General features: G+C 37.4%; 53 protein-coding genes, 4 pseudogenes and 1 other annotated feature (1 of these 58 running past the window's edge). Of the genes and pseudogenes, 40 read left to right on the top strand and 17 right to left on the bottom strand.

Annotation, left to right across the window (positions count from 1 at the left end):
• Together LQ188_RS23735 and LQ188_RS23730 are read left to right on the top strand one after the other, a co-directional pair.
• Positions 1-976, top strand: the 3' portion of a protein-coding gene (locus LQ188_RS23735) for a DUF4179 domain-containing protein (protein ID WP_202190657.1). It extends 440 nt beyond the left edge of the window; 976 of the gene's 1,416 nt are visible here — the last part of the coding sequence; its start codon lies beyond the left edge, outside the window; its stop codon occupies positions 974-976.
• Positions 977-1,291: 315 nt separating this feature from the next.
• Positions 1,292-1,582, top strand: coding sequence for a hypothetical protein (locus tag LQ188_RS23730; protein ID WP_101225734.1), 291 nt, complete (start codon positions 1,292-1,294; stop codon positions 1,580-1,582).
• A gap of 203 nt (positions 1,583-1,785) precedes the next feature.
• On the opposite strand, the gene LQ188_RS23725 is transcribed toward LQ188_RS23730, so the two are convergent.
• From LQ188_RS23725 to LQ188_RS23715, 3 genes are all read right to left on the bottom strand, one after another.
• Positions 1,786-3,258 carry a flavin monoamine oxidase family protein gene (locus LQ188_RS23725; protein WP_230178566.1) on the bottom strand — a complete coding sequence of 491 codons (1,473 nt, stop codon included), beginning with the start codon at positions 3,256-3,258 and terminating at the stop codon, positions 1,786-1,788.
• Between the two features lie 648 nt (positions 3,259-3,906).
• Positions 3,907-5,217, bottom strand: a complete 1,311-nt coding sequence (locus tag LQ188_RS23720) for an MFS transporter (RefSeq protein WP_101225736.1) — start codon at positions 5,215-5,217, stop codon at positions 3,907-3,909.
• A gap of 170 nt (positions 5,218-5,387) precedes the next feature.
• Positions 5,388-6,152: an MBL fold metallo-hydrolase gene (locus LQ188_RS23715; protein ID WP_101225778.1), complete on the bottom strand. Its 765-nt coding sequence runs from the start codon at positions 6,150-6,152 to the stop codon at positions 5,388-5,390.
• Between the two features lie 134 nt (positions 6,153-6,286).
• Here LQ188_RS23715 and LQ188_RS23710 point away from each other — a divergent pair, with 134 nt between their 5' ends.
• On the top strand, positions 6,287-6,694 hold the full coding sequence (locus LQ188_RS23710) for an Lrp/AsnC family transcriptional regulator (RefSeq protein WP_063575111.1): 408 nt from the start codon (positions 6,287-6,289) through the stop codon (positions 6,692-6,694).
• A gap of 327 nt (positions 6,695-7,021) precedes the next feature.
• Here LQ188_RS23710 and LQ188_RS23705 read toward each other — a convergent pair whose 3' ends face one another.
• Positions 7,022-7,513, bottom strand: coding sequence for a hypothetical protein (locus LQ188_RS23705; RefSeq protein WP_057277227.1), 492 nt, complete (start codon positions 7,511-7,513; stop codon positions 7,022-7,024).
• A 651-nt stretch (positions 7,514-8,164) separates the two neighbouring features.
• On the opposite strand from LQ188_RS23705, the gene LQ188_RS23700 reads away from it, so the two are divergent.
• From LQ188_RS23700 to LQ188_RS23645, 12 genes and pseudogenes are all read left to right on the top strand, one after another.
• Positions 8,165-8,722, top strand: coding sequence for a cysteine hydrolase family protein (locus LQ188_RS23700; RefSeq protein WP_101225737.1), 558 nt, complete (start codon positions 8,165-8,167; stop codon positions 8,720-8,722).
• Positions 8,723-9,283: 561 nt separating this feature from the next.
• Entirely contained in the window at positions 9,284-10,036 is a 753-nt protein-coding gene (locus LQ188_RS23695) for a DeoR/GlpR family DNA-binding transcription regulator (protein ID WP_101225738.1), read from the top strand.
• 544 nt (positions 10,037-10,580) lie between these two features.
• The gene (locus tag LQ188_RS23690) at positions 10,581-11,561 is read left to right on the top strand and encodes a substrate-binding domain-containing protein (RefSeq protein ID WP_230178564.1); all 981 of its coding nucleotides are present in this window, start codon (positions 10,581-10,583) and stop codon (positions 11,559-11,561) included.
• 80 nt (positions 11,562-11,641) lie between these two features.
• On the top strand, positions 11,642-13,207 hold the full coding sequence (locus tag LQ188_RS23685; RefSeq protein WP_101225739.1) for a sugar ABC transporter ATP-binding protein: 1,566 nt from the start codon (positions 11,642-11,644) through the stop codon (positions 13,205-13,207).
• 80 nt (positions 13,208-13,287) lie between these two features.
• Complete coding sequence (locus tag LQ188_RS23680; RefSeq protein WP_225988884.1) at positions 13,288-14,190, top strand: ribose ABC transporter permease; 903 nt, start codon at positions 13,288-13,290, stop codon at positions 14,188-14,190.
• Positions 14,191-14,264: 74 nt separating this feature from the next.
• Positions 14,265-15,281, top strand: a pseudogene (locus LQ188_RS27045) (glycoside hydrolase family 32 protein); the annotation flags it as partial.
• Between the two features lie 78 nt (positions 15,282-15,359).
• Positions 15,360-17,294, top strand: a complete 1,935-nt coding sequence (locus LQ188_RS27040; protein WP_363320617.1) for a GH32 C-terminal domain-containing protein — start codon at positions 15,360-15,362, stop codon at positions 17,292-17,294.
• A gap of 116 nt (positions 17,295-17,410) precedes the next feature.
• Complete coding sequence (locus LQ188_RS23665) at positions 17,411-18,376, top strand: carbohydrate kinase (RefSeq protein WP_230178562.1); 966 nt, start codon at positions 17,411-17,413, stop codon at positions 18,374-18,376.
• An 817-nt stretch (positions 18,377-19,193) separates the two neighbouring features.
• The gene (locus LQ188_RS23660) at positions 19,194-19,493 is read left to right on the top strand and encodes a hypothetical protein (RefSeq protein WP_101225743.1); all 300 of its coding nucleotides are present in this window, start codon (positions 19,194-19,196) and stop codon (positions 19,491-19,493) included.
• A gap of 849 nt (positions 19,494-20,342) precedes the next feature.
• A complete protein-coding gene (locus LQ188_RS23655) occupies positions 20,343-21,695 on the top strand; it encodes a TrkH family potassium uptake protein (RefSeq protein ID WP_230178560.1) in 1,353 nt (450 codons plus the stop codon).
• Between the two features lie 516 nt (positions 21,696-22,211).
• Positions 22,212-22,682: a DUF6530 family protein gene (locus tag LQ188_RS23650; protein WP_230178558.1), complete on the top strand. Its 471-nt coding sequence runs from the start codon at positions 22,212-22,214 to the stop codon at positions 22,680-22,682.
• A gap of 13 nt (positions 22,683-22,695) precedes the next feature.
• Positions 22,696-24,942 carry an AAA family ATPase gene (locus LQ188_RS23645; protein ID WP_230178556.1) on the top strand — a complete coding sequence of 749 codons (2,247 nt, stop codon included), beginning with the start codon at positions 22,696-22,698 and terminating at the stop codon, positions 24,940-24,942.
• Positions 24,943-25,169: 227 nt separating this feature from the next.
• Here the strand turns inward: LQ188_RS23645 and LQ188_RS23640 are convergent, their stop codons facing one another.
• Genes LQ188_RS23640 through LQ188_RS23630 form a run of 3 tightly spaced genes read right to left on the bottom strand, consistent with a single transcriptional unit; the run spans position 25,170 to position 26,230 of the window.
• Positions 25,170-25,451 (bottom strand): hypothetical protein, encoded by a 282-nt coding sequence (locus tag LQ188_RS23640; protein WP_101225746.1) that lies wholly within the window; start codon positions 25,449-25,451, stop codon positions 25,170-25,172.
• A 10-nt stretch (positions 25,452-25,461) separates the two neighbouring features.
• Positions 25,462-25,851, bottom strand: a complete 390-nt coding sequence (locus LQ188_RS23635) for a hypothetical protein (RefSeq protein WP_063236560.1) — start codon at positions 25,849-25,851, stop codon at positions 25,462-25,464.
• Positions 25,852-25,864: 13 nt separating this feature from the next.
• Complete coding sequence (locus LQ188_RS23630) at positions 25,865-26,230, bottom strand: DUF2089 domain-containing protein (RefSeq protein ID WP_101225747.1); 366 nt, start codon at positions 26,228-26,230, stop codon at positions 25,865-25,867.
• Between the two features lie 555 nt (positions 26,231-26,785).
• Between LQ188_RS23630 and LQ188_RS23625 the strand changes: the two genes are divergently transcribed.
• A complete protein-coding gene (locus LQ188_RS23625; RefSeq protein ID WP_230178554.1) occupies positions 26,786-27,988 on the top strand; it encodes a macrolide family glycosyltransferase in 1,203 nt (400 codons plus the stop codon).
• 380 nt (positions 27,989-28,368) lie between these two features.
• On the opposite strand, the gene LQ188_RS23620 is transcribed toward LQ188_RS23625, so the two are convergent.
• From LQ188_RS23620 to LQ188_RS23610, 3 genes are all read right to left on the bottom strand, one after another.
• A complete protein-coding gene (locus LQ188_RS23620) occupies positions 28,369-29,730 on the bottom strand; it encodes an MFS transporter (protein ID WP_230178552.1) in 1,362 nt (453 codons plus the stop codon).
• 258 nt (positions 29,731-29,988) lie between these two features.
• Positions 29,989-30,708 (bottom strand): RraA family protein, encoded by a 720-nt coding sequence (locus tag LQ188_RS23615; protein WP_230178550.1) that lies wholly within the window; start codon positions 30,706-30,708, stop codon positions 29,989-29,991.
• Between the two features lie 42 nt (positions 30,709-30,750).
• The gene (locus tag LQ188_RS23610; protein ID WP_101225751.1) at positions 30,751-31,728 is read right to left on the bottom strand and encodes a 2-hydroxyacid dehydrogenase; all 978 of its coding nucleotides are present in this window, start codon (positions 31,726-31,728) and stop codon (positions 30,751-30,753) included.
• Between the two features lie 127 nt (positions 31,729-31,855).
• On the opposite strand from LQ188_RS23610, the gene LQ188_RS23605 reads away from it, so the two are divergent.
• The 6 genes from LQ188_RS23605 (at position 31,856) to LQ188_RS23580 (ending at position 36,309) form a co-directional block, all read left to right on the top strand.
• Positions 31,856-32,734 (top strand): LysR family transcriptional regulator, encoded by an 879-nt coding sequence (locus LQ188_RS23605; RefSeq protein ID WP_230178548.1) that lies wholly within the window; start codon positions 31,856-31,858, stop codon positions 32,732-32,734.
• Between the two features lie 195 nt (positions 32,735-32,929).
• On the top strand, positions 32,930-33,574 hold the full coding sequence (locus LQ188_RS23600) for a Type 1 glutamine amidotransferase-like domain-containing protein (protein WP_101225753.1): 645 nt from the start codon (positions 32,930-32,932) through the stop codon (positions 33,572-33,574).
• Between the two features lie 97 nt (positions 33,575-33,671).
• Positions 33,672-33,983, top strand: a complete 312-nt coding sequence (locus tag LQ188_RS23595) for a hypothetical protein (protein WP_230178546.1) — start codon at positions 33,672-33,674, stop codon at positions 33,981-33,983.
• Positions 33,984-34,021: 38 nt separating this feature from the next.
• Entirely contained in the window at positions 34,022-34,519 is a 498-nt protein-coding gene (locus tag LQ188_RS23590) for an SRPBCC domain-containing protein (RefSeq protein WP_230178544.1), read from the top strand.
• Positions 34,520-34,963: 444 nt separating this feature from the next.
• Positions 34,964-35,863: a DMT family transporter gene (locus LQ188_RS23585; RefSeq protein WP_230178543.1), complete on the top strand. Its 900-nt coding sequence runs from the start codon at positions 34,964-34,966 to the stop codon at positions 35,861-35,863.
• 26 nt (positions 35,864-35,889) lie between these two features.
• Positions 35,890-36,309 (top strand): VOC family protein, encoded by a 420-nt coding sequence (locus LQ188_RS23580; protein ID WP_230178541.1) that lies wholly within the window; start codon positions 35,890-35,892, stop codon positions 36,307-36,309.
• Between the two features lie 52 nt (positions 36,310-36,361).
• Here LQ188_RS23580 and LQ188_RS23575 read toward each other — a convergent pair whose 3' ends face one another.
• Positions 36,362-37,228: an SDR family oxidoreductase gene (locus tag LQ188_RS23575; protein ID WP_230178540.1), complete on the bottom strand. Its 867-nt coding sequence runs from the start codon at positions 37,226-37,228 to the stop codon at positions 36,362-36,364.
• A 241-nt stretch (positions 37,229-37,469) separates the two neighbouring features.
• Here LQ188_RS23575 and LQ188_RS23570 point away from each other — a divergent pair, with 241 nt between their 5' ends.
• The 5 genes from LQ188_RS23570 to LQ188_RS23550 all read left to right on the top strand — a co-directional run bounded on the left by LQ188_RS23570 (position 37,470) and on the right by LQ188_RS23550 (position 40,871).
• Entirely contained in the window at positions 37,470-37,838 is a 369-nt protein-coding gene (locus LQ188_RS23570) for a GNAT family N-acetyltransferase (protein ID WP_230178539.1), read from the top strand.
• 771 nt (positions 37,839-38,609) lie between these two features.
• A complete protein-coding gene (locus tag LQ188_RS23565) occupies positions 38,610-38,873 on the top strand; it encodes a hypothetical protein (RefSeq protein WP_230178538.1) in 264 nt (87 codons plus the stop codon).
• A gap of 49 nt (positions 38,874-38,922) precedes the next feature.
• Positions 38,923-39,114 carry a hypothetical protein gene (locus LQ188_RS23560; protein ID WP_101225760.1) on the top strand — a complete coding sequence of 64 codons (192 nt, stop codon included), beginning with the start codon at positions 38,923-38,925 and terminating at the stop codon, positions 39,112-39,114.
• A gap of 208 nt (positions 39,115-39,322) precedes the next feature.
• A complete protein-coding gene (locus LQ188_RS23555; RefSeq protein WP_157831167.1) occupies positions 39,323-40,327 on the top strand; it encodes a phosphotransferase in 1,005 nt (334 codons plus the stop codon).
• Between the two features lie 10 nt (positions 40,328-40,337).
• Positions 40,338-40,871, top strand: coding sequence for a GNAT family N-acetyltransferase (locus LQ188_RS23550; protein WP_101225762.1), 534 nt, complete (start codon positions 40,338-40,340; stop codon positions 40,869-40,871).
• Between the two features lie 92 nt (positions 40,872-40,963).
• Here the strand turns inward: LQ188_RS23550 and LQ188_RS23545 are convergent, their stop codons facing one another.
• Positions 40,964-41,761: a peptidoglycan-binding protein gene (locus LQ188_RS23545; protein WP_101225763.1), complete on the bottom strand. Its 798-nt coding sequence runs from the start codon at positions 41,759-41,761 to the stop codon at positions 40,964-40,966.
• Positions 41,762-42,054: 293 nt separating this feature from the next.
• Here LQ188_RS23545 and LQ188_RS23540 point away from each other — a divergent pair, with 293 nt between their 5' ends.
• The 9 genes from LQ188_RS23540 to LQ188_RS23500 all read left to right on the top strand — a co-directional run bounded on the left by LQ188_RS23540 (position 42,055) and on the right by LQ188_RS23500 (position 48,524).
• Entirely contained in the window at positions 42,055-42,705 is a 651-nt protein-coding gene (locus LQ188_RS23540; protein WP_202190660.1) for an HAD family hydrolase, read from the top strand.
• A 113-nt stretch (positions 42,706-42,818) separates the two neighbouring features.
• Entirely contained in the window at positions 42,819-43,313 is a 495-nt protein-coding gene (locus LQ188_RS23535) for a GNAT family N-acetyltransferase (RefSeq protein WP_101225765.1), read from the top strand.
• A 49-nt stretch (positions 43,314-43,362) separates the two neighbouring features.
• Positions 43,363-43,596: a hypothetical protein gene (locus LQ188_RS23530; protein WP_101225766.1), complete on the top strand. Its 234-nt coding sequence runs from the start codon at positions 43,363-43,365 to the stop codon at positions 43,594-43,596.
• 343 nt (positions 43,597-43,939) lie between these two features.
• Entirely contained in the window at positions 43,940-44,872 is a 933-nt protein-coding gene (locus LQ188_RS23525; protein ID WP_101225767.1) for an ATP-binding cassette domain-containing protein, read from the top strand.
• On the top strand, positions 44,872-45,825 hold the full coding sequence (locus LQ188_RS23520) for a DUF2705 family protein (RefSeq protein ID WP_230178537.1): 954 nt from the start codon (positions 44,872-44,874) through the stop codon (positions 45,823-45,825). Before LQ188_RS23525 ends, LQ188_RS23520 begins: the two co-directional genes overlap by 1 nt.
• Positions 45,826-46,211: 386 nt before the next feature.
• Positions 46,212-46,754: a hypothetical protein gene (locus LQ188_RS23515; RefSeq protein ID WP_230178536.1), complete on the top strand. Its 543-nt coding sequence runs from the start codon at positions 46,212-46,214 to the stop codon at positions 46,752-46,754.
• A gap of 401 nt (positions 46,755-47,155) precedes the next feature.
• Positions 47,156-47,359, top strand: a complete 204-nt coding sequence (locus LQ188_RS23510; protein ID WP_137020214.1) for a zinc ribbon domain-containing protein — start codon at positions 47,156-47,158, stop codon at positions 47,357-47,359.
• 78 nt (positions 47,360-47,437) lie between these two features.
• Positions 47,438-47,584 (top strand): hypothetical protein, encoded by a 147-nt coding sequence (locus LQ188_RS23505; protein ID WP_230178535.1) that lies wholly within the window; start codon positions 47,438-47,440, stop codon positions 47,582-47,584.
• 43 nt (positions 47,585-47,627) lie between these two features.
• A complete protein-coding gene (locus LQ188_RS23500) occupies positions 47,628-48,524 on the top strand; it encodes a DMT family transporter (RefSeq protein ID WP_230178534.1) in 897 nt (298 codons plus the stop codon).
• A gap of 24 nt (positions 48,525-48,548) precedes the next feature.
• Here the strand turns inward: LQ188_RS23500 and LQ188_RS23495 are convergent, their stop codons facing one another.
• Positions 48,549-49,958: a LysM peptidoglycan-binding domain-containing protein gene (locus LQ188_RS23495; RefSeq protein ID WP_230178533.1), complete on the bottom strand. Its 1,410-nt coding sequence runs from the start codon at positions 49,956-49,958 to the stop codon at positions 48,549-48,551.
• Between the two features lie 715 nt (positions 49,959-50,673).
• Between LQ188_RS23495 and LQ188_RS23490 the strand changes: the two are divergent.
• From LQ188_RS23490 to argS, 4 genes and pseudogenes are all read left to right on the top strand, one after another.
• Positions 50,674-51,185, top strand: a pseudogene (locus LQ188_RS23490) (DinB family protein).
• A 282-nt stretch (positions 51,186-51,467) separates the two neighbouring features.
• Positions 51,468-52,499, top strand: a complete 1,032-nt coding sequence (locus LQ188_RS23485; protein WP_230178531.1) for a fatty acid desaturase — start codon at positions 51,468-51,470, stop codon at positions 52,497-52,499.
• 92 nt (positions 52,500-52,591) lie between these two features.
• Positions 52,592-53,137, top strand: coding sequence for a response regulator transcription factor (locus tag LQ188_RS23480; RefSeq protein ID WP_101225774.1), 546 nt, complete (start codon positions 52,592-52,594; stop codon positions 53,135-53,137).
• A 67-nt stretch (positions 53,138-53,204) separates the two neighbouring features.
• Positions 53,205-53,423, top strand: a binding site (T-box leader).
• Between the two features lie 40 nt (positions 53,424-53,463).
• Positions 53,464-55,137, top strand: coding sequence for an arginine--tRNA ligase (gene argS / locus LQ188_RS23475; RefSeq protein WP_230178529.1), 1,674 nt, complete (start codon positions 53,464-53,466; stop codon positions 55,135-55,137).
• 52 nt (positions 55,138-55,189) lie between these two features.
• On the opposite strand, the gene LQ188_RS23470 is transcribed toward argS, so the two are convergent.
• From LQ188_RS23470 to LQ188_RS23455, 4 genes and pseudogenes are all read right to left on the bottom strand, one after another.
• Positions 55,190-55,522, bottom strand: a complete 333-nt coding sequence (locus tag LQ188_RS23470) for an SET domain-containing protein (protein ID WP_290370147.1) — start codon at positions 55,520-55,522, stop codon at positions 55,190-55,192.
• 96 nt (positions 55,523-55,618) lie between these two features.
• Positions 55,619-56,698, bottom strand: a pseudogene (locus LQ188_RS23465) (CotH kinase family protein); the annotation flags it as partial.
• Between the two features lie 110 nt (positions 56,699-56,808).
• Complete coding sequence (locus LQ188_RS23460) at positions 56,809-57,162, bottom strand: hypothetical protein (RefSeq protein ID WP_230178527.1); 354 nt, start codon at positions 57,160-57,162, stop codon at positions 56,809-56,811.
• A 198-nt stretch (positions 57,163-57,360) separates the two neighbouring features.
• Positions 57,361-57,671, bottom strand: a pseudogene (locus LQ188_RS23455) (pyridine nucleotide-disulfide oxidoreductase); the annotation flags it as partial.

The raw sequence follows: 57,671 nt of genomic DNA, 5'->3' as shown, positions 1-57,671 counted from the left end.
AAACTTTGAACACAATAAAGGGGATCATGACCCTTGGTTAAATGGAAAGTCAAATGACATTAAGAAAGTGGAAAATGGATATAACTTTCAATGGAAAATGGTATATCCTTATAAATCATTTAAGGAGAATTCTACTCTTCCCATAACGATTCATAATATCAACGGGATAAAAGGTGAATGGAATTTTGATATTCCAATTCAACAAGAAAAAAATCGTACATTAGCTATTAATCAAGAGCAAGGATACCCGGACGATGAGGTCAAAATTCGTATTAAAGAGATTCTTACCGCAAAAGCGTCATCTTCGCTTGTTTATGAGACCGTGGAGAAATACAAGGGTGATGACATTATTATATTAAAAGCTGTTGATGATAAAGGAAATGTGTATAGGTTTGGAAACCAAACAGTTCTCGAGGATTCTGAACAAAAAGATGGATATCATAGTACCGTTCGGACAGAGATGACCAAGCTGAATTCTACTATTACTTCCCTTACTTTTAATCCGCAGATAAATATCGCAGATCCAAAAGTAAAACAGCTTTTGAATATTAAATCTTTCACCTTAAAAAGCACACGGTTCAATTTAGGCCTGCAGGTAAATGATGTTACTCAAAAAGGTGAGAAATTGGTAATAGATTATCAACTTACAGGGCTTCCGAAGAATTTGAGTAAAGGTAAACTTGAAATAATTAACCATAATTTGAAATACCTTTTCTGGTTGGTTGATAAGGAATATTTAACTAAGATCGACCCGGAAAATCCATGGCCTCCTAAAAACCACGGTATTCCCTTTAATAAAGTAAAAATGATTGATAAGGAAACAGCACACTTCCAATCTACCTTTGACTTAAACGGAGAAGAAAGGATTGAGAATTTTAAGCTGGAAAATACAATGTTGCTATTTGATTTTTCAAGCTTGGTCCCAGCTAAGGAATTAAAACCATTTACTGTTGTACTTTCAGTGGGGAATGAATAAACAATTAAAGTAGCTCATTTTAGGGACCATATAGTTGACGAGTGGAATGCTACTAGTGCATTGAATAATTAGTAATATCGGGGCGATGACTTATATAAGTCACCGTCTTTTTTTATTAGTTAGAAGTCTGTGAAATATTGTACTTAAACTATAGGGTGCTTTAGTTCATTAACAGGGGTTGTTTCGGCAGCCTTTTTCTTATGGCACTAACGGGGCAGGTTAGTTCTACAATATGTATAATATTGGATATAGATATTTAGAGGGGGATTATTATGTTAAAATTAGGTAACTAACAATATAAAAAGGAGTGATCTTATGGAACGTAGGAAATACACTCGCTTATCTTTTTTCTGTTTAGTTCTTTGTATCATTGCATTCATCGCTTTATTAGTCATCGGTACATTAGGAAATGGCAGTGTTTTAGGTCCATTGTTCGCTTGGATTGCGATGTTATCCCCCATATTCGGAATAATCCTAGCGATCCTAGGAGAAAAAGGTAATATGAAGTTGGTAGCCATTACTGGAAATATAGCCGTTTTATGTACGATATCTTTGTTCGTTGGTGCTATGAGTTTTTATGATGTTTTAGATAGAATACTTGCTTAAAATAAAGAAAAGTACCCCATTTTAAGGGGTATTTTTCTTTTCTCACAGTTTGTGTCAACTCTGCGATAAGTCTTAAAGAACTAACAGGTGCTTTAGCTGAAGATCGGAGCTGTCTTTAAGGCAGCTTTTCTTTATGGAACTATCGGGGCAGTTTAGTTGTATAAGAAATTTCTATAAGTCCTAATTTATCTATTTTTCCTGTTTTATTTTGGCAAGTCATTCACTTCATATGCAACCCGTATTCCAGATTCAATCGCCCCTTGCATCCAAGCGTGGGTAAGCGAAGTATGTTCACCGGCAAAGTGCACTCTTCCTTCAGGTATAGGGATATAAGGATACAACTCGGTTTCCTGGCTCGGTTCAAAAGCAGTGAAAGCTCCAGAAGAATATTCATTATCGACCCAACTAAAGGAAGTTCCTGACACAAACTCAGAATAGACTTGGTCTCCGTAAATTTCAGCTAAGTTCTTTAAAGCATATTGAATGCGTTTTTCGTTGGATAGACCGTTCCATGATAAAGCCTCATCTGCCCATGTATAGCTTGCCAAAACCACAGCAGGTCCTTTTGTACCAATCCCCTGACTGGGGTAATAAGTGAATCGAATCGGAAGGTCAGTTATGGATTTACCACCATATTGATGGTGCCTTTCCCAAAACCTGCTTTTAAACTCGATTCCGATCTTTGTTGCGCTCATATAGTTTAGTTCACGAATCGCTCGCCGTTTATAATAGGAAAAAGAATGGTATGGTTCAACTTTCACAAATCGTAACACTGAAAAGGGGATGGTTATGATGGCAAGATCACCAGTTATGGTGGAATCCTCTAAGGTGTGCTGATGGGTGGAATGGATGGTTACTCTGTTGTTATGTTGGAGAATTTTCATCATCCTTTGATTGAACATAATAACTTCTTTTAATTGCGGGAGAAATGCCCTTGGCAGCAGATCCATACCGCCGGTTATCTCATAGAAACGATTTGCTCCGAAGGACGCCTCTTCTCGCAAAACTTCAATAAATGACATCCCCATATATGCTTCTAAGTCAAGGAGTACACCAATCATATCAACCGCGCCATCTGAAAAAGTCGTTCCATATTGATAATGGTAATAGTTTAAGAAAGTACCTAGTGAGTAGTTTTTAAATTCTTTTTCTGCGAGATACCAATTTTTCGTTGGGTCTTGTTTAATAAAATCGAGAATTGGCTGTGTAGCTAATTTCACCAGCTCCTGTGCGCTTTTACCTCTTTCATTTGGGGCAACGGGAAAGTTTAGAATACCAGGAGAACGTTCAAAAATGTTAAGACGTGTTTTGATTCCATTGAGATAAAGAATATCCATTGGAGTTCGGTTAATAAAAGGGTTTACGGTTAGCCCCCATTTTTTTATATACTCTAAGGTCAAAAAATGAACATCAGGAATACGCATTGGGCCTGGGTTAAAATAAAGCCCATTGCTAAAGGGGGAGCGTATGGTATAGGCACGTCCGCCTACCCTGTTGTTTGCTTCAAGGATTGTGACGTTGTGCCCTGCCTCCTTCAATAGAGAAGCAGCAACCAGTCCTGCTAGTCCTGCGCCAACAATAGTAATATGTTTGGGAACTTGTGACTTTTTAAGACCATTTCTAATAATGCTGATCATTTGTTGAGTCGTTAATTGATTATTTGTGTTATTAGGCATCTCTTTACCCCTAGTGAAATAGATTTATTACATTGTATTCCCTTGTATAGATGCCTATGTGTTCTTTTATGGATAAAAAAAGTATGTAGTTTAACAGATAAAGAGATAAAGTCTGCTTTTGTGAAAAACTCCTAACAAGGAACAAAGAGACAGGTAACAGCTTATTCGGGCTATCTTTGTACAGTATTTTGATAATTTCCCTAAAGATTTACAAAGATATTTATCGAAGATTGGATTTGATCTTTTAGAGGAGAAAAAAGCAAGAGAATTATGTAGGTTAAAGTGATGAACTTTTAACCCGTTCTTGTTGAACTAACAGGTGCGTTAGCTGAAGATCGGAGCTGTCTTTAAGGCAGCTTTTTCTTAATGAACTAAAGGGGCAGGATAGTTCAACAAGAGATTCCATAAAACCTCATTAGGTTAAAGTAAACTAACATTCTGGAAACCCTTATAAATTAATATAAAGATTTTTTCTATCCATAAGATGTTTTGTTTTATATAAGTTACCTTCCTATATGAATAAAGGCAGCTTTCAATTTCTTGCTGAAAGCTGCCTTGTTAATTAGATTAATTGTAATTTACTTTATAGGGATATATCTACATTAGTCTAACTATTCAAGAAATAAAGTATTAATAAAAACTTTTCTATCATAGCTCTTTGTTTGGACTTTTCCGAGACCAAACAACTACAGGAATAAGCACTAGTGACAGAATGGCACCAGCAAGTGATAATGCTGCAAAACTAGAATGAGCGACTACCATTCCTGATACCCCACCACCAGCTGCTCCTGACAGTGCAAATAGGACATCGACTGATCCTTGTGTTTTTGCACGCACAGATGGGTGTGTTGAATCTATAATGAGAGCAGTCCCACTTATTAAACCAAAGTTCCAGCCCAAACCTAGTAGTACCAACGCCAGGGTAAGCAGTGGCATTGAACCTACCGGTGCAAAAGCTGCCACCAATCCAGAGGCTAGGAGTGTAGCACCAGAAGCAACAGCCATAGTAATACGGCCAAGTTTATCTACCAGTATACCTGTCAATGGTGAAGGAAGGTACATAGCTGCTATATGGAAACCTATAACTAATCCTACTTCACCCAAACCATGACCATGATGTCCCATATGAATTGGTGTCATTGTCATAATGGCTGCCATGACAAATTGAGTCAAAATCATAATTACAGCCCCTACAACAACACCCTTTTTGTTTATGGTAGCATTCTTTAAATTTGTCCCTGTCTTTGCGGTATAGTCTTTTTTCTTAGCATTCGCAATAGCTGTAGACACAACCAAAGGGTCTGGACGAAGAAAAATTAAGATAAATAATCCGGCAATAATAAAAGCAGCTGCTGACAAGATAAAGGGGCCAGCCAAGGTTGGAAAACCAATTGAATCCGCAAATTCTCCCATTCTATTGACCAAGTTAGGACCAACTACAGCACCCAAGGTAGTGGAAACCATGGCCATGCTTGCAGCAGTTGCCCTTTGTTTATCTGTTGCAAGGTCTGTCCCTGCATATCGCGCTTGTAGATTAGACGCCGTACCAGCTCCATAAATAAAAAGAGAAATAAATAAAAGTGGGATGCTGTTGGTTAAAGCTGCAATTATAACACCAATAGCACCTACCCCACCTGCAAGGAAACCACCTGCAAGTCCTGCTCTGCGGCCAAAACGTTGCGAAGACCGGCCTATAAACAGGGCAGCTCCTGCAGAACCTAAAGTAAATAGGGCAGTTGGAATTCCTGCCGCATTTTCAGTCCCTAGCATGTCTTGTGCAAGAAGCGCTCCTACTGTTATACCGGCTCCAAGTCCTGCTCCCCCAAAGATTTGTGAAAGAATCAAAATTCTTAATGTTTTTTTATAAAGCTGTATTTGTCTTTCTGGTGAATCAATATATTCTTGCAACCATATAGGCTGGTGTGTTGAGGCATTTGTATCTTTTGCTGACATTGTCATGAACTTTACCTCCTAACGAAATATCCTTGTAGCTTTTCATGTTTGGATGTCATCCTTGGAACATTTCATATCGTCATTAGAAAAAGCTCATAATTAAATTTCGATAATTATGAGCTTCTTTTATTTCTTATTTTTAAATAGGAACGTGACACTATTTGTCGGTGTTCATATTAAAATTTGTAGGATTCACCATCTTCTGGTACTAACATATTACTTGAGAATCCTTTTTCATTACTAAAGTTTTTTAATTCTTCTCTAGATAGTGTCCAATGGTTAACAGCTTCCATATGAACAGAAATAACCTTAGCATTAGGAGCCGCCTTGTGTACTTCATAGATGTCTTCTTTTCCCATAATGAGAGAACCATATTCTATCAATTGATTATCTCCGCCATTGACAACAATAATATCTGGTTTATGGGTATCCAATTCTTCCTGTACACCTTCATACCAGACTGTATCACCAGCTACGTACAATGTTTTTTCACTTGGATGTTTAAAGACAACGCCACATACTTCCCCCATACGCTTTAATAGTTCTTCTCCTCTTCCATGCTCGCCTCTTGTTTTAACTAATTGGATGCCTTCAAAGACAGTGTCCTTTGTTAATACCTCTACATTCTGGAACCCGGTATTTTGGACTTCCTTTGCATCTTCTTCATTTTGAACGAACATTTTAATATCTTTTGGTAATAGTCTTTGCGCTGCCTCGTCAAAATGGTCTAAATGTAAATGAGTCACAATGACTGCATCAACTCCACTAATAATATCGTCAGCAGAGGTTGGTAAACTCACTGAAGGATTGTTTTGATCTTGCCTAATCGTACCAGGGAAAGACGGGTACGTACCTTTCTCTGCTAACATAGGATCAATTAAAAACTTTTTATTTGCATATTCTACAACTATCGTTGCATTTCGAATTTGTGTAATCTTCATCTTTACAACTCCCTTTCTTTTCATGTGTGTTTCCTAACAGTGTTAAGTGTATAATATGAGCAGCATTCAAATACACAGATAAAATAAAGTGTTTTAGGCGTTTGACTTTATTATTGAAAGGAGTTGACGTTCAGATGGATCAAACAGATAAGCGAATTATAGAGGAGTTATGTAGCAATAGCCGGATTACGATGAAAGAATTAGGGGAGAGAGTTCACTTAACAGGACCAGCAGCCGCAGCTAGAGTGGAGAAATTAGAGGACAATGGGGTTATTGAGGGTTATAGCATTAAAGTAAATCAAGCGAAATTAGGGTGCTTTACGTATGCCTTTATCAATATCTATATAGAAGGTACACACCATCAACCTTATCTCTCTTTTATCCGAACAAAGGAGGGGTATGTCATCAATAATTATAAAATCAGTGGAGATAGCTGTTATCTTTTGGAGTGCAGGTTTCCAAGTAATGAAGCGTTAAATCAATTTTTATTAGAGTTAAACAAGTATGCAAACTATAAATTATCGATCGTTATAAGTAAGTAGGGCATGAATAAAAATGGATATTTGTGAATAGTCACATTTAAACTATAGGGGGCTTGAATTGAACAACGAAGGTAGCTGCGGCACCTCTTTTTCTTATTCAAAAGTTAGTTTGTGAAGGATTGTACTTAAACTAACGGGTGCGTTAGCTGAAGATCGGAGCTGTCTTTAAGGCAGCTCTTTTCTTATGGAACTAAAGGGGCAGTTTAGTTGAAAAAGGAATATTAATTCTATTGGGTTATGGAAAGAACAAAATATAATAAAAAACTCGCCAAAAACTGAACGAGTTTTAAATACCTATTTTTATTGCTGGTTGAAATAATAATGCGCTCAACATAAAACGATTATACGATAGGGTGTGGTTTGAGCAGGGATACTTCTTGTGGCAGGTCCATAGAAAACAATTAAATCTCGGTTCGCTGGATATCTTGAAAAGAGTTGCCCATTTGTTAGTAATATTTGGGTATAGGGAGATAATTTTAATTGTAATTGTCCATCACTACTCACCAATTGGTTATTAAAATAATCAACTTTTACATTCTGATTTGGGTTATCTTTTACCATGACAAGCGCTTGATATTGTGGAGGATAAATAAGAATAGCAGGTAAATCTCCATCATAATATCCTGTCACGCGATCTCCTACTATGACCATTTCATGGTCAACGAAGTAAGTTGAGGGTGAAACCACGAAATTTACTATTGAACCCAATTCATTTTCTATTGTAAATAATTTATAACAACCTTCTCTTTCACCATTTTGACCTGTAAAAAAATCACTAATCACCGTGACAGTTCCATGAAATGAATAAAAAGTTGTCATACAATACCTCCAAAATTAAAAGATAGGGGCGATTTTTTATTTTGAGACTATTCGAGATAAGGCTTTTTTAGGATTTTAGTATAATGTAGGGATAGGAGGACAGGTAACAGCATCTATAAGTCTTGGGTCAATACCGTAGAATTGCCAGAAAGCACCGTTCCATCTATATCCAGATACTTCTCCATATTCCACACGAGTAGGGTAAAACCAAAATTGTCTGCCATTTATAAGCCATACATAAGTGTTTTGATATAGACAGTCGACGATATAGGACACAGAAGGTTTTGGTGGAATGAATGTTGGAGGAGGGGATTGTGGACTCATTGTCCCCTGGCGTGGGAAATATCTCATGTGATTTCACTCCTTTTAGTTAGGTTCTCAACATTATATGTTGAGAAGAAGTAAAAGGATTATTTAACGCGAAAACCAAAGATTGTGAAGTAATGTACTTAAACTAACGGGTGCTTTAGTTCATTAACAGGGGTTGTTTCGGCTGCCTTTTTCTTATGGAACTAACGGGGCAGGTTAGTTCAAGAAGGTATTAGTAAATCTTTTGACGAAAATATAAAGAGCTTAGTAAGAAGCGCTTAAAATACCATTTAATAATAAACAGGAAAAAACTAACTGCTAAAAACTTTAGGGGGGGAAATATTGAAACAAACATTACTGATAATCGATGCTCAACAGGAATTAATAGAAGGTAATAAAGAAGAACAAGGAGTCTTTGAGAAAGAAAAAATCGTTAATAACATTAATACTGTAATTGAAAAAGCGATAAATGAAAGTATCCCCGTTGTTTTTATAAGAGATTTAGATGTTTCAAATGGAGAAGGACCTGGATTCCAGATACACAGGGATATTAAAATACCATCAACTGCTATCATATTTGATAAAGCTGCCACAAATTCATTTTATGGAACTCCATTACACGAACATTTAAGTAAAAACAATGTAGACCATATTGTAATAATGGGATGTAAGACGGAACATTGTATTGATTCAGCTGTTAGAACAGCAACAATCAATCATTTTGATGTAACATTAGTTGGTGATGGACATTCCACTTCTGACTCCAAAAACTTATCTGCAAAACAAATAATCCTTCATCACAATGAAACCCTTCACGGTCACTATAATGTAGACAATTTTTCACTTGTTAGAAATTCTAATGAAGAACTGTTTAAACCTATTCACAATAATTACCGATAATAATCATCTTCAATTAACGAATGCGTTAGCCGAAGATCGGAGCTGTCTTTAAGGCAGCTTTTTTTTATGCAACTAAAGGGGGAGGTAATCCGATAATAAAAAAATACATATATAACAAGGTTTGGTAAAATTAATTAGAGGCTTTAATCATCTTGGTTATTTGTTTCTTTTCTGGAAATATAACACAAGTGGTTGACCCTAGAGTAACAACTTTTCGTGTATTGATGATATGTGGAATCATTATATCTTTCTCTTTCTCTTTTCTCAGTGAGAAAGGACTTTGGAGAAAATTAGCTTAGGTCTTAGTAGATTTGTTGGTTTAGTTTACTTTATGGTTGTTGAATTAATGAGAATAATATTCCAGGGTAATGGATTTTAAATTGTTTATTCAACAAACAGGTGCTTACTTAAAATTACCAGGAGCTGATCAACAGCTCCTTTTCTTATGGGGGTACCCTAATAGTTCTCACATGTCACTGCAAAATTCTATATACTAAAATTAATTGAACTAGAATACACGAAGAATCTTTAAATAGAAGTGTAATACGAGGAGGAGATATCATGCTTATTACGGAACGGCATCAATTAATATTAAAGCTATTAAAAGAAAAGGGGAATGTTAAGATTCATGAGCTAGTAGAATTAACAAATACTTCAGAATCTACTTTGCGTCGTGATCTAGATCAATTAGAAAAGCAGAACTACTTAAAACGTGTACATGGTGGAGCTTCACTTTTACATAGTAAACGAGACGAACCAAGTGTGTTTGAGAAAATAACGCAGAACCTTGAGGAAAAAGCTAAGATAGCAAAATATGCGGCAGAACTAATTTTGGACGGCGACTGTGTTTATCTTGATGCTGGAACAACAACGTATCAGATGATCAAACATTTAAGACAAAAAGATATCGTTGTCATTACAAACGGAATTGATCATTTAGATGCATTACTTGAAAATGAAATATGTACATACTTTATTGGTGGATTTGTTAAAAAGATTACCAAAGCAACAGTTGGACGTTATGCATACGAAAGTATAAAAAAATACAGATTTGATAAGTGTTTCATGGGTGCGAACGCTATTCATTATAATTTTGGATTGACTACCCCAGATCCAGAAGAGGCGCAAATAAAAGAAAGAGCCATCTTTTTGTCACGTGAGGCCTTTGTATTAGCAGATCATACAAAATTTGGAGAAGTATCATTTTCTAAGTTTGCAGATTTAAACCAAACAAAACTTATTACGAATGAAGAAGGTACAATAACGTTAGGAAAATATAAGGAGAAAACGGAGATAATTATTGTGAGGGACTAAAAACTAAATTTGCTATGTTGAAGGAAAGCTGGTATTCAAACTGTCTGATTCAGACAGTTTGAATACCAGCTTTTTTGAAAATTCTGAAATTATTTTATTGAAAATTTTCCCCTTTGTTTTATCAATATAATAAAGAATGCTTGATTTATTGTAATGTGCCAATTAACAATGAGGAAAATCTGCTCCATGTATTAAATATACCATTTGAAACGTTTAATATTTTATGTTATCAATATATTTTTTGTAATAATTGGAACCGTTGACAATTACAAACAGCTCTAATATAATCAAAATCAATCAAAAACAACCAAAATCAATCAATTATAATTCTAATGTGTAAAGGGTAATTATATTGTTTACAAGGGATGAAAGCGTTATCAATAAATAGTCAATGTGAAAAAACTATCAAAATCAACCATACTTCCATTTTTTCAACCAAAAATATTCATTTAAGGAGGTGATCTAGTTTAAGAGATTGAGAGCGTTAACAATTTCTCGTTCAGTAGCTAATTATTTTCATCTTCAAAAACTAGGGGGGACTAATATGGTGAAATATTTAAAAGTAATAGGAATGCTAGTTTTGGCGTTTGTAATTGCCGCGATGACGGCATGTAGTGGGGCTAGTGAATCATCAAATGGATCAACAGACGGTAACGAAGGACAAAAAGGTAACAAACAATTAACGATCGGTGTAGCGGTGGGTAGTTTAGCAAACCCTTTCTTCGTCTCCATGGCTAAAGGTGCTGAAGAAGCAGGAAAAGAATTAGGTGCTGAAGTTCTAGTTGAAAGCGCTGAATATGATTTAGCCAAACAAGCAGCTCAAATTGAAAACTTTATTACGAAAAAGGTAGATATCATTCTTTTAAATGCTGTTGATACAAAAGGAATTGCGGCAGCTGTTCAACAGGCCAAAGCTGCTGATATTCCAGTAGTTGCTGTAGATACCAATGCTGAAGGTGGTGTCGATGCCACTGTTACTTCAGACAACTATCAAGCTGGTAAACTGGCCGGAGAATATGTGATTGAAAAATTAGATGGAAAAGGAAAAATAGTTATTATTGATGGACCTCCTGTTTCGGCTGTATCTGATCGTATTCAAGGTTTTGAAGATGCAATAAAGGATTCCGAAATTAAAGTTATTGCGAAGCAAAATGGAGAAGGGAATCGCGAAAAGGCATTAACGGTGATGGAAAGTATTTTACAAGCTAATTCATCAGGCTCTATTGACGCTGTATTTGCGATTAATGATCCAGAAGCAATTGGTGTTGAAATTGCTCAAGAGCAAGCGAATCGTAAAGATGAATTTTTCATTGTCGGAGTGGACGGTGCTCCTGAAGCTACAGAAGCAATGGCAAAGGAAGGAAGTACAATTGCCGCAACTTCAGCTCAGTCACCTAGTAACATGATCAAAAAAGCTGTTGAAATCGGAATGAAAGTGAAAAATGATGAAGAGGTTGAGGACCTTATTAAAGTTCCAGTTGAGATTGTAACTCAAGATACATTAGATTCTTACCAAGGTTGGTAAGAATCTTTCAATAAATAGGCTGATAAGGATTCCTCCTTTAATCAGCCTATTCAAATCAATATAAGGGGTGAGATAAAGGTATGGCTGTGAATGAAATGTCCCTTAAAGGCCAACAAAGTCTAAAAAAGCCAGTGTTGAATATGGAAGGTATTAGTAAGACGTTCTCGAGTGTAACCGTATTGAACAATGTGAGAATTGAACTTTATCCGGGTGAAGTACATGCATTAATGGGAGAGAATGGCGCTGGAAAGTCAACTTTCATGAAAATCCTCGCAGGCATTCATACACCTGATGACAATGGTGGGAAAATCTACTTGAAAGGTCAACCAATTTTATGGAAGGACCCTACTGATGCAAGGAACAAAGGAATTAGTGTTATTCATCAGGAGTTAAACCTTTCTCCTAATTTAACAATAAGTGAAAATATCTTAATGGGTTCCTCCTTTCCTAGAAATGGTTTAGGAATGGTGAAATGGGATGAGGTCCATGAACGTGCCCAAGAGGTGTTAGATTCAATGGGGTCGAATCTAAATCCACGCCAATTGGTTTCGACCTTAAGTGTTGCTCAACAACAAATGGTCGAGATCGCCCGAGCATTATCCTTTAATGCAGAGGTACTCATAATGGATGAACCAACCGCCTCTTTAACAGATAAAGAAATAAAAAAGCTGTTTGAAATTATTGATGATTTGAAAAAGCAGGGAGTTGCTATTGTATATATCTCTCACAGAATGGAAGAAATCTTTAAAATTTCTAATAGGTTCACTGTATTACGTGACGGCGAATGGATTGCAAGTGGGCCGATTGAAGAGACAAATCCTGATCATCTCGTAAAGCTGATGGTAGGACGGGATTTAAAGGACTTGTTTAATCGGTCAAAAGCCTTTGGCACAAAAAATCCAAAGGAAGTTTCACCTGTACTTGAATTGAAAAATGTTTCTGATAACACAATTGTAAAGAATGTATCTTTAAAAATTTACCCAGGTGAAATTGTTGGTTTAGCGGGGCTTGTTGGTGCTGGCAGAACAGAATTGGTTAGGGCCATTTTCGGTTTGTCCGAGTTGAAAAGTGGCGAAATATTGGTTGATGGTCAATCTGTTAAAATCAAATCCTCAATAGATGCTATTGCTAATAGGATTGCACATGTACCTGAAAGCAGGAAAGAACAAGGGTTATTTTTATCAATGTCCGTAAAAGAGAACATCATAATGGCTGAATTGAAAAAACACGCTAAAGCAGGAATTGTTAGTTGGAAGCAAGCAAATGAAAGCGCTAACCAATATATTGAAGACTTAAATATAAAAATAGCTTCCCCAGAACAGCAAGTATCAAACTTAAGTGGTGGGAATCAACAAAAGGTAGTGATCGCTAGGTGGCTATCAATTGCACCAAAGGTATTACTACTTGATGAGCCAACACGAGGGGTTGATATAGGTGCCAAGACTGAAATCCACAAGATTGTTTCAAAGCTCGCAGATGAAGGATTGGCCGTTTTAATGATATCATCTGAACTTCCTGAAGTATTGGGGGTAAGTGATCGAATACTTGTCATGAGTGAAGGAAGGTTAACAGGCGAGCTTTCGAAGGAAGAAGCTACACAGGAAACTATTATGCGTTTAGCTACCATAGGGGGGAGAGAGAAATGAGAGGGAATACGCAAACTATTACACATTCACAACGCCTAAATATAGGAAATGTCCTTTATTCTTTATGGAATAAGCTTGGCATGATCATGATTTTATTATTATTGTGTGTAGTACTTTCATTTACAGCACCAAATTTTTTAGATACAGCCAATTTATTGAATGTATTAAAACAAGTTTCCATTATTGCTATTTTAGCTGCTGGGATGACAATCGTTATTTTAACTGGTGGTATTGATTTATCAGTTGGTGCAACAGTTGCTCTATCTGGCGTTATCTCAGTCATGGTCTCTTCTGCAGGAGTTAATCCTATAATTGCGATGTTATCAGGCGTACTAGTAGGGTATGCAGTAGGACTGATTAATGGGTTTCTTACAGCCAAAGCAAAGTTACCAGCATTTATTGTTACACTAGGCAGCTTCACATATGTTCGTGGACTCGCTTATGTCATTAGTGGCGGTTATCCAATTGTTTTACAAAACGAAACATTTAAATTCATCGGTGGTGGAAGTATTTTCGGAATCCCCACTCCTATTTATATCATGTCTTTAGTATATGTCGTGATGTTTTTTGTTCTTAAATATACGATGTTCGGTCGTCATATTTATGCGATTGGTGGCAATGAAGAGGCAGCTCGGTTAACTGGAATTAAGGTTGAAAAGTCTTTAATCAATGTGTATTCGATTAGTGGTTTACTAGCTGGTTTAGGAGGAGTCGTTTTAGCGGGAAGGTTGTTTTCTGGACAGCCAACTGCTGGTCAAATGTATGAGTTAGACGCAATTGCTGCTGTTATTCTAGGAGGAACAAGTTTAACAGGTGGAAAAGGGAAAATAATAGGAACAATTATTGGGGTTTTAATTATGGGGGTAATCAGTAATGGGTTAACTCTAATGGATGTCAACTATTATTGGCAGTTAGTTGTAAAAGGTGGAGTCATTGTAGCAGCCGTTCTATTAGATCGATTGCGCGGAAATAGTCCAGCATAACGATCACATATCATTTTAGATTTTAAAAAAAGGGATGTGAAATAAAAGTGAAGAGGATCATTAGTATTCTACTAATATGTTCAACTGTCACTTGTTTACCATTTAATCGTGCATATGCAGAAGACCCTGGGTATTATAATGAACCATACCGTAATCAATTTCATTTTTCTCCTGAAGCTAACTGGATGAATGATCCGAATGGTATGGTTTTTTATAAAGGTGAATATCATTTGTTTTATCAATATCATCCGTATGGAACGACATGGGGACCGATGCATTGGGGGCATGCTGTCAGTAAAGATCTTGTTAATTGGGAGCATTTGCCGATTGCTTTATCGCCGGATGAAAACGGTCAGATTTTCTCGGGGAGTGCTGTTATTGATTGGAACAATACAGCTGGCTTTGGAAAAGAAGCAATGGTTGCCATCTTTACGCATGCAGGGGATAAGCAAGTCCAAAGTATAGCGTATAGCCTAGATAAAGGAAGAACTTGGGAAAAGTATAAAGGGAATCCCGTAATGCCAGACCCTCCTTCACAAGATTGGCGCGATCCTAAAGTATTTTGGCATGAAGAATCAAACCAATGGGTTATGTCGTTAGCGGCTAAGGATAAGATTATGTTTTATACCTCACCTAATTTAAAAGAGTGGGAGTATGCAAGTGAATTCGGCGAAGATGGTGGAATACAAGCAAATAGCTTAGACAGAACTTCTTATAGCATGTCATCCCAGACAGGTGAATCATTTAGCTATGAGGGAGATATTACCCTTAATGAAAAGAATGGGAGAGAAGGGACAGGCGGTTTAGTTTTTCGGTCAGATAGGCGTGCAAAGAACGGCTATGTTGCGAGCTTAGATGCCAAAAACGATGTTATAACATTAAGTAAGAATGTAGATGGAACAAACGAGGAAATTGCGAGAAAACCTTTTACCCTCAAAACTTCAACTAACTACCATGTGAAGGTGGAAACAGATGGGGATCAAATTCAAGTCTCTGTAAACGATCAATCCGTTATAAAAAAAACAGATATAGAATTCGATTATGGATACTATGGATTGTCAGCGTGGAATTCAACGGCTGCCTTTCGAAATGTGGAGTTCAAGAATACATCTAACTTTGAAACCAATTTATCAAAATGGACAAATGTAAATGGAAGCTGGGAGAACACGATGGATGGAAAAAGTGGAACCTCTACGGAGGATGCTTTTGTAATGAGTGGTCAAACAGGGGATAACTTTTTTTATGAAGCAAACATTGAGATATCTGGGGAAAAAGGTGGCAATGGAGCCGGCTCGCTCGTTTTTCGTGCAGATCCTCATGCAACAAACGGTTATATGGCAAATATCGATGCTTTAAACGATACAATAAAAATCATGAAAATCGAAAATGGAGACATATCCATTCTAGCTGAAAAAACAATAAATCTAGATACAGATAAAAGGTACCATTTAAAAGCAAGCACTCATGGAAAAAATATTAAAATTTTTTTAGATGGTAATCTCATTCATGATGTAAATGATTCAACTTTTTCGTCAGGACATTTTGGCTTAAATGTTTGGAATTCATCCACGTTATTCCAAGATGTTCAAGTTGGTAAGAACATCATGACAAATGAGAAGGAAGTTACTAATCATGATTTTGAGACAGGTGATCTAACTGGGTGGAGTACAATCGAAGGTAATGCTTTCACAAAAGATCATGTGACAAATGTACCATCTTACTGGGGAGGGGATTTCGGCCACCAAGGAAACTACCACCTATGGGGGTTTACTGATCTTCAAAAGGGAGATGACGCAACAGGTGAACTGCACTCCTCATATTTTAAACTAGGTGGCTCTGGAGAAATCAACTTTCTGTTGGGCGGTGGTAATGATATCAACAACCGCTATGTTTCGTTAGTGAGAGCCTCTGATGATCAAGAATTAATTCGACAAGCCAATACCAAATTTAAAGAAGAAAAATATCAAAAATACGTCTGGGATGCTTCTAACTACATTGGAGAAGTGTTATATATTAAAGCTGTAGACCAAGCTACAGGTGGTTGGGGTCATTTAAACATGGATGATGTTAATGTTTATAATGAAGGGGCCATGCCAAATGAAGTAGACCAAGTTGCCAAAGAGCCTGAGGAAGACGATTCGAAAGAAAGCGGCATCCTTACAGACTGGTCTGCTGTTTCTGGAGAGTGGATACCTTCTACTCATGGTAGTAACGGAGGGATTTGGGAATGTCCTACTCTAATCGAATTACCAATTGATGGTGACCCTTCAAAAACAAAATGGGTACTACAGGTAAGCATTAATGATGGCGCTCCTGCAGGCGGGTCAGGTATGCAATATTTTGTAGGTACCTTTGACGGGAAAACGTTTAAAAATGAAAATTCTTCCGATCAAGTGTTATGGACTGACTACGGGGCAGATTATTATGCCGCAGTAGATTGGAGCGGAATTGATGGTAAGAATGGCGAAAAATATTGGATTGGCTGGATGAGTAATTGGCTGTATGCAAATCATACACCAACTTCGACTTGGAGAAGTTCAACGACATTGCCAAGAAAGATGGAGCTAACTCAGACAGATGAAGGTTTACGTTTAAAACAAACACCAGTTTCTTTAAAAACCATTCGAGATAAGGGTGAAAAAATTTCATATAAAAATAAAGTCATATCTGGTGAAAGTAATCTCCTATCTAAACTATCAGAAGATACATTTGAAATGATAGCTGAGTTTGATGTAGATGATATAAAAGCAACTGAATTCGGCTTTCAAGTTCGTAAAGGAGCAACTGAATATACGACTATTGGCTATGATGTTGCCACCAAACAATTATTCGTAGACCGTTCAAATTCAGGAAGCTTTGATTATGGGAACAATGTGGTCGGTAAGCATGACGGACCGTTAAATGCATTAAATGGGACTGTGAAAATGCATATTTTCATTGACCGATCTGCTGTAGAAGTGTTTGGAAACAAAGGTGAAACGGTTATTTCTGATCAAATTTTCCCGGATCCATCAAGTAAAGGATTACAAATTTATAGCAAGGGTGGAGAAGTTACATTAAAGTCTTTGAAAATATACCCTTTAAAGAGTATATGGAAAAGATAAAGACTAAATTTCAATCCTATTAAAGATGGGTTGATAGTAAGAGTTTATGAAGGCTGTCGAAAATGATCGATAGCCTTTCATTTTACCTAAATCACAAGAATGGAGATGTAATGTAAATGAATAAAACAAACCGCGCAGTCATATGCGTTGGGGAGCTTTTGATCGATTTTTATTGTACAGATATTGATGTTAATTTAATGGAAGGTAATCATTTTCTAAAGAAAGCAGGGGGTGCACCAGCGAATGTCGCAGCTGCTATTTCAAGGCTAGGTGGGGAAGCAAGTCTTATTGGAAAAGTAGGAAATGACCCATTTGGATTATTTTTAATAGAAACGATAAAAGAGGTGGGGGTTGATACATCGATGATTGTTACTGATGATTTGGCACCAACTACTTTAGCATTTGTTTCTTTACAAGCAAATGGTGAAAGGGATTTTGTATTCAATAGAGGAGCGGATCGAAATTTAACAGAGGATAACTTATACCCAGATAGATTAAGTGGTGCAAAGATCATTCACTTTGGATCTGCAACTGCATTTCTGGAAAACCCTTTTAAAACAACTTATTTAAAGGCAATGGAATTTGCACAAAATAGGGGGATATTTCTATCGTTTGACCCTAACTTCCGACATGATTTATGGAAAAATAGAGTGGCTGAATTTATTAGTTTAGCTAGAAAGGGTATATCAATGGCTGACTTTGTAAAAGTAAGCGAAGTAGAGCTTGAACTAATCACGGGAAAAATGGATAAATATGATGGAATAGCAATGCTCCATCATTTAGGAGCAAAAATAGTGGCTGTTACCCTTGGATGTGAAGGCACTCTTCTTTCAAATGGAAGTGGAATGAGTGTAATAAACAGCGTCGAAGTAAATTCAATTGACTCAACTGGTGCCGGTGATGCATTTGTCGGTGCTGCTTTATTTCAATTTGCAAATCTTGAGTCCTATGACACAATTCTTAGTGATTTTAGTAAACTTAAAGAAATCATTCTTTTTGCAAATAAAGTAGGTGCCGTCGTATGTACGAAGGTAGGAGCGATTTCTTCTCTACCAAACGAAGAGGATATATATAAGGTTTAGTCTTCGTCGTATTGTTTCGAATTTTTAGTTTATATTGGTCCCTTAGCGGATAAATATTATATATAAATAAGAAGAACCATGAACTGAAGTGAATTAGATTTTATTTTGATTAACTAGTAAAAAAACAGATGAATAACAAAATCATGCCTTAATCGTTACTTAGAACAGTAATTAGGTAATTACTAATAGTGCCTCGCCCATTTGGATTGAAGGCACTATTTAGTGATTTAAGAAAAATGAGCCCACTTAATTTGAACTTTGTGAAATATTGTACATAAACTAACGGGTGCGTTAGCTGAAGATCGGAGCTGTCTTTAAGGCAGCTTTTCCTTATGGAACTATCGGGGGCAGGTTTGTTCAATAAGGGACTTGAGTACAAGCTGCTAAAATAGTTAGAAATAGGCAGGGAAGGGTGAAGTAAATGTGTGGAATCAATTTCATTTTAGCTAACACTTATAAAGAAACGTATAAGGAAGAAACATATGTAGAATTTGAAGAGGGAATACATTCATATCTTTTAAGCAAGGAAAAGGACTCTAATAACGAGTTATGTTTACTTCTAAATCTTAATATTTATGGTGAAACAATATTGTATAGAGACGAGATTAATGAATTAAAATTTTTTTGCATAGAAGCGTTAGAGCGAAAAAAACATATATTTGCCATAGGTGATTAGTTTTAAAAAGTCTTAAACTTGGTGCGTTAATTCAAGATCGGAGCTGTCTTTAAGGCAGCTGTTTCTTATGGAACTAACGGTTTAATAAGGAATGCTATAATAGCCTTAATTTTCAAAACGATTTTAAGGAGTTAAACTCTTATGATAATAAAAATTGACTTTGGTGACGATTTTATTCAATACCTTTCTTGTTCAACAAAAGTAGGTAGGAAGATGAATAGTATTCAGGAGGACTTTCTAAATTGGATTTTTGACGAGGAAAAGAATACAGAACATTGGGCTTTAGAAAATGGGGAAAGAATTCACCCTAATTATGATGCAAAAGCAATTGTTGAATGGTTAAACAATGTAAGATTTAAGCGAGGAATGGCGAAAGCTAAATTAATCACGAATCCTCAATTATGTGTTAAAAAAAATTATATTTTTAGAGTGTTTTTTTAATATTTACTGGTCAAACCATAAGATTGTGGAAAAATGCACTTAAAATATCGGGGAAGGTTAGTTAAAGAAGGTATAATCAATTAATCAACAAGAATATGAGGAACACGAGGTCAAAAGTGATGTATCAACCATAAAAGGCTGTCAATTGGCGGCCTTTTGAAAGTAAATCAAAGTCATTGTTTTTTATTAAATCCTTGAAAATGTAAGCGCTTTCCATTATAATGATAATGGGTTGGATGGCATGTGTGGCTGTCATAGTATCTGGCGTAGGCGGGGCCGATACTAGGAAGAGGGCTTAGGAAATGTCCTTTTTTATTTGTTAAAACTAGTTTTTTTATGTGGTCAGAAGTCAAAATGTTAATGTCCAACGATGTATAAATACATACATACATAAACAATAAAAACGAAAGACATTAAACCCCTTGAGGCCTAAGGGGTTTTTAGCATGCTGCTTAATTACATATTGTTCGTAAAAGTATACTATTATGGACCTACAGCCTTCATAATTAGATAAATCAATGATTGAAATAGAAAAAGCTCTAGTGGTTAATCTAGTGGTTTTATTGATCATCTAGCAAACCCTTGCTACATCAAGGTTGTATAAAATCCTGAATATACGATAATAAATGACTAAGAACCAAACCCCTTGATACACATGGGTTTGGCTTTTTTAGCTACTACCTAAAATAGAGTTGTATAACATATTCATTCGTTCCTTTGAGGTCTTCTTCAACGGGGTAGTTTATTTTCTTAATTTAATGGACAAATTACTATAAGTTGAATTGTGTAATGGTACGTTAGTACAAATAGGTTTATGTTTGTCAAAAAACATATAGAAATTGGAGAGAAATGAATAGTAAAATAGAGAACTTAACAAAACGACTATCTGCTGCTCAAATAATTGTTTTTTATTACCTAGTGGCTGTAGTGGTTTCAACCATTTTATTGCTGCTTCCTATTACTCAAACGCAGAATGCAGAGCTCTCATTTATTGATGGAGTATTCATTTCTATTAGTGCGGTAACTGTAACAGGATTATCTCCGGTAGATGTAAGCCAGCTGCTTAGTGTTCCCGGTACGTTTATTTTTGCAATCATCCTCCAGTTTGGTGGAATTGGGATCATGGCTTTCGGAACAATACTATGGCTTGCATCAGGAAAGAAAATAGGACTCAGGGCAAGAATACTCATGACGACGGAACAAAACAGCCCCACTTTTTCCGGGATTGTTCGGTTCATACGAATGATCTTCTTTTTCTTTGTCATGATTGAGCTATTAGGGGCTATTGTCTTCGGTACATATTTTTTGAAGTATTTCCCAACATGGCAAGAGGCATATTTGCAGGGTTTCTTCGCCTCTGTGTCTGCTACGACAAATGCCGGTTTTGATATCACAGGAAAATCACTGATTCCGTTTGCAGACGATTATTTTGTCCTGACCCTTAATATAGTACTCTTTATTATCGGATCCCTTGGGTTTCCTGTTCTAATGGAGGTAAGTCAGTGGCTGAGGCATAAGGGTAAGATGCCATTCCGGTTCACCTTGTTCACAAAAATTACAACCGTAACTTTTTTCATACTGATCGTAATCGGAGCCATTTTCACTTATCTGTTTGAGTACAGTCATTTCTATTCAGAAACCTGGCATCAATCCTTTGTCCATTCTTTGTTTTATTCGATATCTTCAAGGACTGGCGGAATGGCGATCAGCGACGTCAACCAATTTTCAGTGCCTACCATTTTGTTACTGAGTATTTTTATGTTCATAGGGGCATCCCCCAGCAGTGCTGGGGGTGGGATAAGAACCACCACGTTTGCTGTGATGCTGCTTACCATTTACAACTATGCGAAAGGGAACAGAACAATAAAAATATTCAAAAGGGAGATCGATGAGGAAGATATCATCAAGTCATTCATCGTTTTCACAACAGGTATGATACTGTGCAGTTTGGCAGTTGTCATTCTTGCATGCATTGAATCTGCCTTTTCCCTAATGGAAATTTTATTTGAAGTTTCCTCTGCTTTTGGCACTGTAGGCCTTTCGCTTGGCATTACACCGGAATTGAGTACTGCTGGGAAGGCCGTAATCATGATTTTAATGTTTATAGGGAAAATCGGGATGTTTACCTTCTTATTCAGTATGGGAGGCAAACCAGTTAAACATCCGTATCACTATCCCAAAGAGCGCATCATTATAGGATAAAAAATGTACTACAGCAAAGGTAATCAATTAATAAAGATATACAAAAGTGCAATAGTTGTATTGAAAATCCTTTTCTTCTTCAACTATCTCCTCCACTTATATTAAATAAGCAGTAAAAAGGATCCTTCAGTTTTGAAGATCCTTTTTTTTATACCGTCTCATGAGGATAAATACGTATAAGAGACATATATAAATCAGACTCTCGAATATACCCCGTTCTTCTTCTAATAATGCGTTCCAAAAAAATCGTGAAATCTTCATTATTTAAACATAATCAATTTTATTATGCATAACAATAAACGTAATTAACTTTTGTTTGCAATATAATAAACATAATAATATAATGTTTGTTAATTAGCGAGAGTGGAATGTGGTGTTTAAAATATGAATTTCGCCTGTCCTATGTTTATCAGAAATCTTAAATAAGAAGATAATTAGGATTTCTAAGCAGAAATTTTTGCCGGAACATCGTATTGGGGGAAGGAAAAAAACGAAAAAATAAAAAGGAGCAATGATATGAATAAAGATGAATATAAGTATAAATCAATTATCACTGTTGAAAATTACGACAAAGTAGATGGTAAGGCTGCCTATGGTAAAGAAATCGAATCGTTAAGCACAGGAATGCTACAGGGGAAATCTCCTAGAACAGGAGATATCGTTGGAAAAATTGTAATGACTGATGATTCTGCTCAAGAAATTGAGTTATCTGCCACTAGAATTTTAGATTTAGCCATCCTTATTTTATCGACCAACTTATATTTTAGAGATGCTTATAAATTTGAAAAGCTGTATGATCCTGAAAATCAAATCGTTACTGCTTTAGGGTTGCAGGGAAATAAGATGCAATTAGAAATTGACACAAAAAATGAGAATTTAGATAAAGATATTCAATATTTTTATGATATGTTGCAATCGGATGGCGAAATTTTGGGAGAAAGATTTAGAATCATCAACGATATTATGAAGGAAATGGGATATCGGTAAGGAGAATCATAAAATGATAAGAGGATTTGTCGTTTCAGATGGCAGAAAATTTACAGAAGAAGAAAAACAAATGATTTGGAAAAAGTCTCCTAGCCATCAAGAAAGTGTGGAGGAATTACGTGTTGCAGATACAATCAATAGGAATTGGCATAATGGAGAACTGCGAGTCATCAATGTACTGCTAGAGGGGGATGCTGGCTCAGGTAAAACACAACTTGCCAAAGCTCTCTCTCATGATCTTCGATTGCCATATACGAAAATTACCTGTTTTGCCGACATGGATAAATCAGATGTTTTTGGCTCACTTTTGCCAGTAATGGAAGAAGCACAAGTGGAAGATAAAAAAATAATTCAGTTTTTTGAAAATAATAGCACGGCTCAGCAGCTTTTAGAAAATTTGTCTTCCTATCTACAGTTAAATATGGCAGAAACGAAAGAATACTTGGCAAAACTTGAAAAGAAAATCAAAGACACCGGTAAGAATGTAACATATAAGTATTATCCATCAGAAATTGTTCGTGCACTACAAGAAGGCTACCTGTTAGAGATACAAGAACCTACTGTCATTAGAGATGCATCGGTTTTAGTTGCATTGAATTCTGCTCTTGAAATTGATGGTATTTTAAATACTCCAACTGGAATGATCAAACGGCACCACGATGCTGTAGTAGTTATTACAACCAATAGAAATTATCAGGGGAATAGACCCCTTAATGAATCATTACGTGATCGAGTTCAACACACGGAACGAATGAATCTTCCTTCTAAGGGAGTGATGGTCAACCGGGCTCTCAGTAAAGTTGGTTTTGCAGATGAAGAGCTATTAGCAATGATGGCTGAAATCATTATTTTATTAGATGCTACTTCAAAAGCTAATGGAATCAAGGGTGTAGCAGGAATGAGAAGTTATTTCTATTGGGTGAATGCAGTGCAACAAGGAGAAAATATCTTTGATTCTATTTATCAAAAAGTCATCTATAAAATTACCACCGATGAAACTGAGATTAGAATACTAGAAAAAGAATTAGAAAGCAGTCAATTATTGGAGCGTATTCAATCTTATTTACTGAATCAAAAGAATCCAATGAACAAACCGCAAGCTCCTCCAGGGTCACCAATGGTAGATAATTATGTGGAACAACAAGACGGTGAGGAGGAACTTCAAAAAGATACATCTTCCATTGATTTTACAAAAGAAGAGGAGGAAATTCAAAATAGTGATTCCGCTCTGCCTCAACAAGAAAAAGGGAAACCCTTAGAGATTTTTTCTGAAAAGAGATCAAAGGACATTGAAATCGATAGTAATAAAGGAAAAGAGCATGAGGAATCTCAAACAGGTATTTCTCAGCAACAAGTAAAACAGTTGCCGGAAATACTAGAGAAGCAAGAAGCTGATAAGAAAAAAGAGTTGAATAAAGAAGCTCGAACGCTTATGAAAAACACGATTCATCAAAAAGAAGGGATCATTATCCACCGCCCTCATGCAACGAAGGAAAGTATGAGTGAAGCAGAACATATTAAAAAGGAAATAACACCTCTTGTGGAGAGTATGGCAAGAAAAATTCTTGCTGTATTAGAAAAAGAAGAGTCAGTAACATACACTCCAGGGAAGTTATACGGTACGCGATTTAATGCTTCTAAGGTTGTGATGGGAGACTATCGTTACTTTGATAAAAAAAATCCTCCAACTGATAATCCCTCTCTAGCTATAGCGATACGTATAGATGAGTCTGGTTCCATGGTTCGGGCTCAACGAATGGAGAGTGCCAAAAAAGCAATAATCGCTTTAACAGAGTTTTGTAGAATGTTAAATGTTCCTTTGATGATTTATGGAGACACTGCAGATATTAGTAAAAGGGAAATGACTTCACTATACTCGTACAAAGAGTTTGATGATGGGTACGAAGGGGTTATAGGAAAAATTGCGACAATGAAGCCTCGCCAAAATAATCGTGATGGTGTTAATTTACGAATATTGGCAGAAAAATTATCGAAACAAATCGCTTCTACCAAGTTATTGATAAATATTAGTGATGGGCAACCAAAAGCCATGCCTAATTATTCAGGGGATGCAGCGAGGGTGGATATCCGATCAGTTATTAGTGAATATGAAAGAAAAGACGTGCTATTCCTATCTGTTGCTATCGGAGAAGATAAAGAAAAGATTGCAGAATTACACGGAAGAGAGAGATTCCTCGATATGACTGACCTTAAATCGTTTCCTCAAAAATTAGTGGAAACAATCAGTCGCTTTTTATAGGAGGGATTTGAAAATGGTTGAAAAAAGCAAAAAGGCACTGGTACGGTATCAATAAAGATTTTTCCGTTTTTTTAACCCCGTCCTATATTTAGAACGGGGTTATGCTTGTTTGAGGTTTAAAAATTAAATAACTTTATTGTCTTTTTACAATTTTCTCGGTATTGTAAGCGAAAAATTAGGCCTTTTCTTCAATATTCCAGTCAGTGGTCGGTGTATTCCATGATAAATTATAGTCTAACCTTAACCTCAGTACCGTCCTTAGCTTTGACATCTACTAGCACGATCCCCCTATAATTTTTCAGTTCCTTGACGATAGGCTTTAGCGTTTTTTTGTCTATTAGTGGAAAGGTAAAGTCCAGTTTTTTTCTTTCGAAGTGCACTTTTGTCCATTTGTTTGCATTTTGCTGAATAAATTTTGAAGATAAAATTGAAATAACAATGTTTAAAATGGCATATGGAATTGGAAGGGTAAACCGAACGCCTTTCGCTTTCACTTTAACATGCATCATAAGCGAATCACTAATCAATGATGACTGAAACGGTATCCCCGTTTGCCGATTTAATATCAACAATTTGGCCATCTAATTCGTTTTCGATTGCTTCAATAATAAGACTTATGTCTATATCTTTAACGTATTTTTCCGATTGAGGAATACTCGCTGCGATGCTGTGTCCAGCCACTAATACTGCCTTGACAAGTTTTATAGGCAAATTGACCGTGACATTATCATTTTCGGCGGATACAACACGAACTTTTAAGGTTTTATCTAAATATTTAGTCGGTTTTTCAAGAAGCTTGTTACCTGTTTCTTCTTTCTCTTTTAATATTTGAATCAGTTCTGATCCCTTATCTGCATCAATCTTCCCTTCTTGAACCATTGTTAACACTCTTGTAATTTCCTCTTTCATGATAAATTCCTCCCTATTCCTCTTTTAAGAGCTTAATGGCTTCTTCTGTTGTGATTTCGCCATTTTCCAACATGGTGACAACTTTTTTCTCGTCCACTTCATTTTTCTTCTTCTGTACATATCCAAGGGATGAAATGATGTCAGTTAGCTTGCCTCGAACCGTTGGATACGAAATCCCCAGTTCCTTTTCAACTTCTTTGATATTCCCTCTGCATGTTAAAAATACTTCCACAAAATGAAGCTGATCCTTTGATAAGGATGCCAGCTTAGATATTTCAAACTCATTTTCAATCGTAGTGTGACAATGAGAGCACTGCAACTTTGTAATTTTCAATGTTTTACTGCAAACAGGGCAATTTGTGATTAATTTATAAGCCATAATGAAATCCCTTCCTTTTAGTTAATTCGATTATAAAACAAGGAATTGAAAATATAAATAATAAAATTTAAATTTTTAATAAAAAAATTCAATAATATTAATTTAAAGTTTAATATTATTGATTATTCGTTTTTATTATCCATTCAAGTATTATAATGGTTGAAATTGTAGACATTTCTCTTGGGTAAAATAACCAGTTACATAATGAGCACGATTACATAGTCTTTGAGATGCTGTTCAATAATCCATTTGATATTAATATTCCAATTATGATGATTCAGCAGTCGGTGGCATTGATGTATTATTTATTGATCTAACTTGAAAATTATAAGCTTACGGGTTGATTAATCTCCGATTATGCAGTGAGTTGAGGACTTAGTCTTTATTAATGAGTGGAATGCCGTTTTCAGCTAAGCTCCTCTAATGTACCAAAACAAGGGTGATTAAGAATTTGAGATTTTCCAGTATTGTACTATGATAAATTTATATTATTTGAGTTTGGAAGGGTTTGGGACAGTGACCATACTCTTACAGATTTATTTAAGGAGTGGTAAAATGGCACGTGTTTTATTTATTAATGCTGGGTCAGAAGGACATATCAATCCAACTATTGGGGTTGTGCAAGAGCTTATTTCGCGTGGAGAAGAGGTAGTGTACTTTACGATAGAATCTTTTCGAGAACGTATCGAGAAGACGGGAGCTACTGTACGAACAATTGACGGTGAAAAATTTATAGAAGCTTTTCTCTCAGGCGGAAGAAATTATTTACTCGAAAGAATCAACGGTCTTTTAAATACGGTAGATATCGTCATCCCTAGCGTTCTTGAACAGATCAAAGGAGAGCATTTTGATTACATCATCCATGATTCCATGTTTGGCTGTGGACGTTTACTTGCCCAAATCCTTAAGCTTCCCGCAATCAATTCTTGTACTTCTTTTGCGCAGACAAAAGCATCATTCGATAAAATGCTGGAACAGCTTTCTAAAGAAATTCCTCCAGAAATAGTTAAACCTATACACGATGAATTTCAAAGACTGACGGTAATGGTGAAGGAAAAATATGATGTGGAGATCCATTCTACTTACGAAGTTTTTTGTAATCCTGCACCACTTTCAATCGTTTATACAACTAGGGAGTTTCAACCTTTTAAAGAAGCATTTGACCAAACTTACAAATTTGTAGGTCCATCCATCTCTTCACGGTTAAAGCAGGATAACTTTGACCTTGCTGATATCAAAGGAAAAAGTCCCATTTACATTTCTCTTGGAACAGTTTTTAACCGGTCTCTTGATTTTTATAAGCTTTGTTTTGAAGCATTTGGAAATAGCAATCACACGGTTGTCATGTCGGTCGGTCAACAAACCCCACTAATTGAATTAGGAGAGATCCCCAAAAACTTCATTGTGAAAAAATATGTTCCACAAACGGAAGTGCTAAAATGCACTAAATTATTTATCACACATGGTGGAATGAATAGTACCAATGAGGGTCTCTACTACGGGGTTCCGCTAATTGTAATCCCACAAAGCGCGGATCAGCCCATAATTGCAGGGCAAGTTGCCAATATCGGAGCCGGTATTAAATTACAAATGCAAAGCTTGACTGCAAATCAACTGCGTGAGGCCGCAGATCATGTTTTAAACGACCCATCTTACCATAAATCTGTTTCAAATATAAGCGAATCCTTTCAAAAATCGGGTGGATATCACCAAGCTGTTGATGAGATTTTTGAATTTATAGGTCAATACGATATTTAAAATAAATTATCGGTGGCATTTTCTTAGTGGCAATTCTTTTTTATTGTAAATGAAGGAATGAATCAATTTGTATTTTTGAAAGATGGAAAAGTGGTCTGCTATTTATATGGTTATCGCTTAGAATAATGGATATGGTATATTTTTGAATCTGAGGATGCTGGCTATATGCTTAATATTAAGGATGATTGAAAATTTCGAGTAGACAGAAACGACAGTGTCGTATATTTGAGAAAATAGGCAAGGGTTTAAATGAGGGTGCTGCGGCACCCTTTTATTATGGAGCTAAAGGGTCATTAATATTAAAAAAGATCAACCAGCGATTTTTACTGGTTGATCTTTGAAAAGAATGATGTAAACGGATACATTTTCAGATTAAATAGTCAAGATGTAGCTATTTCATGGTCATCTTTTTCTATCGCCAGTTTAGTCTTTTCCATTGGTTCAATGATCGTAAAGAGGAGGATAAAGGTCATTAAAGAGCTTACTGATAAAAACATGAATACCATATTCCAATTAAAAGAATCTAAGATCAAACCTACTACAAACGGAGCAAATGCACCACCTAACGATCCTCCAGTATTAACAATTGAAGCGGCAAGGGGCAATTTTTCTTTGGATGTAATCCCCATAGGATACGCTAAAAACGCTGAATATCCCAAATTCAACAAAATACCCGTAATAAGAAGAACGATACTTAAAAACATTGGGTCATTTGGGGCGTACAACAATGCATACATGCTGAAGATTGTCGATGCTGCAGTCACTATCATAAGAGGTTTTCGACGTTTGTTAAAGATGTTATCCGAAACCCAACCGCCAATTAGATTACCTAACATGGCCCCTATCCATGGAGAGGAGGCAACAAATCCCATCTCCATAATGGAATACTTTTTGACGTTAACCAAATAAGTAGGTATCCAAGTCATAATCGCATAAACAATACCGACCATGAAAAAGTACCCCAACGTACATCCCCATATATTCCATGAAAGAAAAACCTTCCTATTTGTATCAAGGAAATCTACTTTCTTGGTACGAATAATTTTGTCTACCCATTTCATCGAATATTTTTTCTTATTTCCTTTGATTTTCTCATCGATAGTCGAAGGCTTTTCTAATTTGATATAATCTATTTCCTCTTTTGAGCAATGTGGACTTTCTTCCGGATTATCCTTTACTAGCCAGAGCCAAAATAAAGCGAAGATAAAGCCCGGAATGGCAAATATATAGAAAACTTCACGCCAGCCGAAAGCATAAATGATGTAAGCACACAGCGGAGGAACTATGGCAGGAGCGAACTTGATTGCCGACATATAAATTCCTGTCGCAGTTCCCTTTTCCTTTCCAGGGAACCAACGGTTAATCGTGGAAATAATTCCGACTGGAAGTGGTCCCTCTGCAACACCTAGTAATATTCTGCCAATTTTAAGTTGAAGAGCAGAACTAGCCGTTCCGATAAATAATGTTGCAGCCGAAGTAACAATCATAGAGAAGGTGAATATTTTTCGTGTCCCAAACTTACTATAGATGAACCCAGCTGGAATCTGGATAATTGCATATCCGATGTAAAAAAGACTAGCCATTGCACCAATATCAGTGTTACTCAATTCAAATTCTTTTTGAAAATATGGAATGACTACACTGATATTTGCCCTGTCTGCACCAGCGATCATATAAGTTAGAAAAATTAATAACATGACTACCCAACGAAATCGAGTCTTTTTTTGTAATGAATTCTGCATTAGATTTCTTCCCCTCCTCATAAATAATTTGGCACAGTAACGATTTCCTTCTTTTGTAATTTAAATTGTTAGTAAGTATAGTGTATAAAGGAATGGAGAACTCCGGTCTAATTTCCAAACACCATGATAAATGTCTGGAAAATTCCAGAGTAATTCACAGAAGAGGGTTACCTCCGTATCTACCTATATAACAACGCACAACTTAAAGAGGTACCGTGAGAACATGCTAAGTTACAAGAACTTTAACATACACCATAGTTAGTCTCGATTACCTATAATAGATTTTTTTACTTTGGATGATTTATTTTTAATTTCACAGCCCCGGTCTTGAAGACTTTTATCAACCCAAGTTCGATCCCACGTCATATTCATGATATCATCCATTTCCTGGTTCTCCTTAAGTAACTTAGCTTTAGATTTTTCTATTAACTCATCCGTATCTTGCGGGTTAATGACCACAATACCATCATCATCGCCGACTACAATGTCTCCAGGATGAACCACTACTCCGCCACAAGAAATAGGAACATTAATTTCTCCAGGTCCGTCTTTATATGGACCCCGTGGATTGACTCCTGCTGCGTAGATTGGGATATCCATCTTTCTTAAGGCTCCGACATCACGAATGGCACCATCGATTATAAACCCGCCTAATCCTCTTTTTTGAGCCCACAATACCATTAGTTCGCCCATGATTGCATTTGTTAAATCCCCCTGAGCATCAACAACTAATATATCGCCGGGTTGAGCAAGATCAAGTGCTTTATGAAGCATGAGGTTGTCACCGGGACGTGTTTTAATTGTAAAAGCAGTCCCAAGTAATGGCTTATCATTAATTGGACGAATTTTAGGATTCATGCAAAACATACGGTTCATATTATCAGCAATTACAGATACGGGTAACCCTTTAAACTCGTTTACTGCTTCTTTAGTTGGACGATTAATGTTTGAATACACACGCATTCCAATATTAGACATAATGTAGGTCCTCTTTTCTATTTTTACATTCAATTTATAGAGTTAAACTGATGCTGAAGTCAATTTCACTAAATTATCAGGCATGTTCCCATCTTCTACTTTTCTTATATTTTCAAAGGATAAGCGCAGTACAGTTTCCAACACATCCCTAGTCCCCCCTGCAATATGAGGAGTAGCAAGTATATTATCAAGTTTTAATAATGGATTATCTGAATTTATGGGTTCAGATGACCAGGTATCAATGGCTGCGCCAAGTAAACGATTACATTTTAATGCTTCGGCAAGTGATTTTTCATCAATGATATTACCTCGGGCTACATTAACTAAAATTGCTGAAGACTTCATGAGTTTCAATTCCTTTTCACCAATCAAGTTCCTTGTGGCTGGTATTAAAGGAATATGGAGGCTTATAATATCTGACTGTGATAATAAATCATTAAAAGTTACATAAGTTAACCCTAATTTTTTCTCCTCTTCAATTGATAATCTATTCACATCATAATAAACAACGTTAGTTCCAAAAGCCTTCGATAATGCTGCAACTTTTTTTCCTATGTTTCCTATACCGATTATCCCGTGGATTTTACCGTTCACTTCGAACATTGATGGGCGGTATTCCCACATTTTCCATTCACCACTTTTTGTTACTCGATCTAAGAAATGAAGTTTTCTGTACAGGCTTATAATCATGCCGATGGTCAATTCGACAACACTGTTTGAATTTGCTCCCGGTGTACTGGCTACATGGATTCCAAATTCACTAGCAGCATTTAAATCAATATTATCAACACCGCTTCCAGTTTTTTGAATCAATTTAACATTGGGTGCTTTTTCTAATAACTCTCTCGTAATAGGATAAGATGCTGTAATTAAATAGTTTGCTTCATGTAATGCTTGCTCTTTTTTTACATCATCCAAGTCAATCCAGTATTTAACCTCCATATCCAAACTTTTGAATGTATTTATTATTTCATGTGTTGCTGTGAATACTTTTTCAAAATAAATAACTTTACAACTCAAGATACATTCCTCCAATTCAATTAGACAAAATAATTAATTAACTTTATATTAAATATAGAAAATGAGATTGTAAAACGAATTAATTAGCTATTTAATAACATAAATATTGCTATTTGGAGGCAGAATAATGGATTTTCATTCTATTGATACCTTTCTCGCAGTCGTTCGAACAAAAACCATTAGCGGTGCAGCAGAAGAATTACATTTAGCGCAAACTACCGTAAGTCAACGAATAAAGGTAATAGAAAAAGAAATTGGGGTTCAATTAATTGAACGCGGGAAAGGAATAAAACAAATCATTTTAACTCCTCTGGGTGAGGAATTTTATAAATTAGCGAAAGAATGGAGTCGTTTAGGACAAGAAGCGAAGCTATTAAAAACGCAAGGCCCACAATTACCCTTGATTGTTGGTGGTGTTGATAGTGTTAATACATTTGTTTTACCAAAAGTCTTTAAAAAACTAAGTAACCATCATCCTCCAATTAAACTTCAAATCCGAACCTTACATTCCGATAATCTATACTCTGAAGTTGAAAATAGACATATTGATGTGGCCTATTCCCTTAGAAAAAGAGTCCATCCAAATGTAAATGTTAAAAAGTGCTTTACATCACCTATGGTTGTTCTTCAAACTTCAGATATAAGTTGTTATATTTCGGAAAAGCTCCATCCTAAAGAATTAGATTCTGATTACGAACTATTCATGCCGTGGGGAGTTGAATATCAATCTTGGCATTCTTATTGGTGGGATCCTTTATCGATTTCACGTATAAAACTAGACAGTACTCATTTGCTTCTACATCTACTTCAAGATCCATTACAGTGGGCTATAGTTCCTAAATGGATAGCTGATGAAGCAATTAAACGTGGAAGTTACAAAATTTATGAACTTACAGATTCACCCCCGGATTATACAGTTTATGAACTTACTCATATAAAACAAACAACGCTTAAGCAAAAGGCTATAGAAATTATTGATCACTACTTTCAGGAAGAGTTCTATTAAACGTTCCTATCACTACTTGTGGTGGTGTCTACAAGTCTTAAAGGTGCTTTACTTCAATAAGGAAGGTTGCTGCGGCAGCCTTTTTTTGTGGAGCTAAAGGGGCAATTTAGCTGAAGAGTAGTGACATATAAAGGTATTGTCCTATTTACATAGAATATTTTAAGAGAATAGCATGTGAAAAATTGGGGGACATATATGGACATTTGTTTTATTGGTGGCGGAAATCACACGGATAATGAATTAGGTGAAGTGTTCCTGGAACTTTCAAAAATGATTAAACGTGATGCTAAGATTTTAATTATCCCTTTTGCAACCGACAATTCCAGGTATGAAAGTTGGATGGCAAGTATAAAACAAGCCTTTTCAATCATGGAGAATGTAAGTATTGAATTATTAAACGAAGACCTTTCAGACAAAGAAATGAAAAAGTCTATAAAAGAACATGATATTCTTTACTTTATTGGTGGAAAGCCAGAAAGGTTAATCCATGTTATAGAAGAAAAAGGACTTGTCCCAATTATCAAAGACTTTCAAGGTTTAATCATCGGATATAGTGCGGGTTCATTAGCCTTCTGTAATGATTGCATAATAACAAAAGATAAAGACTACCCAGTAACGGTAGTGATCAAGGGCTTAGGATTAGTTGGGTTTAGCGTTGAGGTCCATTACGAGGATAATATAGATGGAGAATTAATTCCCCTTTCAAATGAACGAAAGATATATGCTATACCAAATGGAAGTGCGATTTTCTCCAAGAACGGGGAACTATATAAAGGTATAAATGATATCTATTCGTTTCAAAATATGAAAAAGGAAAAAGTGAATTCCAAAGTCTTATAGAACTGGCAGGCGCTTTATCCCAATAAGCCGCGGCAGCATTTTTCCAATGCAGGAGCAAGGGCGCCGGGCGCTAAAGGATAGAGAAAAGGAGACTGCAATGAATATAAATTTAATGATTTTCATTACATCAATAAAAGAACAAGAAAATGGTATATCAATGATGAAAACAGTTGAATCTGATATTCGTCCTGTTAAAGGGGATATAATGGATGATCCAGGATTCGATTCAGGATTTCATAATGGATATGAAGTTGTAAAGGTTTCGATTAATTATGCTTCAAATGAATGTTTTGTTTCGCTGCACCCGCTTGCGATTGAGATTAAGGAAATCAGGATGGAAACCTATATAGAGAAACTGGAAGCAAACGGTTGGCGTGCTGTCTCAAAAGAGGAATTGAAAAGTATGTAAAAAGGTAAACCCATAAAATTGACGTAAGGAGCATGTAAATGAAAAAATACTCAACAACCACTTTAAAGATGACAAGAAATTTTGATGTAGTGCCTGAAATGGTTTTTGATGCATGGTTGAACCCTGAGATGATGAGAAAATGGTTTTTTACATTGGAAGGGACAAATAAGGTGGCACAAAATGATCCTCAAGTGGGAGGTACTTGGGAAATTATTGATCATCGCGATGGAAAAGATTATCGGGCGATAGGGGAGTACCTTGAAATGGACCCTCCCAATAAATTAGTGTTCACTTTTAAAATGCCGCAATTCAGTGAATTAGTAGATACAATTACAGTTGAACTGAAAGAACTTCAAAAGGGCTGTGAAATGACATTTTTACAAAAAATCATCGTTCCTCATGAAGAAAATTGGACAGAATCCGATATTGAAAAAGCTCTTGGAGAGTATCACGATGGATCTGAACATGGCTGGAACTTAATGTTTATGGGACTGAAGGAACTGGTTGAAACTGGACAAGTTAGCTATAAAGGCTAATAGTCGTGGGCCACAGTTTTTAGACAAAAGGGAATCGGAATCGCATCCCGAACCCTGAAGGTCGGAATAGATCGAAGAAATTTGCGACACTCCTGCCGAATAACTGGCTAGCCGAGACCCCACAGGCGCTTGTGCCGAGGAGGCTCGGCAGACAGTCGGCGGAAAGGGAGCGGATTTCTGAAATCAGATGGAATGTTTTCGAAACTCAATTACAGAGTTTGTGCTAATAGTCGTTTGCCAATGAAAAGCTCTCCAAATTAACTGGAGGGCTTTTCGGAATGTAGTTTTATATATTGACAATCCCCTTTGAATTGGTAATATTTACTTTATTATTACATATGTGATTTTTAATAGAAGGCGGTTTAATTATGGATGGGAAAATCAGTTACGACGAGTTTCATAAACTGAAAGAAAGGGGCAATATCGCAAATTGGTCATGTTATTATGACTAACTTTATGTACATATTTTGTTTATTAGTATGGGGACTTAATTTTATTGCGGTTAAGATTCAAGGTACACCTGTGAGTTTAGAATTATCTTTAACATATCGTTTAGGTTTGACGGCAATCCTATTTTTTATTTTATTGTGCATTCTTAGACCTAAAGGAAAACCCAAGAAAAAGGATGTTCCATTTATTATTGTGTTTGGAATTTGTAATTTTGCTTTAAGCTATTTATGCCTTTATTACGCCACTATCTTAAGTTCAGCGGCAATGGCTACGTTAATATTTTCATTGAAAGTCATTTTAACGCCCATTGCCCTTCGTGTTTTTTTGAAGGAACCATTGCATTCACGTATCTTAATTGGCGGGATAATTGGTGTGCTGGCTGTTTGTATTGTTATTTATCCGAGTTTACATGATATTCATGGATTCAATGATATAAAGGGCATCATGATGGCTGTTCTTGGTACCATCCTCACTGCATTGGGCGATGCAAGCTCAGCTAGAAATGCCAGGAAGAAAGTGAACCCAATCTATGCCAATGTACTTGGATTTGCAGCAGGAGGAATTCTTTTGGCGGCCATTGTGTTCATCCAAGGACAAGCAGTCACTATACCGACATCCATTACATATTTATCTGCTTTGTTCTATTTAACTATATTCGCTTCCTTTGGAGCTTGGCTATTCTACCTCAAGCTTGTAGAAAAGATAGGCGGGGCGAAAAGTGGATACATGGTTGCCCTTTTTCCGGCAATTGGAGGTATAGCTTCAGTGATGATTGGTGAATCAAATCCAACCATTTTCTTGGGAGCTGGCTGTCTTTTCAGTTGTTTAGGTGCGGCGATTGCATTAGGTTTTGGCATGAATATTGGTAAAAGTAATTTGAAAGAAGAAATTTAATTCGATTTTCAGAGAGGGATGGGACAATGGAAAGTAAATGGCCAACTGAAATGAAAGTAGCGCAGATCCGGGTTGCACGTCCTACTGATCAACTAAAAAAGGTTATACACTTCTATTGTGAAGGATTAGGTTTGAAAAAAATCGGCTCTTTCGAAGGGCACGAGGGATATGACGGCATCATGATCGGGCTTCCGGATTCCAGCTATCATCTGGAGTTTACTCAACATAAGGATGGCAGTCCTTGTCCTGCCCCATCAAAAGATAATCTGCTTGTCTTTTATATTCCTGAACGTAAAACCATTGAGGAAATCACGAATAGGTTGAAAGGTATGGGCTATGAACCGGTTTCTCCGGAAAATCCATATTGGGAAAAATCAGGTGTTACTTTTGAAGATCCGGATGGTTGGAGAATTGTATTGATGAATTCGCCCGGCATAGGAAATTAAATTTTGAAATGAAAACGACCGAAAAGCACCATGCTTTTCGGTCGTTTTGGGTTTATGAGGACATCGTGATCCCGCCATTGATGTGAATGCACTGTCCTGTTATATAGGCACCTTCATCAGATGCCAGCAGCACGTAGGCACCTGCATGATCTGCTGGCTGCCCGGGGCGGCCAAGCGGTGCTTCGGTACCAAATTCGGCAACGGATCGTTCGTCGAATGTCGCAGGGATGAGCGGAGTCCAAATCGGTCCTGGTGCAACCATATTGACCCGGATCCCTTTTTTAGCCACATTCTGTGCAAGGCTGCGTGTGAATCCGACGATTGCTCCTTTTGTCGCTGTATAATCCATCAAAGTTGCATGGCCTCTGTAAGGATTGATCGATGTTGTGTTGATGACTGAGTTGCCTTGTTTCATATGAGGAATCGCGTGCTTGCTCATGTAAAATACTGAATAAATATTGGTGCGGAACGTTTTGTCCCATTGCTCGTCCGTGATATCCTCAATGTTTTCCGTCGGGAATTGCACTGCTGCATTATTGACGAGGATGTCCAGCTTTCCGAACTCGTCCAGCGTCTTCTTAATCAATTCCTTACAATTTGCCTCCACGGAAACGTCACTTGGAAGCAAGAGGCAGCGAACACCTTCCGCTTCAATCAGCTGCTTTGTTTCTTCGGCATCACCGTGCTCATCTAAATAATTCACAACCACATGGGCGCCTTCCTTTGCATAAGCAATGGCAACCGCACGTCCGATGCCGCTATCTCCTCCTGTAATCAAAGCAACGCGGTCCTTAAGCTTACCGCTTCCTATGTAATCCTTTGGCTGAATCGGAAGTGGAGTCATCTCAGATTCAATGCCAGGCTGTCTGTCCTGTGTTTGTCCGGGCTGTCCATTTTTTTGCTGTTCATATATATTCAAATAAATCTCCTCCTCTTAAACTATTGATCTAGTCATACTTTAGCCGTTAAAAAGTACGGTTAAACATCGACATTCCCACCGATTCCATCTGCAAACGATTACAAAAATATAGTGAAGAAGGACTTACGGTGTTCAAAGTTGAATTACATTTAAATAAAAATTTCAGGGGTGTTAATATGAATTCGACAGGAACAATACAAGAATTGACCAAAAAAGAACAATGGTTAGAGCCTTTCCAATCATGAATCAGTTGCGTACTGACTTAACTCAAAAAACATACCTGGAGTTACTTGAAGTAATGAGGAAGGACGGGTATTGTCTGTATGCTTTATATAAGGATAACCATGTTGTATCCTTGGCCGGTTTAAGCTGGAGAGTGAACTTTTATAATAAACGTCATGTATTTATTTATGACCTTGTAACAGATTCTGCACACCGCTCATTTGGATATGGAGAGAAGTTATTAAGTTATATTCATAACTGGGCAAAAGAAAACGGAGCTGCATATGTTGCATTGGAATCTGGAATCCAGCGAAACGAAGCCCACCGTTTCTATGAAGAGAAATTAGATTATGATAAATGGTGCTACTCATTTAGAAAAACGCTGTGAGTAAGAATAGCGACGAAAAAGAGCTGAGTATTCAGCTTTTTTTGTGCCATTTTATGGAGTAAATGGAGTGAATGTAGACACGTTGTCCACTATGTGTATTGGATTATTAACATTTTAAGTAAGAAGAGATCAATTTAAGATAAATTCACGAGTAAACACGTGAAATTCACGAGTAAATTGCCAAAACTCCCGACGATTCACAAGTAAAAGTTCGAAATTCAAGAGTAAATCGCTGAAACTCACAAGAATAAGCCCCAAACTCACCGCAAATGCTCCAATACCCACGAAATTTAACAACTTATAGAAATTGGCACTTTTATTGCAAGTATAATAACGAATCCAATTCCTTTGAAAAAATATATTGAACTACTCATTTTACTAACGAGAATATCCTTCTGCTGCAGAGTTTGAACAAAAGTCCTTATTTTGATGTTTACGTCAGGATGAAAAGTGAGGAGTTCGATGAAGTGTTGGAAATGCTAGTTTGTTTTTTTGTTTTATAACGGGAGTCGTGTTTCTATTTTTTGGTTTGTTTCAATACAATTGGCTGTATAAGGGTGTAAAGGAGATTGAAGAAGACAATAATTTTCCTTTCATAAGCAGTTATTGGTTCTGGCGGTTTTTGTTCATCGGAATCAGTTTATTCATCATTTTTACGACTGTAAATTCATTCTTTCGCTGAAAAACCCAAATTTTTGTAATGATTTATTTAGCCTTGGACATACTTAATTAAGATATCAAAATGTAACATTTAATTAAGGAGGAAACCAAATGGCTAACGAAAATATACAAATGAAAATGGAACATATTTGGCAGGATACCTGTGGTTCTTGGGAAAATTGTACGGAAACCACAATTCAGTCATTCTTGGCAAAATCCGAAGAAGGCAATATAGATCCGCAGTATTGCATGAGCTGGGTGGAACAACATAAAGCTCAAATACCCGAGTGGGATGCCGTTTCAAAAGTGTCGCTCGACTGGGTTAATCAACATACATCAACGGGTTCACCCATTTCAATCAAGGAAGAGTATTAAAAGGCTTATGAATGGTTCGAATTCCACTATATTTAAGAGGTGAAGATAGTTGTCAAATAATGAGGAAAACGGTAAATCAAATCGTCGGGATCCAGATTACAGAGTTAATGCTTGGGATGAAATGAATGGTGAAGATAAGTTTGTACAATCAGCCATCCAAGAGGAATTCAATAATCCAGTAATTGAAGAAACGATTTTGAAGTTCAATAAAATAGCAAATGAAGAAGAAAAGGAAACTTGATTTTTGGACGCGCCCTATAGGGCGTTTTTTTTTTTTGAAAAAAGGAAGAAGGAACTGCTAATAACTTATTATTCAAAAGCTTTATCTTTTAGATTTATAAAAAACAATAATATACAAATAAAGGGAAAAGGCATCTTGGTATCGTATAAAGCATAGTATAAATCGTTTTTAATAATAAGTTAGCAATATCATTATGGGAGTGAAGATCATGGAAGCTGCTGTAGAACGGATTTTTTCTAATGAATTGGTGAAATTGGCTGGAGATTTTTTTCAAGTGAATGCGGGGAATCCGGTTAAACTTGGAGATGCAGAGAACTACGTATTTGAGGTTTACAGGGATGGAACGCCATACATTTTAAGAATGACACATCAATCACATCGTACAAAAGCTCAAGTGCTTGCTGAGTTAAAGTGGATTGAGCATTTACAGAATAATGGTAGTGAAATTCCTAAGGTTCTCTTTTCGAAAAATAATAACTTAGTTGAAATTGTAAAGGGCTCGGATGGTTCAGAATTTTATTGTTGCCTGTTTGAAAAAGCTCCTGGTGTAAGAATGAAAGTCACCGATGAAAATTTCAATGAACCTTTATTTTTTGAATGGGGAAGAACCATTGGCCAAATGCACAAACAAACTAAAAGTTATAAGCCAAAAGCGGAATATAAAAGGCTGGATTGGCATGAAGAAGAATTATTGAATGCTCAGCTCTTTCAATCCGATGTACCGGAGCAATTGATGCGCCAACAAGAATTAGTCACGAAGAAGTTAAATGCCCTTCCGGTTCATCAAGATAATTTTGGATTGATTCATTCTGATATACATAACGGCAATTTCCATTTTCATGAGGGGAAGATTCATGTTTTTGACTTTGATGACTGTTCTTATCATTGGTTTGCCAGTGATTTGGCCATACCTCTGTACTATCTGATGTGGAGCTTGGAACGTGAAGGGACAAAAGGGCTCGATGAATATGCTGCCAAGTTCATGAGGGAATTCATAAAAGGCTATGAGACGGAAAATATTCTTGCGCCTATAGAATATGAAACGATTCCTCTATTTTTAAAGCTAAGGGATTTAACGTTATATAATTTTTTCCATAAAAAGTACGATTTGAAGAATGCGGATAGTCCATTATACAAAACCGTTCAAAAAATCGAACAAAGAATCATCGAAAGCCGTCCTATTGTTCACTTCGATCCGAACATGGTTCATTAAGGGGGATTGGATGTCAGATATAAAAAATAATGGGCTTGCATATAGAATTCGGACTGGTGTATTGGAAGATGCGGAAGCGGTTTTGGATGTGCAAAATTCCGTTATTTCCGAAGGCGAGTATTTTATTGCCGTATCGGAGGAGTTCAATAAAACATATGAACAGCAACGAGATTGGATACGAAGGTTATTGGAAAATGAACGGGAAACCATCATCGTGGCCGAAATAAATGATAAAGTGGTTGGATGGATAGCCTTTCAATCGGAGAATAGGAAGAGAATGTCCCACAAGGGCTCATTTGGGGTGATGATTAGAAAAAATTTCAGAGGGATGGGATTGGGAAAGGAGCTTATTGAAACGTTATTGGATTGGGCAGAAGCCAATCCGTTGATTGAGAAGGTGAGTTTGGGAGTTTTTTCCACAAATCATCGGGCAATATCATTGTATAAAAGGCTGGGGTTTGTTGAAGAAGGCCGTAAAATAAAAGAATTCAAGATGAGCGAAAGTGAATACGTTGATGATATTATCATGTACAAAATGGTTTGATCAGACCGAAAGAGCATGAATGGATTCATTACATGCTCTTCCGGTTTGGTTATGTATCTATTTTTATAGTAAAACGATATTTATGTCATGCATTATTTAATTACTCTTACCTTCACTTGCTTTCTTCCCCACGTTAAAGCATCCGCTTCCTTCGCGATGAAGACATCGATTCTGTTTCCTTTGATCGCACCGCCCGTGTCTGCAGCGATAGCTTGTCCGTAGCCTTCGACTTCAACGATGGAGCCTAGCGGAATCACGTTCGGATCGACTGCTATCAGTTTGGCATCATCATATTTTTCTAAATCGACACCCATTCTTGTAGTGCCTGAGCATCCCTCGCAGCTTGCTGTATATGCTGTACTTGTAACCGTCAGTTCTTTAACGGCTGAGCTTGCCGAACTGGCTCTTTCTTCTAATTTACTGATGGTCCGTGCACCGGCTATACCGTCAGCGGATAAGCCCTTTTGCTTTTGAAAGTTGATAACGGCTTGCTTTGTACCTGATCCATAAATGCCATCGACCGTTGATGAGTAAACATCCCAGGCTTTCAATAGCCTTTGCAGTTCAGCTACAGGCCTTCCCATATCCCCGCTTTTCAGTACCTGTATTTTCTGATTTGTTTGTGTTCCTGCTATTCCATCGACTTTCAGCCCTGATTTTTCCTGGAACTTCTTTACGGATTCCTTTGTAATCGGTCCGTAGTAACCTGTTGCTTCATGATAGGGAAAAACCCCTTTTGTCAGTAATAATTCTTGTAATTGTTTTACATCACTATTACTCATCCCAAATGAAAGTGTGCGATCCAAAGCAGCGGCTTCGCCTTTTGTTGGCATGCAAACTCCTAGAATGAATACAGAAGCCGTTAGGATCGTTAATAAAATTTTCTTCATGTTTATCCTCCTCGTTGTTTCCTGCAATTAAACCATTCGTTAAACTATCACTCTTTTAGGCGCAGTTAAGGAAAAACACCGCGAAGGCACTAAGTAATTGTTAAAACATGTAACATATAAAAAAGAAATGAGGCGGACATCGGGTTACCATATCCTTAGTGATTAACTAATTATGGAAAAAATTACCTTCATATGTAAACGGGCCGGAACCGTTTGGTTGAACAAGGGCATTCATTCATGTACGTTTAAGTTAATAGAAGTTCTATTTTAAGGTTAAAGGAGGAAATCATTTGATTAAGGCAGTTATTTTCGACTTTGATGGTTTAATTTTAGACACGGAAACGGCTTGGTATGAGGCTTATAAAGAAACGATGGCTTTTTATGAATCTGATTTGCCCCTCGAACATTTTGTTACATGTATCGGAACGGATAATACTGAGCTTAATCAGTACTTTAAAGATCAGTTGGGGGAAAGGTGTAATATTGAAGAAATTGAATCCAGAGCAAAAAGTTTCCATGAAGTAAAGATGAAAACATCACAGGCACGTGAAGGTGTGAAGGATTATTTAGAAGAAGCAAAAAGAAATGGATATAAAATCGCCCTCGCTTCAAGCTCGACAAAAGAGTGGGTCACTCATCATTTGGCGGAACTCGGACTGTTACACTATTTTGAAGTTATTATCACAGGGGATGAAGTCGAGAAAGTAAAACCAGCGCCTGATTTGTATGTAAAGGCAATTGATGTTCTGGCCATTCAGCCGACAGAAGCCGTAGCATTTGAAGATTCGTTAAATGGGCTTCAAGCGGCCCTGACTGCAGGTTTAAAATGTGTGATCGTTCCTAATCCCGTGACGGAAGCTTTAGCTTTTGAAAATCATCATTTACGCCTCCGTTCCATGATGGATAAGAGCTTGTCTGACGTCATAAAACATATTGAGCAATAAGCGTTCGAAGGAAAGTGTAGTATGATAAAGGGATGAAACCGAGCCGAAGATGGCAGAGTCTTCGGTTTTTCTGGTTTTAATGAAAGTTATATTTTGGTGGGGAGGGTGAGTTTATGGGATTGCATATCAATGACGAAGGAGTCCGGCTGCGGGAGGTCAATGAGAGTGATCTTCCAGTCTTTTTCGAGCAACAATTGGATCCTGCCGCAAACTATATGGCTGCCTTCACATCTAAAGATCCATCAGACAAGGCGGTTTTTTTGACACACTGGAAGAACATCTTATCGAACCGGGATATTCAAAAAATGACCATAATCCACAACGGATGTGTTGCGGGCAGTATTCTCAAGTTTGAACAGTTTGGTAACCCGGAAGTGAGTTATTGGATCGGGAAGCAATATTGGGGGAAAGGGATCGCTACAGGGGCACTGCTCCATTTTTTGCCGAAAATAAAAGTCCGCCCTCTTTATGCCCGCGCAGCCAAGGATAATCTTGGTTCCATCAGGGTGCTGGAGAAATGCGGATTTGAAAGATTTGATGAAGACAAAGGTTATTCCCATGCAAGAGGCAAAGAGGTTGAAGAATTCATTTTGAAACTTGAAAGTTAAGATAATAATAACAATATCGTTTAGCCTATGAGGAAACGGGTGACAGACAATGGGATATAAGATTTTTTCCATCATTTTTATTTTATGCGGTCTTTTTGTAATGTGGTTCGCCATTTTTGGCAAAAAGAAAGAGATTAAAGAGATCGGCATACCAACGAATTTCATCGATGTAGTTTTAATGATGATATATAAGCTTTTACCTTCCATTATCAGAAAAATCCTTCTTTTTGCATTGGGTCTGTCCATTTCTATCGGATTTACCTATATATTGATTAAGTTATGAAAAATTTTCCTTATTAGATTAAATAATCCTGAAACTTTATTCTTGCGGAATCGTATTAAATGGTAACGATATATAGGAGTTGTTGCTATTTCGAGGAAAAAAAGTGATGGCAGTGTTTAGGATAATTGGGGCGGGAAGTTGACGCAGACGGAAGGCTTGATGTTATTTCACAATAAGGTCAGGTCAAGAACGGGAAACCATAAAATTCAAATCTATTGATTGCAGCTGATTCAAGGGGTGTTTATATCCAAATGGAAGAATATCAGTATAGTAATAATATGAATAATATGGTAATGTTGAATTTGTGTGATTTTGGAAATTAATAAAAAAAGGAAGGTATTATATGTCTGAATCGGTTCTTAAGGTTCAATCCTTAACTAAAAAAATTGGAAAAGCAACCATCGTAGACAATGTTAGCTTTGAAATAAAAAGCAATGAAATATTCGGTTTGCTTGGTCCGAATGGAGCGGGTAAGACCACGATCATCCGTATGATCACAGGTCTCATCAATCGTACGGGCGGTACTGTCATGATCAATGGCAGTGACCTGGATAATGATTTTGAAGGTGCGATGAATCAATTGGGGGCCATTGTTGAAAACCCGGAGTTCTATAAGTACATGACAGGCAGAAAGAATATCCTGCATTATGCCCGAATGTCATCCAATGACATATCCACTGAGAGAATAGAAGAGGTCATTAAGCTTGTCAAACTGGATCATGCCATCGATAAGAAGGTTAAAACCTATTCATTGGGAATGCGCCAGCGCCTTGGAGTGGCACAGGCCATTTTACATAAACCGTCGTTATTGATTTTTGATGAACCGACGAATGGCTTGGATCCGCAAGGGATCCGCGAGTTTCGTGATTATTTGAAAGTACTGGCAAGTGAAGGCGTCGGGATATTGATTTCATCACATTTACTATCGGAAATGCAATTGATGTGTGATAGTTTTGCCGTTATCGAAAAGGGAAAACTGATCCATACGAAAGAACATATTGTTGATGAAAAAACCGAAACGATCAATGAAGTTTCATTCACTGTCAGTGATGGGAAGCTAGCTAAAAAAATCCTTCAAGAACAGTTTGCGGATATTACGATTCTAAAAAATGGTGCGAAGACAATCTCCGTATCGGCCACCCGAGAACAAACGGCCAATATAAACCGGAGTTTTAATGTAAATGAACTGGATGTCTTTGAAATTGGCATAACCAGAAAATCGCTGGAAGATAAATTCTTCGAAATCACTGAGCAGGAAATGAGGGAGTCTGTATGATGTCCTTAGTAAAAAATGAATGGATGAAAATCTTTTCAAAAGTATCAACTTATATATTCATCGCTTTTCTATTATTGGCAGCATTAGGGGCTGCGGTCATCGATTATAAACTAAGTCCTGACGAAACGAATAAAGATTGGAAGCAAGAGTTAAACGCAGATATCCAAGAACAGCAAAAGGCTTTGGAAGCTAAGGAAATCAGTGAAGATGAAAAAGCCGCCATCATGGAAGACATTAATTACAACAAGCAACTGTTGGCTGATAATATAAACCCTGACTTAAACACGAATTGGACCTATATGGCTGAATGGACTACATCATTAACATCATTTGTCACTTTATTCGTCGTTATAGTTTGCAGCTCGCTCGTTTCTTCGGAATTTTCTGATGGCACCATTAAACAACTGTTGATCAGGCCTTATAAACGTTGGAAGATCCTACTTTCCAAATATATTACTTCCCTGTTATTTGCAGCGTTACTACTTGCGAGCCTTCTTATATTCAGTTATCTAATCGGAATCATATTCTTTGGCAATGGTTCGTATTCAGACAAAATCATGGATCCTGCATCTTTCGAATTCAGTCTGGTGGTAGTCGGCGAATATTTCGTAGACATGATCGTTTACTGGATACCAGGATTCCTAGTCATCACGACCATCGCTTTCATGTTAAGCACATTATTTAAAAACCAAGCACTTGCAGTAGGGATATCCATTTTCATCCTATTTGCTTCTTCGACATTAAATATGGTCATTCAATCATTCATCGGAAAATACGAGTGGTTAAAATTCGTCTTATTCCCCCACCTTGATTTAAGGGGCTATATTTCCGGAACCATAGAAATGTTCGATGGAGCTACACTTGGATTCTCGATGGGTGTACTCGGCATCTATTATCTTATCTTTTTAGCGCTAACTTTCTTCTTCTTCCAGAAAAAAGATATCACTAATTAAATAGAGCGAAAAACCGAAATCAGTGGCCGATTTCGGTTTTTCTTATGCAAAAGGAATGTTGCTGCTTAGAATCTGGCATAAAGTGAAACCTTTATCCAAAATTATCCGTATAAGATAATATGAGGATATTCATGGGTGTAGGGGTGAAAAATGAATAAAAACAAGGTTCTATGAATTGGACTTATAGGATTTTCTTTATTTCTAATAGGCATGATGATTTCACAATGGACAGTTGCTGGCGTAGTGATCGGGATAGGCGGAGGGTTCATAATGGGGAGCAGTTCCTACCTGTTTGCTAGTCAGTAGCTCCATGTACATATGAACAATACACTAGTTAATTGCGGGCTTCGCGGAAATAATCTGATAGAGATGGAGCAGATTTAAAGATGGGGAAAATGCAATATAAACGAAAGTTAGTCATTGTATTTATAATTATTGGAACAGCATTAGGGCTCTATGTGTACTCGGCATTCTCTCAAAAATTGACAAAATCAACAGATTTGTCTGATGAATCTATCGGGGGATTTAAAGTGTTGGATAACATATCGAGTCCAGAATTCATTAGGGAATATGGAGAACCCATCGATCAAGATAATAATAATGCTTATGATTATTATTATTGGAAGGGCGGGTTAAAAACGGCCTCTATCAATACAGACGAGGATAAAGGGAAAATCATGCGGTTGATCATTTCAAGTACGGACGACGCCCAATTTGAAAACTCCCTTCAAACAAGCAAAGGTATTAAATTAGGAAGTAAGAAAGCGGACGTCCTTTCGAAGTACGGGGATCATTATTATAAAAGTTATGAACAGGGAGCGGATATTATCGGATACATTGACCATAAACGAAATATTACCTTAGAATTCTGGTGTGTACCAGGTGGAAGGGTCGCAGAAATACGATTGGATGATGCAGATGTCATTTAATGTTTTTTCACCAGCGTCCCCGATTAAGGGTCTTGGCTGTTTAAGTGAATAAGAAAGTGATGCGATAAATAATATGTTCATAAAAAATTTCATCTATCATTACATCATTTATCCAATCATATTTGTTGGGGTATATGCAGCATTTACCATTTTCAAACTTGATGATACCCCGGTTCCTATAAATGATGCTCTGCATATGGTTTTACTCTATTATTTTGCAATAAGTGTGTATCATGCTTTTCCTACTATAAATTCTAAGGGGAAACAGAAAAAATTTCCATTTTTTTCATGATCTCTGAAACCATTTATTACTTTATCCGTATATCTAAGTATGTACGGTGCTTAGGAGCACCGGTATTTATCGGCATTTATCATTTTAATAAATTGGGAGATGAAGGATCATGAGCGAAAAGGGTTGTATGAAATGCGGAAGCAATGATGCGGCTAAGAAGGATGTAGCCATGACAGGAACAGGCTTGTCAAAAATGTTCGATGTCCAGAATAATCAATTTACGGTTGTGTATTGCAAGCAGTGCGGTTATTCGGAGTTTTATAATAAGCAATCATCTGCAGGCAGTAATCTGCTGGATCTATTCTTGGGATGATCATTGGCAAAACAAGAATCCCCTTTTTCATGAAAAGGGGATTCTTGTTTTTTCTTCATTTTAGGAAGAGAATTACTGATGGAACCGGACTGGGCCGCCAAAATAAAGGAAGGCAGGGAAGACGAGATCATGACAATCTTGCCGCGAGATAGCAGGTGTAAATTAAGTATTCCGGATCAAATGTGGGCGAATATCATTACTCGTGACGGCATGCCCGAGAAATGATAGTATTAATGTAAAAAATGGAAATTCAATAAGGGGAAATTAAATGAATAAAATAGCACTTCTTCAACTGTCTCTAGCCATGACAATCTTCGGTTCTGTCGGTTTCTTTTCGGAACTATCAGGACTTCCTGCATTGGAATTGGTTTTTGTTCGCTGTATTTGTGCTGCCGTATTCTTATGTGCAGCCTGGATGATTACCGGACATTTCAAGAACGAAATATGGAATGGCAGGGAGGTAATGCTCATCATTTTCTGCGCGGTGGCCAACTTGTTAAACTGGATATTCCTCTTTAAATCTTTTGAGCTGGTATCAGTGACAATCGCCATTTCGCTTTATCATTTAGCGCCAATCATTGTACTCATTATAGGGAGCTTCATCTTTAGGGAGAAAATGAATTTATTCTCCATCTTGGCCATTTCCCTTTGCTTCATCGGCACATTACTCATTATGGGAACAGATGGATTTAGATCATCATCTCCTGAATGGGAGGGCATCATGTATGGAATCATTGCTGCATTTTTCTATGCGGCAACCATGCTTTTAGGAAAGAGCATTACAAAGACCAGTGTATATGCGACCACATTTCTGCAAATGTTCATTGGATTTCTATTACTGATTCCTTTTGTCGATTATTCCGTATATACAACTTTAAATTCTTCCGAATGGTTTTATACGGTTCTTACCGGCATCATCCATACAGGCGTCGTGTATTTGCTGTTTTTTAATAGTATTCGCCATTTGCCTACAAATGTAGTATCTTTCATGATTTTTGTCGATCCGGCAGTTGCCATCCTTTTGGATATTCTGCTTTCAGGATTTAAACCGGACGGTATTCAAATTCTGGGTATTTCCTTGATATTTATTGGGGTGGTCTATTCACTTAAAACGACTAGACCGACTGAAAATGATGTCATGCAGAAAAGGCCGCACACAATGTGAGGCCTTTTTCCTTTATGAATTTACCTATTGATTAAAATGATAGACATCCCAAATGTCAGGGGTTTCTGATCCAATGTACCAAGCAGCTGCACCGCCTAGATGATTTTGTTTTACCAGGTCAATCCGGAGCTTGATCGATTTTTTATCCTCTATCCAAATTTGATGCTTTTTCCCTTTGGAAGTATAGACCACGTAATTTTGTTGAGTCTTTTTATCCCATACCTTTTTAAGTTTTTGAGATGAAATGATTTTGTTGACCTCAGCCATGGTACGGTCATGACTTATCACTTTTTTGGTCGACAAATCGGTTACCCATTCTCTCGTATAAAATGGTACAGCCAATATGATCTTATGAGCAGGTACTTCTTTCATTAAAAGCTTGGTTCCTTCTTTGATCCAAGGTAACGAGGAAACGGACCCGGCTACTGGGCTCCCTCCCCAATGCTCGTCATAACCCATTATGATTATATAGTCCGCTATTTTGCCAAGTGCTTTCCTATCTAGGCTTTTTGACCAATAAGGGTCTTCATTTTCTCGGGTGACATCCACAGACACTTTAATTCCATGCGGTTTTAGTGCCTTTTTTAGTTCGCCTATGAAAAGTACAAAGTCCTTCTTATTTTTTGGGTCGATGTTTTCGAAATCTACATTTATTCCATCACTTTTCGTTTTAACAAGTGAATCCCGTAAAGTTGAAACCAATTTCTGGCGTTTTTTTGTATTGCCTAGTACAGAACCAGTTAAAACAGGGTCAAATTTATTCCCGATAAGCTGCCAAACTTGTTTTCCTTGTTTATGTGCAGCTTGGATGTATTTTGTATCTACAGAAACCGAAACGTAATTACCGGTATCCGTCAGCGTATAAGAACGGGGAGAAACTACATTCAAATTGGGTTGTTTAAGTTGCTGGGTATAGTTTTCTTTCGATCCATTATGCTTCCAGCCCATGACGATACGGTTTTGCGCCTTTTTTTGAAGCTGGGATTTCTTTATCCATCCCTTTTTTCCGCCAAGCAATTGGACCTGGTAGTAATAATCCGGAACCTTCAATTTTTGGCCCACTTTAAGGGTAACCGAACTTAAGTTATTTAATTTCGTCAAATCACTTGTTGTTACCTTGTATTTAGTAGAAATCTTCCACAATGTATCTCCTGATACAACCTTATGAATCTTATATTTCTGGGGAATCTTCAGGTTTTGGCCGACAGTTATTTCGGAAGATGTTAATTTATTTTCTTTTTGTAGCGCACTTACTGTAACACCATATTGATTTGCTATTTTCCATAGTGTGTTTCCAGTCTTTACTTTATGAATGATGGGCCCAGCGGAATCCCCTACTGAAGAAGAAATGACGGGAAACGCCTCGCCCTTTTTTAAAGTCTTTAATAGAGTAGAACCTAATTTAGGAGAACTAAAGACTTTTGTATTTTCCACTTTAACAGAACCTATGTATTGGGTTTTACTTGATGAATGACCACTGGATGGAAAGAGACACATACAAAGAAGGCTTAACATAATAAAATATCCAAAGAATTTTTTCACAATTTTTTTATTCCCCTTTGTAAAATTTAACTTTACTAGTTTACTATGGAGAATAGCTTTAAAAATAGAGGTACATTGTGGAAAGGCATTTCTAACCTTTGTGTGGGTTGAATTAATCCGTTCGTGGGTCGAATTAATTCGTGTGTAGATCGAATTATTACGCTGAGGGTCGTATTATTACGCTGAGGGTCGTATTATTACGCTGAGGGTCGAATTAATTCGTGTGTAGATCGAATTATTACGCTGAGGGTCGAATTAATTCGTGTGTAGATCGAATTATTACGCTGAGGGTCGTATTAATCCAAGTGTAGGTCGGATTATTTCGCTGTAGGTCGAATTAATTCATGTGTAGGTCGAATTAATTCACTGAAGGACGAATTAATCCAAGTGTAGGTCGGATATTTCGCTGAGGGTTGAATTAATTCATGTGTAGGACGAATTATTTCGCTGAGGGTCGTATTAATCCAAGTGTAGGTCGGATTATTTCGCTGAGGGTTGAATTAATTCATGTGTAGGTCGAATTAATTCACTGAAGGACGAATTATTCCGTATGAAGGACCGTTAATTCGTAAGTTCTAGTCCATATATGAAGAAGGGGAGATTTCATATGTCACATTTTGCATTTCAGTTTCATGATTTTAACGCATGGGCAAACGAACAAATCTTTAACCGCTTAAAAGAGCTTCCAAAGGATGTTTACCATCAAGAAGTACAAAGTGTGTTTCCATCGATATCGGGTGTGTGATGGCCCATGTGTATCTTTCCGATCTGGGGTGGGTGGAGGTTTTTTCCGGTAAAAGCATGAAACATGCATTGGAGTTGGCTGAACAACTGAAGGAACAAACAGAGTCAAAGGAATTAGAGGAAATGGAGGCCATGTTTTTTGAGTTGTCCGGTCGGTACAAATCGCTGCTTAGCCAAAAAGAAAATTTAGATAAGCCTCTTATAATTGAGAATCCAGCTGGCGGTCTAATGAAAACAGGTGTTGCCGAATTGATTCCGCATGTCGTGAATCATGGAACATATCACCGTGGCAATATCACAGCTATGTTGCGACAAATGGGTTATGCCTCTACTTCGACGGATTACGGTCTTTATTTATTTGTAAAAGGAGAGTAACTGGATTTCATTTGCTTACTGCTAGGACTTTTAGCCTGACATTGAAAAATTGACAGTCCTGTTCTTAATGTGAGGCTACCTGTCATTTTGAAGATAATGAAATCCTATACATGTGAGCAGGTTAACCGGTTTTTACTGGTTGGCCTTTTTTACGTTTGCAGCTGAAAATGACTAGTACATGACATTTGTCATCTTCTAGTCATGACACCTGGTACTAATAATTTCAGGTTGATTTCTTTATACTATGTAATAACGACAAATAAAAGGAAGTGCAATTAAATAATGACCTTGCAAAATACGAAGAACTTGAAAAAACAAATTGCTCCTTTTGAACAATCAACGACAAAGCAAAGTATATGGCAGATCATCAATACCTTGGGGCCATTCATTATTTTATGGTACCTAGCATATATAAGTCTTTCCGTTTCTTATTGGTTAGCTTTAATTCCAGCTGTGATTGCTGCTGGCTTCTTGACAAGAATATTCATCATTTTTCATGATTGTACGCATCATTCGTTTTTCAAAAGCCGCCGTGCGAATAGAATAGTCGGGACTATCATGGGTGTTTTGACTTTATTCCCGTTTGATCAATGGGGACATGAGCATTCTGTGCATCACGCAACAAGCGGTAATTTGGATAAGCGGGGTACAGGGGATATTTGGACCCTTACGGTCGATGAGTATTTGGCTGCACCGTTTAAACTTCGTTTTGCCTATCGTTTTTACCGCAATCCAATTGTTATGTTTGGTTTGGGACCGATTTATGTTTTCCTTCTTAAAAATAGATTTAACCGTAAAGGCGCTAGAAAGAAGGAAAAAAATAATACGTATTTGACGAATGTATTAATCGTCGTTTTAGCGGCATTGCTTTGCCTGGCAGTAGGCTGGCAGTCGTTCCTTCTTGTACAAGGTTCCATTTTCATGATTTCTGGTTCAGTCGGCATTTGGCTGTTTTACGTCCAGCATACATTTGAGGACTCTTATTTTGAAGAAAATGAGGAGTGGGAATATGTATTGGCAGCAGTGGAAGGAAGTTCTTTTTATAAGCTTCCAAAACTGATGCAGTTCCTCACTGGTAATATCGGTTACCATCATGTTCACCATTTAAGTCCAAGGGTACCTAACTATAAATTGGAAATGGCGCACAATAATACGCAGCCTTTAGAGAACGTTCCAACGATTACTCTTGCGACAAGCTTGCGCTCACTCCGTTTCCGTTTATGGGATGAGGAATCCAAGAATTTTATCGGTTTCAAAGATATAAAATATTTAACGAAAAAAAGCGTTCCCGCTCAAGTGAAATCTGAACTGTAACGTTCAGTATCATACCAGACTCCCTTAATAATCCTCGGATTTGGGGGAGTCTTTGCTTCATATAAGGAACTCGATAAAGGAGAGAACTTAAAATGATTCGAATTGTCATTGCAGAGAATCAGCAAATGCTGTTAGAGGCAATAAGTTCTCTACTCAATCTTGAAGAAGATATAGAAATTGTCGGGCAAGCCGGTAATGGAGTAGAAGCGGTGGCCCTTGTACACCAATTACAGCCTGATGTATGTATCATGGATATGGAGATGCCTGTAATGAGCGGACTTGAGGCAGCAGAAGCATTAAGGTCAATTGGATGTAAAGTGGTCATTTTAACGACATTCCGAAGAACTGGTTATTTTCAACTCGCAATAAAGGCTAATGTAAGTGGTTATTTATTGAAGGATAGCCCGGGTGAAGAGTTAGCTTGCTCGATTCGCAGCATAATGGATGGCAAGCGAATATATTCCCCAGAACTTATAGATGAGACTTCCAGCAATAATGGCCGGGAAATGGGAGTGTTAGGTTTGTTAGCCGATGGTCAATCAAAAATTGAGCCGTCAAATCAGCAAAGCGGCACAATTGGAACAGTAAGGAAATATTTTTCCACCATCAAAGATAAAATGAAGTTACCGGCTGGTTAGGATTTGTTTCTTAAATCCTGTTGACACGTTTTTTTAAATTGTGTACGATGGATTAAATTATAATATTGAAAATTCTGTGATGAAGAGAGTAGTTCATTTTGAAATGGAAAGCGAGTTAGGGATGGTGGGAGCCTAATGCAGGACGGATGAATGAAGCGCACTTTGGAGAAATTTCTTGAACCGTTTAGTAGGGAATATCGGGGAGTCACCTCGTTAACAATGGAAAGTGGTCACAATTTGTGGCAACTAGAGTGGTACCACGGGAATTCATGCTCTCGTCTCTTATTTAGAGGCGGGGGCTTTTTTGTTTAGGAGGGAAAATGACGATGAATAAACCAATTGCAGAATTGATTTCAACTGCTTTGAACAATGAAATGCCAGCTAGTGAAATAGAAAAATTAATGGAAAAGCCAAAATTGATGGAATTAGGCGATGTCGCCTTTCCATGCTTTACTCTTGCGAAAAAATTCAGAAAGTCGCCTCAGGTGATTGCGTCTGAAATAGCCCAACAATTAAATAGTAAGTTGATCCAAGAAGTGAACGTTGTGGGTGGTTATCTGAATATCTTCGTCAATCAACAGCTGGTGACGGAAAACGTGCTGCAAACGATATTAAGTGAAAAGGATCAGTATGGTTCGATGCAGCCTGTACAGGAAAATGTCGTGATTGATTATTCCTCCCCTAATATTGCCAAACCTTTTTCCATGGGGCACTTACGCTCAACGGTCATAGGGAATGCACTGGCTAACATCGCCGAAAAAAATGGCTACAATGCTGTGCGTATTAATCATTTAGGAGATTGGGGCACGCAATTCGGCAAGTTGATTGTCGCATATAAGCTGTGGGGCGACAAAGAGGCAATCGAAGCTTCGCCGATTCAGGAATTATTGAAGATCTATGTGAAGTTCCATGATAGAGCCGAAAGTGATGAATCGTTGAATGAACAAGCACGAGCAAGCTTCAAGTCTCTTGAAGATGGGGACGAGGAAGCACTGGCATTGTGGAAATGGTTCAGGGATGCGTCTCTAAAAGAGTTTGAGACGATTTATGATTTATTGGGCATCCGTTTTGATTCCTATGCCGGCGAAGCGTTTTACAATGACAAAATGGATGCGGTTGTCGGGGAACTAAAAGAAAAAGGCTTACTTACCCTATCCGAAGGTGCCTATGTCGTGCAATTGGAAGATATGCCGCCTTGTTTGATTACGAAAACGGATGGTGCGACACTTTATGCCACGCGTGATTTAGCTGCCGCCATGTATCGTAAAAAACAGTATGAGGCGAAGAAAACATTTTATGTTGTCGGAAACGAACAATCCCTGCACTTTAAACAACTCTTTAACGTCATTGAAAAAATGGGGTATGAATGGTCAAAAGATTTGCAGCACGTAGCATTTGGCATGATGTTAAAAGATGGTAAGAAAATGTCGACTCGTAAAGGGAAAGTCGTGCTCCTTGCGGATGTATTGGCAGAGGCGATAGAAACTGCGAAGCGCAATATTGAAGAAAAAAATCAAGCGCTTGAACAGAAGGAACTGGTTGCAAGACAGGTCGGTGTCGGAGCGGTAATTTTTAACGATTTAAAAAATAACCGCATGAACGATATTGATTTTTCATTAGAACAAATGATGAATTTTGAGGGAGAAACGGGTCCATATGTACAGTACACATATGCGCGAATTTCCTCATTGCTTGAAAAAGGTGAATTTAACGAGCAGGCCATCCATTTTGACGCTTTAGGTGAATATGCGTGGCCAGTCATCCAGCTGCTGGAGCAATATCCGAGCATTGTCCAAAAATCGTTTGAACAAGCCGACCCATCACAAATCGCGAAATTCAGCTTGCATTTATCGCGTGCATTCAATAAGTATTATGCACATACAAAGGTTCTAGTTGAAGACGAATGGAAACAAATGAAACTCTCATTCGCTTTTTCCGTAGCGATTGTATTGAAGGATGCGCTAAGTTTATTGGGAATTTCCGCGCCGAAAAAAATGTAAAGGTAAAATGAAAGAATCCATTTTGAACTTTCAAAATGGATTCTTTAAAATCTTATTCAATGACATCGAACCATAAGGGGGATTTATCATCAATTTCACCGTTGTAATTGATCGTGATTTCTTCGCCAGCCTTTATGTCTTTATGTGCATAAAAGTCTATCGTTAAATCATCTAAATTATTATCATACTTCGCATTCGGAGTGTATGAATGATTGAATAGCGATCCATTTCCTAAGGCAATGGCCGTTTCATCGTCATCTCCCCAATAGAAACAGTGATGAAAGAGTGACGTTTTCTTTAAATATTTCCATTCTCTTTTGGGTGAAATGATGACAGGTGATGCCTCAATGAGTTCATCCTTTTTAATATCCCTTACCGCATATATTCCCCTGCCGTATTTCCCCGTATTTTTAATACAGATTGGTGATACGGCCTCTATTGCTTTTTTCCAGTCCTGCTTGGCTTTCAGTTTTGTTTCGTCTAGGTCACCAAGATGCTTATTTAAGTAATCACTGCGATTGCGAATGAAATCGAAGATGAATTCTGGTTCCTTGTCAAATAGATCCACTTTATTCTTTTTATATGGATCAAGAAGGATGTGGGGGCGTATCGCCTGGTGCAGTGATAATACTTTATTTTCCATGTGATTCACAGTAAATGTGGTTTCCAATTGTTCAACCAAGAGGTCTTTGTAGAACTTGCGGTATTCCGGAACCTGCAATAGAAGATAACTAAGGTGATTTGTCCTTTTTCCTCCAATAGGGACATATGTGTGTTCCATGATCCCGCCACTGACTTTGCGTCCCCAAGTGGCATCATAATCCCAAGGAATGATTTCAAATAAGTTTGTTTCACTATTGCGATATAATGCATAGTTATGAGTGAAACCGTCGTTATTCATTGAACATACAGCTCCAGCCAGCCAGCGTAAGTATTTATGAATATCAAGATGCTGCGAGACTTCTTCAGGAAATTTGGCAAGCGGGGTGGTATTGATTTTTCTGATCAATTCAATAAGGTATTCATCGTCGGACGGTTTTCCAAACGCTTGTTTATAGCCTGATACAAGGGAATCTTTCGGTTTCCCATCCCTTTCCAATGAAAAGTTGGCATGATTGTTGACTGCATAATAAATGGGACCGGCAGGAAGTCCTCTTTTTTCCAAAAAGAATTCATCAACGGACTCCAGTTGTAAATATACCCCTTTACACGAGCCGTTACGATATAAGTCAATATGCTGACTATGGGGGGAAAGAACTCCAAGGTCTTGGAAGTAATCGAGTGAGAGTTTATTGCGAATGAGGGAAGGATCTTTGTATTCGGCATTGAGATGGATTTTGTGGGCACCAAAGAATTTTTCTGGCTTGATGAAATCAATCCAATAGGATCTTTTCCTGAATTTTCGGGTATAAGAGCCCCGATAGGCAATATCGATATCATAAATGTCGTTTTCCACTTTTAAATAGGCGGGAATGGGGTCATTACTCCATACGTCCGCACGTAAATCTTCTAGATCTTCTTCTTCAATCATTAAGAAATAAGATGGAATATGATAAGGCATACACTCACCTTCCTTTCTTGAAGATGTATTATGATCAAGCGCAAACATGTAATGTATGAAAAAATTCAACTTAATCAACCAGAGATTGATCAAGTTGAAGCTTTTTAGATTTAACTATCTTCTTCTTTTTTTCTTTCCACTTCCAGTGGATGTACTAGATGTAGATGTGCTGCAAGTAGATGTGCTGCCAGTAGATGTGCTGCAAGTAGATGTGCTGCCAGTGGATGTGCTGCAAGTAGATGTGCTACCAGTAGATGTGCTACCAGTAGATGTGCTGCAAGTAGATGTGCTGCCAGTGGATGTGCAGCCAGTGGACTTGCTGCCAGTGGACTTGCTGCCAGTGGACTTGCTGCCAGTAGATGAGCTACAGCTGCTGCTGCTGCTACTGCTACTGCCAGATGAACCGCCTTTTCCTTTTTTTCCTTTCGGCATAAAGACCCCTCCTTTAATAAGGTTAATTTCATGATATGCAGTATGGTACAAACTTGAACACTGGTTAACGACAAAAGGGCTAATAAAAATGGCGGAGATTAAAATAGTAATGTAGAGTTATGGCGGGTCACTTCAAATAGAGTGTCTGCCTTTTCTGAAATGAAAAATGCCCCTTACTCCCAAATGGGAATAAAGGGCATGTACCGTGAACTTGTCACGGCGATCATGAATTAATAAGCCAAGCTGAATAGGGCTTTGATGTGTGATAGATAGCGAACATTACTTGCTTCTTTCATCAATGTAGCCGGAAGTCCTTTAAGGGACGTGTTATTAGCCCCAACCGTTGCCACCGCATCCTTACGGCCAAGGCTCGCAAGCGTACCTGAGTTGACAGGAGAAAATGCTTCAAGTTTCTTGCCTTCAAAGGCTGCAAATAGGTTGTAACCAACAAGCTCACCCATTTGCCAAGCATTTTGAGCAGTAGGAGCGTATGGACGGCCGCCTTCTGGAGGGAAAGCAACGGCACTGTCCCCGACAACGA

This window comes from Peribacillus sp. Bi134 (genome assembly GCF_918698065.1).
In the GTDB taxonomy this organism is placed as follows: domain Bacteria; phylum Bacillota; class Bacilli; order Bacillales; family DSM-1321; genus Peribacillus.
This window is presented reverse-complemented; position numbering and strand designations above follow the sequence as displayed.

Bases quoted from the DNA above. Each gene is read 5' to 3' on its own strand.
- LQ188_RS23650 (WP_230178558.1), top strand. From the start codon at position 22,212: ATGAATAAAGATGAATATAAGTATAAATCAATTATCACTGTTGAAAAT.
- LQ188_RS23635 (WP_063236560.1), bottom strand. From the start codon at position 25,851: ATGAAAGAGGAAATTACAAGAGTGTTAACAATGGTTCAAGAAGGGAAG.
- LQ188_RS23480 (WP_101225774.1), top strand. From the start codon at position 52,592: ATGATTCGAATTGTCATTGCAGAGAATCAGCAAATGCTGTTAGAGGCA.
- LQ188_RS23545 (WP_101225763.1), bottom strand. From the start codon at position 41,761: ATGAAGAAAATTTTATTAACGATCCTAACGGCTTCTGTATTCATTCTA.
- LQ188_RS23620 (WP_230178552.1), bottom strand. From the start codon at position 29,730: ATGCAGAATTCATTACAAAAAAAGACTCGATTTCGTTGGGTAGTCATG.
- LQ188_RS23725 (WP_230178566.1), bottom strand. From the start codon at position 3,258: ATGCCTAATAACACAAATAATCAATTAACGACTCAACAAATGATCAGC.
- LQ188_RS23510 (WP_137020214.1), top strand. From the start codon at position 47,156: ATGAGCGAAAAGGGTTGTATGAAATGCGGAAGCAATGATGCGGCTAAG.
- LQ188_RS23625 (WP_230178554.1), top strand. From the start codon at position 26,786: ATGGCACGTGTTTTATTTATTAATGCTGGGTCAGAAGGACATATCAAT.
- LQ188_RS23715 (WP_101225778.1), bottom strand. From the start codon at position 6,152: ATGAAGATTACACAAATTCGAAATGCAACGATAGTTGTAGAATATGCA.
- LQ188_RS23535 (WP_101225765.1), top strand. From the start codon at position 42,819: ATGGGATTGCATATCAATGACGAAGGAGTCCGGCTGCGGGAGGTCAAT.
- argS (WP_230178529.1), top strand. From the start codon at position 53,464: ATGAATAAACCAATTGCAGAATTGATTTCAACTGCTTTGAACAATGAA.
- LQ188_RS23515 (WP_230178536.1), top strand. From the start codon at position 46,212: ATGGGGAAAATGCAATATAAACGAAAGTTAGTCATTGTATTTATAATT.
- LQ188_RS23665 (WP_230178562.1), top strand. From the start codon at position 17,411: ATGAATAAAACAAACCGCGCAGTCATATGCGTTGGGGAGCTTTTGATC.
- LQ188_RS23500 (WP_230178534.1), top strand. From the start codon at position 47,628: ATGAATAAAATAGCACTTCTTCAACTGTCTCTAGCCATGACAATCTTC.
- LQ188_RS23615 (WP_230178550.1), bottom strand. From the start codon at position 30,708: ATGTCTAATATTGGAATGCGTGTGTATTCAAACATTAATCGTCCAACT.
- LQ188_RS23660 (WP_101225743.1), top strand. From the start codon at position 19,194: ATGATAATAAAAATTGACTTTGGTGACGATTTTATTCAATACCTTTCT.
- LQ188_RS23690 (WP_230178564.1), top strand. From the start codon at position 10,581: ATGGTGAAATATTTAAAAGTAATAGGAATGCTAGTTTTGGCGTTTGTA.
- LQ188_RS23600 (WP_101225753.1), top strand. From the start codon at position 32,930: ATGGACATTTGTTTTATTGGTGGCGGAAATCACACGGATAATGAATTA.
- LQ188_RS23505 (WP_230178535.1), top strand. From the start codon at position 47,438: ATGGAACCGGACTGGGCCGCCAAAATAAAGGAAGGCAGGGAAGACGAG.
- LQ188_RS23565 (WP_230178538.1), top strand. From the start codon at position 38,610: ATGGCTAACGAAAATATACAAATGAAAATGGAACATATTTGGCAGGAT.
- LQ188_RS23485 (WP_230178531.1), top strand. From the start codon at position 51,468: ATGACCTTGCAAAATACGAAGAACTTGAAAAAACAAATTGCTCCTTTT.
- LQ188_RS23680 (WP_225988884.1), top strand. From the start codon at position 13,288: ATGATCATGATTTTATTATTATTGTGTGTAGTACTTTCATTTACAGCA.
- LQ188_RS23685 (WP_101225739.1), top strand. From the start codon at position 11,642: ATGGCTGTGAATGAAATGTCCCTTAAAGGCCAACAAAGTCTAAAAAAG.
- LQ188_RS23550 (WP_101225762.1), top strand. From the start codon at position 40,338: ATGTCAGATATAAAAAATAATGGGCTTGCATATAGAATTCGGACTGGT.
- LQ188_RS23555 (WP_157831167.1), top strand. From the start codon at position 39,323: ATGGAAGCTGCTGTAGAACGGATTTTTTCTAATGAATTGGTGAAATTG.
- LQ188_RS23655 (WP_230178560.1), top strand. From the start codon at position 20,343: ATGAATAGTAAAATAGAGAACTTAACAAAACGACTATCTGCTGCTCAA.
- LQ188_RS23585 (WP_230178543.1), top strand. From the start codon at position 34,964: ATGACTAACTTTATGTACATATTTTGTTTATTAGTATGGGGACTTAAT.
- LQ188_RS23705 (WP_057277227.1), bottom strand. From the start codon at position 7,513: ATGACAACTTTTTATTCATTTCATGGAACTGTCACGGTGATTAGTGAT.
- LQ188_RS27040 (WP_363320617.1), top strand. From the start codon at position 15,360: ATGGATGGAAAAAGTGGAACCTCTACGGAGGATGCTTTTGTAATGAGT.
- LQ188_RS23530 (WP_101225766.1), top strand. From the start codon at position 43,363: ATGGGATATAAGATTTTTTCCATCATTTTTATTTTATGCGGTCTTTTT.
- LQ188_RS23710 (WP_063575111.1), top strand. From the start codon at position 6,287: ATGGATCAAACAGATAAGCGAATTATAGAGGAGTTATGTAGCAATAGC.
- LQ188_RS23605 (WP_230178548.1), top strand. From the start codon at position 31,856: ATGGATTTTCATTCTATTGATACCTTTCTCGCAGTCGTTCGAACAAAA.
- LQ188_RS23630 (WP_101225747.1), bottom strand. From the start codon at position 26,230: ATGGCTTATAAATTAATCACAAATTGCCCTGTTTGCAGTAAAACATTG.
- LQ188_RS23645 (WP_230178556.1), top strand. From the start codon at position 22,696: ATGATAAGAGGATTTGTCGTTTCAGATGGCAGAAAATTTACAGAAGAA.
- LQ188_RS23695 (WP_101225738.1), top strand. From the start codon at position 9,284: ATGCTTATTACGGAACGGCATCAATTAATATTAAAGCTATTAAAAGAA.
- LQ188_RS23520 (WP_230178537.1), top strand. From the start codon at position 44,872: ATGTCCTTAGTAAAAAATGAATGGATGAAAATCTTTTCAAAAGTATCA.
- LQ188_RS23730 (WP_101225734.1), top strand. From the start codon at position 1,292: ATGGAACGTAGGAAATACACTCGCTTATCTTTTTTCTGTTTAGTTCTT.
- LQ188_RS23590 (WP_230178544.1), top strand. From the start codon at position 34,022: ATGAAAAAATACTCAACAACCACTTTAAAGATGACAAGAAATTTTGAT.
- LQ188_RS23595 (WP_230178546.1), top strand. From the start codon at position 33,672: ATGAATATAAATTTAATGATTTTCATTACATCAATAAAAGAACAAGAA.
- LQ188_RS23640 (WP_101225746.1), bottom strand. From the start codon at position 25,451: ATGATGCATGTTAAAGTGAAAGCGAAAGGCGTTCGGTTTACCCTTCCA.
- LQ188_RS23525 (WP_101225767.1), top strand. From the start codon at position 43,940: ATGTCTGAATCGGTTCTTAAGGTTCAATCCTTAACTAAAAAAATTGGA.
- LQ188_RS23460 (WP_230178527.1), bottom strand. From the start codon at position 57,162: ATGAAATTAACCTTATTAAAGGAGGGGTCTTTATGCCGAAAGGAAAAA.
- LQ188_RS23720 (WP_101225736.1), bottom strand. From the start codon at position 5,217: ATGACAATGTCAGCAAAAGATACAAATGCCTCAACACACCAGCCTATA.
- LQ188_RS23570 (WP_230178539.1), top strand. From the start codon at position 37,470: ATGAATCAGTTGCGTACTGACTTAACTCAAAAAACATACCTGGAGTTA.
- LQ188_RS23580 (WP_230178541.1), top strand. From the start codon at position 35,890: ATGGAAAGTAAATGGCCAACTGAAATGAAAGTAGCGCAGATCCGGGTT.